Below are 54,568 nucleotides of genomic sequence, written 5' to 3'. Positions count from 1 at the left end.
CGACGTGCGCGGCTTCTCGCTGAAATTCTACACCGAGGAAGGCAACTGGGATCTGGTGGGCAACAATACGCCGGTCTTCTTCGTGCGCGATCCGCTGAAGTTCCCTGACTTCATCCATACGCAGAAGCGCCACCCCCGGACCAATCTGCGCAGCCCCACAGCCATGTGGGACTTCTGGTCCCAGTCGCCGGAGAGCCTGCATCAGGTGACGACCCTGTTCTCGGATCGGGGTCTGCCGGTCACGCCGATGCATATGAACGGCTATGGCTCGCACACCTACAGCCTGATCAATGCGGCGGGCGAGCGCCACTGGGTCAAGTTCCACTTCAAGACCCGCCAGGGCCACAAACACTACACCAACGCCGAGGGCGAACAGGTGATCGGCCAGTCGCGAGAGGGCTATCAGGAGGCGCTGTTCGGCGCCATCGAGAGCGGCGCCTTCCCGCAATGGACGGTGCAGGTCCAGATCATGAGCGAGGCCGAGGCGGAGCGGACATCCTACAACCCGTTCGACCTGACCAAGGTCTGGCCGCATGGCGAGTTCCCGCCCATCGAGATCGGGGTGCTGGAGCTGAACCGCAACGCCGACAACTATTTCGCCGAGATCGAACAGGCCGCTTTCAGCCCGTCCAACATCGTGCCCGGCATCGGTCATTCGCCGGACAAGATGCTGCAGGCGCGGGTGTTCTCCTATGCCGACGCCCACCGCTATCGGCTGGGCACCCACTATGAGGCCCTGCCCGTGAATGCGCCCAGATGCCCGGTGCATCACTATCACAAGGACGGGGCGATGCGGTTCTTCGCCAACAACCCGAACCCGGACGCCTATTACGAGCCGAACAGCTTCGGCGGGCCGGTCCAGGCGCCGGAGTACCGCGAGCCGCCGCTGAAGATCACCGGGGATGCTGACCGCTGGGACCATCGCGACGGCAATGACGACTACAGCCAGCCGCGCGCCCTGTTTGAGCTGTTCGATGCGGGTGAACGCCAGCGGCTGTTCTCCAACATGGCGGCGGCCATGCAGGGGGTGCCGGACTTCATTCTGGAGCGCCAGTTCGCCCATCTGGAGAAGGTGCATCCCGACTATGCCGCAGGCGTCCGCGCGGCGGTCGAGGCGGACAAGGCCAAGCCCGCGGAAGATCCGACCACCCTGCCGATGCATCTGCGCGCCGCACGCGGGTTGGAGATCGCCGAATAGTCTGCGGCGAAAAAGGTTGGGAGACCTGAAGCTGACTTGGGCCGGGCGTCGAAAGGCGCCCGGCCTTTCTGCTAGAAAGGCCGCAGGAGACGCCGCCCATGACCCAGATCGCCCTGCCCCCTCTGGCCGCCCTGATCGACGCCATCCCGGACTATGGACGGGAGGTCGCGCGCAATCTTCAGGTTCTGGCCGAGGATGCGACCCTGACGGACCAGCAGAAGTGGGGCTGTTTCCTGGCCTGCGCGCACGGAATCGGCGTCGCCTCGGTGGTGCGGACCTTTGAAGCCGAGGCGCAGGTGCGGTTGTCGCCAGAGGTTGCCGATGCTGCGCGGTCTGCGGCGGCGCGGATGGGCATGACCAACATCTATTATCGGGCGCTGCACCTGATGCAGAACCACGTATATGAGGCCCTGCCGACGCGGCTGCGGATGAACCTGGCGGCGCCGGTCGGTGTGGACCGGCTGGACTTCGAGCTGTGGGCGCTGGCGGTGTCGGCGATCAACGGCTGCAGCGCCTGCCTGGACGCGCATGAGGGCGAGTTGAAAAAGCACGGCGTAGAGCCTGCCGTCGTCCAGACCGCGCTTCGCATCTCCGCCGTGGTTCATGCCGCCAGCCGGGTGACGGCTTCTGCTGAGGCGGCCGCTTCGTTTTAGGATAAGCGGTCAGTCAGTGTCGTCATTCCGGGGCGACCGAAGGTCGAGCCCGGAACCCAGGAGACGTACATCCGGGGCTGAATACGTCCAATACCACAGTCGCACCCCTGGGTTCCGGGTTCTTCGCTACGCTCAGCCCCGGAATGACGAGAGGAGGGGCTGCGAAAGGCGGCTGAACCTAGCCCAGCGGATTCAGTCTGATCTCGAACAGTTGCGGCCAGCGTTTGCCGGTGACGAACAGCCGCTTGCCCGCCGCATCCCAGGCGATGCCGTTTAGCACATCGTCGTTGGGGTCAATGTCCGGGCCACTGGGAACAAGGCTGCTGAGGTCGATAAAGGCCTTCACATGGCCCGTCGCCGGATCGATGCGGGCGATCCGGCTGTCCTGCCAGATGTTGGCCAGCAGTTCGCCGTCGACCCATTCCAGTTCGTTGATCTGATCCAGCGGCTGGCCGTCGGCGGTGACGCGGATGCGCCCGGTCTCGGCCAGGGTCGCGGGGTCGAGGAAGCGGATCTGGTCGGTGCCGTCGCTCATGATCAGGCGGGCGCCGTCATTGGTCATGCCCCAGCCTTCGCCCGTATAGGAAAAGCCGCCAAGAGGCGCGAAGTCGTCCAGCTTCCAGATGAAGCCGATCTGGTTGCGCCAGGTCAGGCTGTAGAGCCTGCCGTTCAGCGCCGTGGACCCTTCGCCGAAATAGATGGTCGGCAGGTTGCGCTGGCGCAGCACCTCGCCCGTCTCCAGCCGAATCTGCCGGATGAAGGACGGATACAGGCCGGTGCTCTCGTACAGGTCGCCGTCATGGAAGAAGAGGCCCTCGGTGAAGGCCTCGTCATCATGGGGATAGGCCTTGACCACCTCGAAGCCCTGAACCGGGACTTCAGCTTGCGTCCTCAGGCCCGCGCCCGTCGCCAGCATGAGGCCGAGGCAAAGCGCGGCCAGAAGCGACGATGGACGGGGCATGGGCGTCAGACCTTTTCTGCAGCTTCCGCCTCGGCCTTGAGGGCGCGGGCTTCGGCCTGATCAGCCTCGGCGCGGGCACGCTCGGCCAGCTCCTTCTTGGAGGAGGAGCGGCGGCTCAGCATGTTCAGCGCCTCGACACCGGCCGAGAAGGCCATGGCGGCGTAGATGTAGCCCTTCGGCACGTGGAAACCAAAGCCGTCCGCGATCAGAACCATGCCGATCATCAGAAGGAAGCCCAGGGCCAGCATGACCACGGTCGGGTTCTTGTTGATGAAGTTGGCCAGAGGATCGGCGGCCAGCAGCATCACGGTCACGGCGACCAGGACCGCCACCACCATGATCGGCAGGTGCTCGGTCATGCCCACGGCCGTCAGGATCGAGTCGATCGAGAAGACGATGTCCAGAATGATGATCTGGAAGATGGCCGCGCCGGCGTTGGTGATCATCACGTCCTTCTTGTCCAGGACAGCGGGCGAGGGCGTCGGATCGACGGTGTGGTGGATCTCCTTGGTGGCCTTCCAGACCAGGAACAGGCCGCCCGCGATCAGGATCAGGTCCTTCCACGAGAAGGAATTGCCCATGACGGTGAAGACCGGCTGAACCAGACCCACCAGCCAGGCGATGATGGACAGCAGCGCCAGACGCATGATCAGCGCCAGGCCGATGCCGATGCGCCGCACCTTGGAGCGTTGATGTTCGGGCAGTTTGTTCGAAAGGATCGAGATGAAGATGAGGTTGTCGATCCCCAGCACCACCTCCATCACAATGAGGGTCACCAACGCGGCCCAGGCGGCCGGGTCGGAGAACAGGGGGATGATGCTGTCGAGCATTGAGGTTGGGGGTCCTAGGGAAAAACGTGAACCGAAATCGCTAGGGCCGCGCATGGTTCCGATCAAGCGGGCGGGTGCGGCGTTATGGTCGCACCCAGGCGGCCGATGCAGGCGCACAGCCATGACGCGCGGCGTTATCGCGCAGGCCTCGACCTTGGTGGGCCATCACACAATGTTGCGAGCAGCAAAACCCCGTGCTATCAGGCGCCCGGCTTGAAGGGGGCGTATTCACGGATACGGCCTCTGTCGTGCTTTTCCTAAGCATTTCAAGCTTCTGACCGGTGTGATCCTCACAATCGGTCGCGACCCTGACACAACGACCTCGGACCCTAATCAGTGGCTGATGATTTCAGAACGACGGAAGTCGGCGATCGATACGCACAGGCGCTGTTTGATCTGGCGTTGGAAACTGGCCGTCTGGACGCCGTCCGCGCCGACCTGCAGTCGCTGAAGGCGGCCTGGATCGACAGCGCAGACCTGCGCCGCCTGGCCACCTCGCCGGTGGTCTCGGCCGAGGATCAGGCCAAGGGGTTGGTCGCCATCGCCGCCAAGGCCAAGTTCGAAAAGACCACGTCCAACTTCCTGGGCCTGCTGGCGCAGAACCATCGCGCCAAGGACCTGCCGGGCGTGATCGCCGGTTTCGAGACCCGCTACGCCAAACACGCCGGCATCGTCGCCGCTGAGGTCGTGTCCGCCCAGGCGCTGGACGCCAAGCAGGTCGCCGCCATCACCGCCGCCCTGTCCAAGGCCCTAGGCAAGGCGCCGGAACTGACCGCCCGCGTCGATCCGTCGATCCTGGGCGGCCTGAAGGTCAAGGTCGGTTCGAAGCTGTTCGACGCCTCGCTGAAGACCAAGCTCGACCAGATGAAGTTCGCCCTCAAGCGGGCTTAAGGCCTGCCCCGATCCACAAGAATGTAGCGCGCCTGAACGGCGCAACCGCAAAGACTGAAGAACAGAGAGCCCGTCATGGACATCCGCGCCGCTGAAATCTCGGCCATCCTCAAGTCGCAGATCGCCAACTTCGGCGTCGAAGCCGACGTTTCCGACGTCGGCAGCGTGCTGTCGGTCGGTGACGGCATCGCCCGCATCCACGGTCTGGACAATGTCCAGGCTGGTGAAATGGTCGAGTTCCCCAAGGCCGGCGTGAAGGGCATGGCCCTGAACCTGGAGCGCGACAACGTCGGCGCCGTGATCTTCGGCGCCGACGCCGCGATCGCTGAAGGCGACGACGTGCGCCGCCTGGGCGAAATCGTGGACGTGCCGGTCGGCAAGGGTCTGCTGGGCCGCGTGGTCAACCCGCTGGGCGAGCCGATCGACGGCAAGGGCCCGATCGAGTTCACCGAGCGCCGCCGCGTGGACGTCAAGGCGCCCGGCATCATCCCGCGCAAGTCGGTTCACGAGCCGATGCAGACGGGCATGAAGGCCATCGACACCCTGATCCCGGTCGGCCGCGGCCAGCGCGAACTGATCATCGGCGACCGTCAGGTCGGCAAGACGGCTGTCGCCGTCGACACCATCTTGAACCAGAAGGCCGTCAACAAGACCGACGACGAGCAGGCCAAGCTGTACTGCATCTACGTCGCCATCGGTCAGAAGCGTTCGACCGTCGCCCAGATCGTCAAGACCCTCGAAGAGTCCGGCGCCCTGGAATATACGATCGTCGTCGCCGCCACGGCTTCGGAACCGGCCCCGCTGCAGTTCCTGGCGCCGTTCGCCGGCACCGCCATGGGCGAGTATTTCCGCGACAACGGCATGCACGGCCTGATCATCTATGATGACCTTTCCAAGCAGGCTGTGGCCTATCGCCAGATGTCCCTGCTGCTGCGCCGTCCGCCCGGCCGTGAAGCCTACCCGGGCGACGTCTTCTACCTGCACAGCCGCCTGCTGGAGCGTTCGGCCAAGCTGAACGAAGACTACGGCTCGGGCTCGCTGACCGCCCTGCCGATCATCGAAACCCAGGCGAACGACGTTTCGGCCTACATCCCGACCAACGTGATCTCGATCACCGACGGCCAGATTTTCCTGGAATCGGACCTGTTCTATCAGGGCATCCGCCCGGCCGTGAACGTCGGCATCTCGGTGTCGCGCGTGGGTTCGTCGGCTCAGACCAAGGCGATGAAGAAGGTCGCCGGCACCATCAAGGGCGAGCTGGCCCAGTATCGTGAAATGGCCGCCTTCGCCAAGTTCGGCTCGGACCTGGACGCTTCGACCCAGAAGCTGCTGGCGCGCGGCGCCCGTCTGACCGAGCTGCTGAAGCAGCCGCAATACTCGCCGCTGGCGATGGAAGAGCAGGTTGTGTCGGTTTACGCCGGTACGCGCGGTTACATCGACGGCATCGCTGTCGGCGACGTGGGTCGCTTCGAGAAGGAGCTGCTGGCGCGCATCCATGCGAACCACGCCTCGCTGCTCGAAGGCATCCGCACCAAGAAGGACCTGACCTCGGACCTCGAAGCCGAGCTGAAGGACATCCTGGCCGCCTTCGTCAAGACCTTCGCCTGAGCCCCTCCGGAAAGCTGAGAGAGTAAAGCCGGATGGCCAGCCTCAAGGAAATGCGCAATCGGATCGGAAGCGTGAAAGCCACGCAGAAGATCACGAAAGCCATGCAGATGGTCGCCGCGGCCAAGCTGAAGCGCGCCCAGGATCAGGCCGAAAGCGCCCGTCCCTATGCGCAGAAGATGGCCTCGGTCATCGCCAACCTGGCCGCCGGCGTCTCGGGCGCCGATGCGCCCAGGCTGCTGGCCGGCACGGGCGACGACCAGCGCCACCTGATCGTGGTGGCTACGGCGGACAAGGGTCTGGCGGGCGGTTTCTCGACCAACGTCATCCGCGCCGCGCGTGAACGGATCAACAGCCTGATCGCGTCCGGCAAGGACGTGAAGATCATCGCTGTGGGCCGCAAGTCGCGCGACCAGCTGTCGCGTCTGTACGGCGACAAGGTGATCCACACCTTCGAACTGTCGGCGAACAAGACCATCGGTCTGCCTTCGGCCCAGCCGGTCGCGGAAATGATCGCCACGGCGTTCGAGGACGGTCAGGCCGACGTGGTCACCCTGTTCTACAGCCAGTTCAAGTCGGTGATCCAACAGGTCCCGACCGGCAAGCAACTGATCCCGGCCGTGGTCGAGGGCGATGCGCAGCCGATCGATCTGAACGGCGCGGTCTATGAGTATGAGCCGTCGGAAGAGGAAATCCTCGAAACCCTGCTTCCGCGCAACCTGACGACCCAGATCCTGGCCGCTCTGTACGAGAACCAGGCGGGCTTCTTCGGTTCGCAGATGGCGGCGATGGATAACGCCACGCGTAACGCGGGCGACCTCATCAATGCCTTGACGCTGCAATACAACCGCAAGCGCCAAGCCCAGATCACCACCGAACTGATCGAGATCATCGCCGGCGCCGAAGCCCTCTGATCCCGACCGCACAGACATTCCGATACGGACCCCAGCCATGACCGACACCGTCGCCCCTCCCGCCGCCAAGAAACCCGCAGCCAAGAAACCCGCCGCCAAGAAGGCGCCCGCCGCCTCGGCTGCGACCGGCGCCGCCGCAACCGGCCGCATCGCCCAGGTCATCGGCGCTGTCGTCGACGTTGAGTTCACCGGCGCCCTGCCGGCGATCCTGAACGCCCTGCACACCCAGAACGTCGACCAGAAGACGGGCGAGCCCTTCACCCTGGTGCTGGAAGTCGCCCAGCACCTCGGCGAGAACATGGTCCGCACCATCTCGATGGACACGACCGAAGGTCTGACGCGCGGCCAGGCCGTGACGGACACCGGCACCTCGATCCAGACCCCGGTCGGTCCGGGCGTGCTGGGCCGCATCATGAACGTCGTCGGCCAGCCGATCGACGAAGCCGGTCCGATCCAGACCACGGAATACCGCCCGATCCACCGCGAGGCGCCGACCTTCGAGGAACAGACGACCTCGTCTGAAATCCTGGTCACGGGCATCAAGGTGATCGACCTGATCTGCCCCTACACCAAGGGCGGCAAGATCGGCCTGTTCGGCGGCGCCGGCGTCGGCAAGACCGTCACCATGCAGGAACTGATCAACAACATCGCCAAGGCTTACGGGGGTTACTCGGTTCTGGCTGGCGTGGGTGAGCGCACCCGCGAAGGCAACGACCTGTATCACGAGATGATCGAGTCCAACGTGAACGTGGACCCGACCAAGAACAACGGCTCGACCGAAGGCTCCAAGTGCGCCCTGGTTTACGGCCAGATGAACGAGCCTCCCGGCGCCCGCGCCCGCGTCGCCCTGACCGGCCTGGCCCAGGCCGAGTATTTCCGCGACGAAGAAGGCAAGGACGTTCTGCTGTTCGTCGACAACATCTTCCGCTTCACCCAAGCCGGTTCGGAAGTGTCGGCTCTGCTGGGCCGCATCCCGTCCGCCGTGGGCTATCAGCCGACGCTGGCCACCGAGATGGGCAACCTGCAAGAGCGCATCACCTCGACCAAGAAGGGCTCGATCACCTCGGTCCAGGCCATCTACGTCCCGGCCGATGACCCCACCGACCCCGCGCCTGCCGCCTCGTTCGCCCACCTGGACGCAACGACCATGCTGTCGCGTGACATCGCCGCCCAGGCCATCTTCCCGGCCGTTGACCCGCTGGACTCGACCTCGCGGATCATGGACCCGCTGGTCATCGGCGAGGAGCACTACCAGGTCGCCCGTTCGGTCCAGGAAGTGCTGCAGCAGTACAAGGGCCTGAAGGACATCATCGCCATCCTGGGCATGGATGAGCTGTCGGAAGAGGACAAGCTGGTCGTTTCGCGCGCCCGCAAGATCCAGCGCTTCCTGTCGCAGCCCTTCTTCGTGGCTGAACAGTTCACCAACTCGCCCGGCAAGTTCGTCGAGCTGGCCGACACGATCCGCTCGTTCAAGGGCATCGTGGCTGGCGAGTACGACCACCTGCCGGAAGCCGCCTTCTACATGGTCGGCGCCATCGAAGAGGCCGTCGCCAAGGCCGAGAAGATGGCTTCGGAAGCCTGATCATGGCCGGCAAGCTGAACTTCTCTCTCGTCTCGCCGGAACGCGAGGTCTTCTCGGGCCTCGTGGACCAGGTCGATGCACCGGGCGTCGAGGGCGACTTCGGCGTTCTGCCGGACCACGCCCCCTTCATGACCGCGCTGCGCGAAGGTCTGGTCACTGTCTATAACGGCGGCGCCAAGACCCAGTACGACGTCAAGGGCGGCTTCGCCGACGTCAACGGCGAAGGCCTGACCATCCTGGCCGAACAGGCGACCGAGGTCGTCGCGGCCTGATCCTGATTTAAGGATCGAAACGATTTGAGGCCCTGTGCTCCGGCGCAGGGCCTTTTTCGTGCGCGCTTGCCGGGTTAGGACCGGGGCATGACCGACGCCATCGAAATCCACGGCCAGAACGATCCGCGCTTTGATGCGGTGCGCGAGGCCTTCGCCGCCAACTTCACCGATGCGCCTGAGGGGCTGAACGAGCAGGCGGCGCGCTTCAGCGTGCTGATCGAGGGGGAGGCGGTCGTGGACCTGTGGGCCGGCCATGCGGATACGGCGAAGACGACGCCGTTCACGGACACGACCCTGACCTCGGTCTTCTCGACCGGCAAGGCGGTGATGGCCCTGTTGATGGCGACGGCGGTCGAGGCGGGTCAGGTCGACTATGATCAGACGGTCGCCTCGTTGTGGCCCGAGTTCGGGGCGGCGGGAAAACAGGAGGTGACGGTAGCCCAGCTTCTGAGCCACCAGTCGGGCCTGCCGGGCTTTTCCGAGGCGGTTGATCCGGCCATCTGGTTCGATATCCCCGCCGTGCTGGAGCGGCTGGCGGCGCAGGCGCCGATGTGGGCGCCGGGAACGGCGTCCGGCTATCACCCGATCACGGTCGGCTATCTGGCCAATGAGGTGTTCCGCCGTGCGACGGGCCGAACCATGGGCCAGACCCTGCGTGAGGATTTCCCCGATCTGGATCTGTGGATCGGCCTGCCCGACAGCGAACACGGGCGCGTGGCGCAGATGAGAAAGCCTACGGCGGCGCCCAGTCTGGGGACCATCGACCCGATCAAACAGGCGGCCTTCCTGGATCGCGGCTCGGCGCCGGGCGGGCGTGGTTCGGCGGAATGGCGCAAGATGGAAATCCCGTCGGCCAATCTGCACGGCACGGCCCTGGGTCTGGCCACGCTGCTGGGCGTGGTCGCCAATGAAGGGCGTCTGGGCGCGCGCACGGTGCTGTCGGGCCAGACGCTGGAGCAACTGACCCGCGAGCGCATCCACGGTCAGGACAAGGTGTTGCCCTATGTCATCAGCTGGGCGGCGGGATTGATGCGCAACGACGGCCTGAACGTCTTCGGCCCGAATGAAGCCTGGGGCCATTACGGCTGGGGCGGGTCGATGGCCATGGCGGACCCGTCACAGCGCTTGTCAGCGGCCTATGTGATGACGCGCCAGTCGCCGCACCTGATCGGCGATCCCCGCCCCCGGCGCCTGCTGGAGGCGGTTTACGCGGCCCCCTAGACCGTCTCGACGGCGCGGATGGCCTCGCGGGCGGCGCGGCTGCGGCGGAAGGCGGCCGCGGCGAAGACGCCCGCCCCGGCCCAGATGAAGGCGAAGGAGATGATCCGCAGCAGGGTCAGCTTCTCGCCCGCCCAGACGCCGCAGGCGAACTGAAGCGTCGGCGCCAGAAACTGGATGAAGCCCACCGTCGACAGCGGCAGGCGACGCGCCGACCAGGCGAACAGGGCCAGAGGAACAACGGTCGCAGGACCGCTGAACAAGGCCCAGGCCAGACCTGTCGGCGACGAGAAGCCGACCGCCTGACCGTGGGTGACCAGCCAGCCCAGGAAGGTCGCGCCGATGGGCAGAAGCACGAGACATTCGACGAACAGGCCCGTCTGGGCCGAGGCCTGAACCCGCTTCCTGATCACCGCATAGGCGCAGAAGGTCAGGGCCAGGGTCAGGCCGATGATCGGCACATGGCCCAGGGCGATGGTCTGGATCACCACGCCCACAGCCGCCAGGCCAATGGCCAGGCCGCTGAGCCGGTCGATCTTCTCGCGGAACAGCACCGCCCCCGCCGCCATGTTGAGCAGGGGATTGATGTAATAGCCCAGGCTGGCTTCCAGCGTCGCGTGATGGGTGGTGGCGACGACGTAAAGGCTCCAGTTGGTGCCGATCAGCAGGGCCGACACGATCAGCCAGCCGAAGATGCGCGGGTTGGACAGGGCCTGGCGCGCCTCCGCCGACTGGCCCGCCAGCAACAGAACGATGGCGGCGATGAACACGGACCAGACGGCGCGGTGCGCCAGGATCTCAGGCGCCGTGAACCCATGCGCCGCCATGGCCATGAACAGCAGCGGCAGCAGGCCCCACAGGGTGTAGCAGGCGATGGCGGTGCCGACGGCGCGACCGTCTGTAGGCGTGGCTGTGGCGGTTGCGCTCATGGCGGCGGGCTTTCGGTTCGTCCGGGGCGGGACGGAGAGCGGGCAACAGGCTCGTCATCCTCCGCGCCGCGCTGGCGCTGCGGGAGGATGACGAAGGCCGGGATCAGATGGTGATGGAGCGATAGCCGGACGAGGACTTGATGACGCCCGTCTCGTCCAGAAGCTGGGCGATCTGGATGGCGTTCAGGGCGGCGCCCTTGCGCAGGTTGTCGGACACCACCCACAGGTTCAGGCCGTTCTCGACCGTCGGGTCCTTGCGGATGCGCGACACATAGACGGCGTGCTCGCCCGCGGCGTCGACCGGGGTGATATAGCCGTCGTGCTCCTGCTTATCGATCACCAGCACCCCCGGCGCCTCGCGCAGGATGGCGCGGGCTTCGTCAGGCGCGATCGGACGGTCGAACTCGACGTTCACGGCCTCTGAGTGACCCACGAAGACCGGCACGCGCACGCAGGTGACGGTGACCTGGATGTTTGGGTCCAGCATCTTGTGCGTCTCGTCCGACATCTTCTGCTCTTCGTCGGTCGCGCCGTCTTCGAGGAACGAGCCGATGTAGGGGATGACGTTGAAGGCGATCTGTTTGGGGAACTTCTTGGGACGCGCGTCACCCAGGCCGTAGATGGCCTTGGTCTGGTTCCACAGCTCGTCCATGCCTTCCTTGCCGGCGCCGGACACCGACTGATAGGTCGAGACCACCACCCGCTTGATCTTGGCCGCGTCATGCAGGGGCTTCAGCGCCGTGACCAGCTGGATGGTCGAGCAGTTGGGGTTGGCGATGATGTTCTTCTTGGTCGCGTCCTTGATGGCGTCCGGGTTCACCTCGGGCACGATCAGCGGCACGTCGGCGTCCTTGCGGAAGGCCGAGGAGTTGTCGATCACGATGGGACCGGCCTTGCCGATCTTCTCCGACCATTCCTTGGACACCGCGCCGCCGGCGGACATCAGGACGATGTCGACCGACGAAAAGTCGAACTGTTCGATGTCCTGGCATTTGATGGTCTTGTCGCCGAAGGAGACCTCCACGCCCTTGGACTTGCGCGAGGCGATGGCGTGAATCTCATCCACGGGGAATTCGACTTCCTCCAGGATGTTCAGCATTTCGCGGCCCACATTGCCCGTGGCTCCGACGATGGCGACGCGATAACCCATGATGCTTGGTCCTTCGGACGCGCTAACGCTCGGCTCAGCGGAGCCTCGCTGCTTGAGCGCGATTTATGGTGTGATGTGCATTTAGGCGTTCGCAGCCGCGAAGCAATCGCTTTTCGGGGCAGACGGCTCTAAGCAGGGCCGCCATGACCTCCCGTATCCGCAACGCCTACGATATCCGCGTGGAAGAGGGCGTTCTGACGCCCGACCCGGCCCAGGCCGATGTGATCACCGCCCTGGAGCGGCTGGAGACCGATCTGGGCAAGCGGGGCCTGTTCGGAAAGGCACCCGAGGTGCGCGGCGTCTATCTTTACGGCCCGCCCGGACGGGGCAAGTCGATGCTGATGGACCTGTTCTATTCGGCGACGCCCGAGCCGCGAAAGACGCGCGCCCACTTCCACGCCTTCATGGCCCGCATCCACGATCTGGTGAAACAGTGGCGCGAGGGCGACGCCCGGACGCGCAAGGCCGTGTTCGGGACCCACAAGGGCGACGATCCGATCCCGCCGATCGCCAAGCTGATCGCCTCGGAAGCCCGGCTGCTGTGCTTCGATGAGTTGCAGGTCACCGACATCGCCGACGCCATGATCCTGGGGCGGCTGTTCGAGGCCCTGTTCGAGGACCGGGTGGTGCTGGCCATCACCTCGAACCGCGCGCCGGAAGACCTCTACAAGAACGGAATCAACCGCCAGCTCTTCCTGCCCTTCATCGACATCATCCGTCAGCGTTGCGAGGTTGTGCAGACGGCGGGCGCGCGCGACTGGCGACTGGACCGGATGAGCTCGGCCCAGGTCTGGCACACGCCGGACGACCGCGCCGGGTTCGAGGATTTGTGGCGCGAGCTGAAGGGCGGCGAGCCGGAGGAGCCCACGCAACTGAAGGTGCTGGGCCGCGACGTGGTGATCAAACGCACCGTGGGCTCGATGGCGCGGGCGACGTTCAACGACCTTTGCGCCAGGCCGCTGGGGCCGCAGGACTATCTGGCCATCGCCGAACGGTTCCACACCCTGTTCCTTGAGGACGTGCCGATCCTGAGCTCGGCCAACCACCATGAGGCGCGGCGCCTGGTGACGTTGGTGGACGCCCTGTACGAGGCCAAGACCAAGCTGATCGTGCTGGCGGCGGCCAGGCCCGAGGCCCTCTATACCGAAGGGGTCGGCGCCTTCGAGTTCGAACGCACCGTGTCACGCTTCAATGAAATGCAGAGCAAGGACTGGCTGGCGCACGTGCGCGAGTGACGGCTAGTGTGGCGCCACAACCGGAGAGTTCCCGATGCGCCGCCTCGCCCTGACCGCCGCCCTTTTGATGATAGCCGCCCCGCTGGCGACAGGGCCTGCGATGGCCCAGACTCCAGCCGCCGCGCCTGCATCCAGCGGTCTGCGCGCCGCAGACGTCAGCGCCTGGCTGACGGGATTGGGCGGCCAGGTCGGGCCGCTGCAGACGGCGGACGGCCAGACCTATTTTGCGGTCAATAATGCGGGCCTGACCTGGGCCGTCTTCTTCCAGAGCTGCCAGGGCGACCTGTGTCAGGACGTGCAGTTCAGCGCTGTCGTGGCCAGCGCAGGCGCGACGCCGGACCTGATCAACACCTGGAACCGGGACAACCGCTTCCTGAAGGCCTTCTACACGCCGGGCGCGGATGGAAAGACGCCGACCGGGACGGTGCAATATGATGTCCTGACCGTGCCGGGGCAGGGCGTGGAGCAACTGACGGATCCGCTGGCGGTGTGGCTGCAACTGCTGCCGCTGTTCGCCACCCATGTCGGCCTGACGCCGCAGTAGGCGTCATCTCCTCGGGCTCGGTACGAAAAAAGGGCCACAGATCACTCTGTGGCCCTTTCTCATAGGCATCAGGCGCTCAAGCAGCGCGGCTCCGCGAGCCGCGCGTTAGCGCCCGCTGGCGAGTTAAGCCAGCGAAGCGTCGATGTCCTTGCAGGCCTGGAGCAGGCCCTGGACCGAGGCGACGGACTTCTCGAACATCGCCTTTTCTTCGTCGTTGGTGGTGAACTCGACCACCTTCTCGACGCCGTTCGCGCCGATCAGGGCCGGGACGCCGACGTAGAGGTCCGACAGGCCGTATTCGCCCGACAGCCAGACGGCGCAAGGCAGGACGCGCTTCTGGTCCAGCAGATAGGACTTGGCCATGGCGATGGCGGATTCAGCCGGGGCGTAGAAGGCCGAGCCGGTCTTCAGCAGGGCCACGATCTCGCCGCCGCCCTTGCGGGTGCGGTCGACGATGGCGTCTAGATCGGCTTGCGACAGCAGGCCAGCAGCGACGGCGTCCGGCAGCGGCAGGCCGCCAACCGTCGAGTGACGCACCATCGGCACCATGTCGTCGCCGTGGCCGCCCAGGGTCCAGGCGTGGATGTCCTGCACCGACACGCCGGTCTTTTCAGCCAGGAAGTAGGCGAAGCGGGCCGAGTCCAGCACGCCGGCCATGCCGACGACCTTCTCCTTGGGCAGACCCGAGAACTTCTGCAGGGCCCAGACCATGGCGTCCAGCGGGTTGGTGATGCAGATGACGAAGGCGTTGGGGGCGTGGGCCTTGATGCCTTCGCCGACGGCCTTCATGACCTTCAGGTTGATGCCGATCAGGTCGTCGCGGCTCATGCCCGGCTTGCGCGGCACGCCTGCGGTGACGATGCAGACGTCGGCGCCCGCGATGTCGGCGTAGTCGTTGGCGCCCTTCAGGGCCACGTCCTGGCCGAAGACGGCCGAGGCTTCGGCGATGTCCAGGGCCTTGCCCTGCGGCGTGCCTTCAGCGATGTCGAACAGGATCACGTCGCCAAGGGCTTCGCGGGCGGCCACGTGGGCCAGGGTGCCGCCGATCATGCCGGCGCCGATAAGGGCGATCTTCGCGCGAGCCATGGATGTCTCCGTTTTTTGCGTGTGCGAAAGGATAAATCGTGCGGGCGGTCTAGACCCCTCGGGCGGCTGTCGCAAGAACCTCGCTTTACGCGTTCGATCGGGCCTGCGAAGGTCGGCGTCTCACAGGAGGATTTCGATGCGCGCTTCCCTGACGCGGAGTTTGACCCTTGGTCTGTTGGCGGCCGCCGTCGCCGCGCCCGCCCTGGCCCAGACCCCGCCCGCGACCATCGGCGACCGCTATATCCCCGCGCCCTGGTGGATGCGCGATCCGGTCATCGCCTCGGTCGGCAATGTGCAGGTCGAGTTGCAGGCCAACCGCGCTTTCGTCTCCGCCAGCTTCCAGTCGGTGGAGCGCAGCGTGAACGACGCCTCGCGCGCCGCCGCCGATCAGGTGCGGGCGCTGAGCCAGGCGCTGACTGGCTATGGCGCCGACAAGGTGCGGGTCGAGACCAGCGTCACCACCCGCCCCATCTATGATCAGTATCGTGACGGCGACGGCGTCATGCGCGACAACACCCGCGCCGATCGGATCGCCCGCTATCAGGCCGACGCCGCCGTCCGCGTCTCCGTGCGCGACGTGGCCCTGATCGAGCGGGTGTACGCCACCATCGTCGCCTCGCGTCCTACCTCCATCGGCCAGGTCAGCTTCAGCCTGGACCCTGAAAACAGCTGGAAGGCCAATCTGGCGGCCGAAGCGATGAAGGATGCGCGCCGTCGCGCAGAGGCCGCCGCCGCCAATGCGGGCGCGACCCTGGGCCGGGTGCGGGTCATCGATCCGTCCGGGCGGGTGTGTCAGACGGACGTGCTGGCGGGCTGGCCCTCCTATGCCGCTTCGGGTCCGGCGACCTCGGTGGATGAGGTCGTGGTCACGGGGGCGAAAGCGATGGAGAGGGCGAACTTCGCACCGCCGCCGCCCCCTGCTGCGCCCGCGGGAGGCGGCGCCCCCAGCGAAGATCAGATCGAGGCGGCGCGACTGGCCCTGCAGCCGCCGCTCCAGACCCTGACCGACAGCGCCTGCATCATCTACAGCCTGAACTGACCGGAATGACCTTCTTCGTCGATCCCGCCTTTGAAGCAGGCTCTGTCGCTGCGGGCGAATGGGGTCTGTGCCATGTCCGGCTGCAGGATGATGCGCGCTTTCCCTGGCTGATCCTGATCCCTCGCATCGTGGGGGCGGTGGAGTTGTCCGACCTGACGGCGGATCAGCGGGCGGTTCTGATGGAGGAGACGGTGCGGGCTGGCGAACTGGTCCGGGCGCTGGGCGTCGAAAACGGACGCCCCGTCGACAAGCTGAATGTCGGCGCCATCGGCAATGTCACCGCCCAGCTGCATGTGCATGTGGTCGGGCGCCGCCGCGACGACGGCCTGTGGCCCGATCCGGTCTGGGGCCGGGGACCGGCAGAGCCTTATGGGGGCGACCGGCGGGCGGCGGTTCTGGCGCGGATCACGGGCGCAGCCTAGCCGGGGCGGGTCACCGTCACCGGATGACGGCGGCCGTTCTGGATCAGGGCGCCGGTCCAGCCTGCGCCCGCCTGTTGCAGGTGCAGTTCGCCGCCGGTGATCGGCACGATGACGGTTTGACCGTCCGTCGTCGCGGGACCTGCCGGGCCGCTGTGTTCAACGCCGGGGCGGTCGTCCAGTCTGGTCCAGGCGCCTTCGATCATCCGTCCGCCGCCCCGGTCGGTCAGAGCCAGCGACAGGAACGGCCTGCCGTCGCCCCCCGTCACGCGCCAGCGGCCGTCCAGCGGACCCATCCGGCGGTCGGTGTCCAGTTCGGCCTGGGCCACGCCCTGATCATAGGCGATCTCCATGTCCGACGGACTGACCTCATAACTGGCGGCATAGGCGTCGACGGTCACGGGCCGGGTCAGGGGCGCGCGATGTCGGATCGTCTCGCCGTCACCCTGCGCCGGGGTCCGACCAAAGTCGGAGGGCGGTTCAAAAGGTCGGATGGCCGGCGGCTGATAGGTTTCCGGCGTCGCGTCCAGCGGTCCATAGGTCGCCTGGACGGTCAAGGCTGAGGCGAAGGCGAGCCAGATCATGGGCTTACCCTGCCAAACCCCGGCCCGAGGCGCAAAGTCTCGGATTGCAAAGCGCGCAATCGTGATCGGGTGTGACGGACGGTTCGCGCAGGACACATTGCAACACTTGTTGACGCCGTTTGTTGACACCGCCGCCTTGGGGTCACAAAAGCCTTCGCAACCGCACACGGCGTTTGAATTCATTCGCTTTTGAGAACGATTCGCATGACTCAGCCTAGCCCGACCAAGGGGGGGGCGACAGGCGACCGGACCGGTCGTTTCGTCACCCAGCCGAACGGTCACGTCACCCCGCTGTCCCCGCACATGGAAGTCTGGCGCTGGCACGTCACCATGACGGCCTCGATCCTGTTCCGCGCCACGATCATCGCCGCCAGCGTCGGTCTGGTGATCCTGGTGGGCTGGCTGGGCGTCCTGGCCTTCGGGCCTGAGCACTACGCCTGCTTCCTTGATCTGGCGGGATCGCCGCTGGGTCTGTTCGTCGGCTTCGGTCTCACGGTGGTGCTGTTCTCCTTCATTCTGAACGGCGCGCGCCACCTGACCAATGACACAGGGGCGGGCCTGACGCTGAAGTCGGCCAATCTGTTGTCCAATATCGCGGTCTGGGCGCCTGTGCCCCTGGCCGTGCTGTTCTGGGTCGTTCTGTTCGCTGCCGGGAGGGTCTCGCTGTGAGCGACGCCGCCAAGTTCAAGAACAACGTCAAGGTTTCTGAGCGCCACGGCGCCGGCGAGTGGGCGACCGAACGCGTCGCCCTGCTGGCCCTGATCCCGCTGGGCCTGTGGCTGGCCTCGACGGCCTTCACCCTTGCGGGCGCCTCCTATGAGGTCGTGCTGGCCTGGTTCGCCAACGGCCTGAACGCCGTGCTGCTGGGTCTGACGGCGGTGGTCTTCTTCGGCTTCGCCAGCCTGGCCTGGAAGGTCATCATCGAAGACTACATCCATAAGCCGGGCACCAAGGCGGCGCTGATCGCCGTGCTGAACCTGGTTTGCCTGGTGCTGGCGGCGGCCAGCATCTTCTTCATCACGCGGCTGGCGCTGGGTTCCGCGCCGCTGCCTGCCGGCTTCGGAGCCTGATCTGGTAATGGCTGCTTACGAACTTATCGACCACGAGTACGACGTCGTCGTCGTCGGCGCCGGCGGCTCGGGCCTGCGCGCCGCGCTGGGCGCCGCGCAGCAGGGGCTGAAGGTCGCCTGCGTGACCAAGGTCTTCCCCACACGGAGCCACACCGTCGCGGCGCAAGGCGGCATCTCCGCCTCGCTCGGCAACATGGGCGAGGACAGCTGGCAATGGCACATGTACGACACCGTCAAGGGGTCGGACTGGCTGGGCGACCAGGACTCCATCGAATATCTGGTCCGCAACGCGCCCAAGGCCGTTTACGAGCTGGAGCACTGGGGCGTGCCTTTCAGCCGCACCGATGAAGGCAAGATCTATCAGCGCGCCTTTGGCGGCATGACCCGCAACTTCGGCGAAGGCCCGGTGCAGCGCACCTGCGCCGCCGCCGACCGCACCGGCCATGCCATCCTGCACACCCTGTACGGCCAGTCGGTCCGTCGCGAGGTGAAGTTCTTCGTCGAATATTTCGCGCTGGACCTGATCATGCAGGACGGCGCCTGCACCGGCGTCACCGCGCTTCAGCTCGACACGGGCCAACTGCACCAGTTCCGCGCCAAGATGGTGGTTCTGGCCACGGGCGGTTACGGCCGCGCCTACTTCAGCGCCACCTCGGCCCACACCTGCACCGGCGACGGCAACGCCATGGTGCTGCGCGCCGGTCTGCCGCTGCAGGACATGGAGTTCGTCCAGTTCCACCCGACCGGCATCTACGGCGCCGGCTGCCTGATCACCGAGGGCGCACGCGGTGAAGGCGGATATCTGACCAACTCGGAAGGCGAACGCTTCATGGAGCGCTATGCGCCGACCGTGAAGGACCTGGCCCCGCGCGACATGGTCAGCCGCTCCATGACCATCGAAATCCGCGAAGGCCGCGGCGTGGGCCCGAACAAGGACCACATCTTCCTGCACCTGGATCACCTGGATCCCAAGATCCTGCACGCCCGCCTGCCGGGCATTTCGGAAAGCGCCAAGATCTTCGCCGGGGTCGATGTGACCAAGGAGCCGATCCCGGTCCTGCCGACCGTCCACTACAATATGGGCGGCATCCCGACGAACTATCACGGCGAGGTTCTGACCCTGCGCGACGGCAACCCCGACAGCGTGGTTCCGGGCCTGATGGCCGTGGGCGAAGCGGCCTGCGTCTCGGTTCACGGCGCCAACCGCCTGGGCTCCAACTCCCTGACCGACCTGGTGGTGTTCGGCCGCGCCGTCGGCCTGCGCTGCGGCGAGGTGGTGGACAAGAACTCGGCCGTGCCGTCGGCCTCCAAGGCCCAGACCGACGCCCACCTGGCGCGCCTGGACCGCTTCCGCAACGCCAACGGCTCGACCCCGACCGCTGAACTGCGTCTGTCGATGCAGCAGGCGATGCAGGCCGACGCCGCCGTCTTCCGCACCGGCAAGACGCTGGAGGAAGGCGTCCAGAAGCTGCGCGCCATCGACGCGGCGGGTTCGGACATCAAGACCACGGATCGCGGCCTGATCTGGAACACGGACCTGATGGAGACGCTGGAGTACGACAACCTGATCGCTCAGGCCGTGGTCACCATCGAGGGCGGCCTGAACCGCACGGAATCGCGCGGCGCCCACGCCCGCGAGGACTATCCGGACCGCGACGATGTCAACTGGATGAAGCACACTCTGGCGTGGAAGCGTCCGGGCGAGAACGTCCAGATCGACTATCGCCCCGTGCACAACTACACCATGACCGACGAAGTCTCGTACATCGAGCCCAAGGCGCGGGTTTACTAAGATGGTTCAGCTCACACTCCCCAAGGGCTCCAAGCCCGCCAAGGGCAAGGTCCACAAGGCCGCGCCGGGCTCCAAGGACGTCAAGACCTACAAGGTCTATCGTTACGACCCCGAGGTCGACGCCGATCCGCGCTGGGACACCTATGAGGTGCCGACCAGCGACCACGGCCCGATGTTGCTGGACGCCCTGATCCACATCAAGAACACGATCGACCCGACCCTGTCGTTCCGTCGCTCGTGCCGCGAAGGCATCTGCGGCTCCTGCTCGATGAACATCGACGGGCGCAACACCCTGGCCTGCACCAAGGGCTGGGACGAATGCTCGTCGCACAACATCACCATCGCCCCCCTGCCGCACCAGCCGGTGGTCAAGGACCTGGTGACGGACCTGAGCCTGTTCTACGCCCAGTACGACTCGATCCAGCCCTATCTGCAATCGGATGAGCCGGACCCTGAGAAGGAACGCCTGCAGACCCCGGCCGAGCGCGAGAAGCTGGACGGCCTGTACGAGTGCATCCTGTGCGCCTGCTGCTCGACCTCCTGCCCCAGCTACTGGTGGAACCAGGAAGAATACCTCGGTCCGGCGGCGCTGCTGCAATCCTACCGCTGGATTTCCGACAGCCGCGACGACGCGACCCAGAAGCGCCTCGACGACCTTGAAGACCCCTTCAAGCTCTATCGCTGCCACACGATCATGAACTGCGCCCAGGTCTGCCCCAAGGGTCTGAACCCGGCCAAGGCCATCGCCGAGACCAAGAAGCTGATGGTCGCGCCCAGCCGCAAGAAGCAGGCGGCCTGATCGTTTCACCCGTTTCCTCCGTGCCTGCGGTTCTGTTGTTCTCCTATGGGACGTTGCAGGATCCGGCGGTGCAGACGGCCAATTTTGGTCGCCTGCTGGAGGGAACGGTCGATCAACTTGTCGGGTATGTTAGGTCGCTGGTCGAGATCACAGACCCTGAAGTGGTCGCTGAAAGCGGGCTGACGCACCATCCCATCGTGAGGGCCAGCAACGATCCAGCGGACAGGATCGACGGCACGGTCTTTCGGATAACCGAAGACGAACTGGTCGCCGCTGATGCCTATGAGGTCGACGACTATCGTCGTGTCAGCGTGAAGCTGGCGTCCGGGCTTGAAGCCTGGGTTTATATTGCGGCCTGATCTACGCCGCGCATTCAACCTGTGTTAGCAGCCCGACATGGCCAAGATCACCTACATCGAAAATGACGGGACCCAGCACGCGGTCGAGGTCAAGAACGGCCTTTCCGTCATGGAAGGCGCGATCCGCAACAATGTGCCGGGCATCGACGCCGACTGCGGGGGCGCCTGCGCCTGCGCCACCTGCCATGTCTATGTGGACGAGGCCTGGCGCGAGGCGACGGGCAAGCCCAGCGCCATGGAGGAATCGATGCTGGACTTCGCCGAAGAGGTCGAACCGAACAGCCGCCTGTCGTGCCAGATCCGCGTCTCCGACGCTCTGGACGGCCTGATCGTGCGTCTTCCCGAAAACCAGCACTGACATGACCCGGGTCGATCCCGGGTTAGTCCAGACCATCGGTCGCTGGATCGAACAGGCGGACGCGGATGCGCCGCCGCCCATTCTGGGCATCGCCGGGTCGCAGGGCTCGGGCAAGTCGACCTTGGCTCATGCCATCGCCGAACAGTTCGGCTGCGCGGCCCTGTCGCTGGACGACGTCTATCTGACCAAGGCCGAACGTCAGGCGCTGGCGAGGGATGTCCATCCGCTGTTCGCTACCCGCGGCCCGCCGGGCACCCATGATCTGGGCCTGTTGAACCGGGTGCTGGATCGGTTGCGAAGCGCCGGGCCAGGCGACGCCACGCCCCTGCCGCGCTTTGACAAGCTGGCGGACGACCGGAAACCCGAAGCCGACTGGCCGGTGTGTCAGGGACGTCCCGCTGCGATCATTCTGGAAGGCTGGTGCCTGGGCGCTCAAGCCCAGACGCAGGCGATGTTGGCGTCGCCCGTCAATGAACTGGAGCGGACACGCGACGCCGACGGCCGCTGGCGGCGTGAAATCAATGATGGACTGGCCGGGGCCTATGCGGACCTGACCACGCGTCTGGATAGGTTGATCTTCCTGCGCGCCCCCGACTTCGCCCGCGTGCTGGACTGGCGCAGCGAGCAGGAGGCCGGGCTTTTGGGCGTGCCGACGCTGTCGCCTGAATACCGCGCCGCCATCTCTGATTTCATCCGCTTCTATGAGCGGTTGACCCGGCACATGATGGACGGCGGAATAGCGGCTGATTTCACGGCCACGCTTGACCCTGAACGACATCCGGTCGCCATTACCGGCCGTCTGTAGCGTTTCAGAGTATGTGGTTTGTTCGGGTTGAAATTCGGGCGCGGGAAAACGGCTCGCGCTGATCGGCGTCTAAACCCGCGCAAACTGGTCAATGTCCCAGGCGTGGTGTCTGCGCCAAGCGTGGAGATGGCCTGCATCATCGTTGACCTGTCGGACGGGGGCATGAAGCTGCGTCTGGACCGGGGGACAACCCTGCCGCCCGAGGTCGCCGTCATCGATGTGGCGGACGGCGTGGCCTATTCCGCCGTGGTGGTCTGGCAGAGGCGGCAGGAGGCGGGCCTGCGCCAGACCGGGGCCGTCTCCCTGCGCGGACTGGTTCCGGCGCGCATGGCTGGCGCCCGCGACGCCTGGCTGCGGGCCGGCGGGGTCTAGAAGCCGGCGGGCATGGTCCCGGCATTGATGGCGATGCGGCCGACCAATCCCTTGACGATCAGGTCCAGGGCCGAACCCTCGCGGTAGTCTGCGGCGGCGACGAAGTTCACCCGGTCTTCCGAGATCAGGGAATAGACCTTCTTCTGGTCCTTTTCGTTCGAGCGCGGGTCATAGACGGCGATGGAGAAGCCGCCCTTGGTGTGCATCATCTTCATGGTCGGAACGTCGGTGTCGCCGTCGCCGATGAAGATCATCCGCTCGAACGGCACCGGGCGCTCGTCGTCGGGAATGAAGTGGTTGATCCGCTCATGCTCCCAATGGTTGTTCACGCCCTTGTTGATGCGGAACAGGTACTGGGTCTTGGTGGTGTAGTTGACGCCCACGGCAGGCCAGGCGGCCTCGCCCTGCTCATTATAGACGTAGTGAGAGGCGAAGACGTGCTTCAGGGCGGGGCGGATCGGCGTGCCCTCGATCATCTCCTCCAGCCCGGCGGAGATGATGTAGTGCTCGATCTCCAGGCCGTAGCGGGCGCCGAAGGCGTTGATCCGGTCGAACCAACTGAGGTCTTTCAGGCCCTCGAACAGAGCCACCGCCTCACCGTGCTGGCGCAGCGTCTCGCGCGTCACCGGGGCGCCGTTCTGACGGGCGTGATGCAGCATCAGCTGCATGTACATCAGGATGCCGTCGCCGTCGGCCTGTTTGGTCAGGCGCTCGGCCTCTTCCCAGAAGGCGCCGATGTCCACGCCCACCGAGGGGATGAAGCTGACCTCCTGCATATTGCCGCGCGCCAGCGTTCCGTCGAAATCATAGATCAGGGCGGTCTTCAGCAGCGGGGTCTTGTCGGTGTCGGCCATGCGGGCGGGATCCTTCGTCGAACCCGCCCTGTATATCAGTCGGCGGCGCCCGTCGATTGCGGCCTCTGGCCGAAGGTCGGGGCCGCCGCCTTCTGTTCGGCCCAATAGTCGGCGCCCGTCGTGGGCTTGAACATGGTGCGCGGGGCGCCGTTGCGCGCCACCACGGCGAAGGTGTTGGTCGAGGCCTGATAGATCAGGGTGTCGCCATTGGGCCGTTTGACGGTCTCGGCGTCTCGCGGCGGCCGGGTGGTGAAGGTGGTGACCTTGTCCAGATAGTCTTCGGCGGACTTGGCGTTGAAGTCGGCGCCGTTGCGGGCATAGAGGCGGGCGATCTTGTCGTCCGTCGTCTCGCGCCGATTGGCGGTCAGGACGGGCTTGGCGGCTGGGACGGCGTCCGCCTCGACCGGCGCCGCAGAAGTCAGGGCCTGTGGCTGGGCGTCAGCAGTGCGGTCGCGTGTCTCCACCGCCGAGGGGCGGTCACATCCGGCCAGGCCCATCAGGCCCAGTGCGGCGAGGGCGGCGAGCCCCTTGGTCAGCGTGGTCATCATTCCCCCTGCGAATGCGCGTATGGCGCGAGGTAAACACAACCTTGTGGCCGGGACAATCTCTCGGTCTCACGTCTCGACCGCGTCATGCGACGGGGCTAAACCGAACCCATGGACATACGCCCCCTGAGCAATCGTAAGGTGCTGTTGATCGTCGGCGGCGGCATCGCGGCCTACAAGTCGCTGGAGCTTGTCAGGCTGATCGCCAAGGCGGGCGGTCAGACGCGGGTGATCCTGACGGAATCGGGGGCCGAGTTCGTCACGCCCTTGTCGCTGGCGGCGCTGAGCGGCCATCCGGTGCGGTCGGGCCTGTTCCACCCGGAAGAAGAAACCACCATGGGCCATATCGAGCTGTCGCGCTGGGCCGATCTGGTGGTCGTGGCCCCGGCGACGGCGGGCCTGATCGCCAAGGCGGCGAACGGTCTGGCCGATGATCTGGCCTCCACCACCCTGATCGCCACGGACAAGCGGGTGCTGCTGGCCCCGGCCATGAATGTGCGGATGTGGCTGCATCCGGCCGTGCAGGCCAATGTCGAGCGGCTGAAGGCCTTCGACGGCTTCCACGGCGTCGCGGTCGTGGGGCCGGACGACGGCGAGATGGCCTGTGGCGAATACGGGCCCGGACGCATGGCGGAACCTGCAGCCATTCTGAACGCCATCATCGGCCTGATGGCGGGCGCCGCCGGGCGGCCCCTGGCGGGCAGAAAGGCCGTGGTCACGGCTGGGCCGACCTTCGAGCCCATTGACCCGGTGCGGGGCCTGACCAACCGCTCCAGCGGCAAACAGGGCTACGCCATCGCCGCCGCCCTGGCTGAGTTGGGCGCAGATGTGACCCTGGTGTCCGGCCCGACGGCCCTGGGCGCCCCTCCCGGCGTGACGCGGGTGGATGTGGAAAGCGCGCTGGAGATGCAGGCGGCGACGCAGCAAGCGCTGCCCGCCGACATCGCCGTCCTGTCCGCCGCCGTCGCTGACTGGCGCGTGGACATCATCGCGGGCGGCAAGATCAAGAAGGGGCCGGGCGGCCCGCCGACCCTGGCTCTGATCGAGAACCCCGACATCCTTAAAGGCGTCGCCGCCCCCGGTCCGAACCGCCCCGCCCTGGTGATCGGCTTCGCCGCCGAGACGACCGATCTGGAGGCCAATGCGCGGGCCAAGCTGTCGAGGAAGGGCTGCGACTGGATCCTGGGCAATGACGTGTCCGATGATGTGTTCGGCTCAGACGGCAACGCTGTCCTGCTGGTCACCGCCGACAGGACCGAGACCTGGCCGCGTCAGTCCAAATCCGCCATCGCCCGCGCCGTCGCCGCCCGCATCGCCGATCACTTCAAGAGCCCCGAATGACCGAACCCACCGCCGTCCAGATCCAGCGCCTGCCCCACTCCGAAGGCCTGCCTCTGCCGGCCTATGAGACGGCAGGATCGGCGGGCATGGACCTGCGCGCCGCCGTGCCCGAGGATCAGCCCCTGATCCTGGCGCCCGGCCAGCGGGTTCTGGTGCCCACGGGTCTGAAGATCGCTCTGCCGTTGGGCTATGAGGCTCAGGTCCGCGCCCGTTCGGGTCTGGCGTTGAAGCACGGCATCATCTGCCCCAACGCCCCCGGCACCATCGACAGCGACTATCGCGGCGAGTGCGGCGTGATCCTGGCCAACATCGGCGCCGAACCCTTCGTCATCCGCCGCGGTGAACGCATCGCCCAGCTGGTGATCGCCAAACACGAACGCGCCGACTGGGTCGAGGTCGAGGAACTGGACGAAACCGCGCGCGGCGCGGGCGGGTTCGGCTCGACGGGGCGATAAGCAGAGGCTGAACACTTGCCATTGGCCTGGCGGAGATCGCCTCGCGGAACTAGGGATCCGGCATGCACGATGCGCTGCAGAGCTTGAGCGAGCGGGAAAAGGAGACTTTGAGGCTGCTTGCCAGCGGGCATGACGCCAAATCGGCCGCGAGCCATCTGGCCTTGTCTGTGCATACGGTGAACGAACGACTGCGTTCTGCCCGGCAGAAGCTTGGCGTATCCAGCAGCCGCGCCGCCGCACGGCGACTGATGGACATAGAAGATGAGCGGCCCAAATTTCTTGGAGACATGAAATTGGGGGAAGGCCTGCCCCCTGACGATGTGAGACGAGATACGCATCATCACCAGTCCCAGTCGTTGGTCTGGTGGATAGGAGGGCTTGTCATCATGCTATCGTTTGCCATCGCCGCGTTGATTTTCACGAACGCCGCGAACCCCCACACACCGGCGCCGCAACCGGCTGTTCCGGCACAAGCCGCGCAAGCTGGCTCTGTTTCTCCGGAGGGTCCAGCGTCCGCTCTGGCCTGGGTGACGCTGCTGGATCACGCGCAGTGGAATGAAAGCTGGAGTACGGCGGGACAGTTGTTTCGATCGCAGCTGACGCAGGCCGGATGGGCCACCAGCGTTCAGTCCGTCCGTGCTTCAGTTGGGCCGGTTGTCACCCGTGTTCAGGAAAACGCCACCCGCACCTCGACCTTGCCGGGACTTCCTTCTGGCGACTATCTCATCGTTCAGTATCGGACCACTTTCCGCGACAAGGCTTCAGCATCGGAAACTGTCGTGCTGACGCATGAACGGACGGGCTGGAAGGTTGACGGCTATTTCATCCGTTAGTCGTGGTGAAGCGCCGCCAGGCTAAACCGGCGGCGCGGTGGTCTGCATCAGGGCCTGGCGGCGGCGGATGTGTTCGCGCCAGGCGGTGTAGAGTCCGCTGGCGGCGATGAGGGCGGCGCCGGCCAGGGTGTTGGCGGTGGGCGTGGTCTGCATCAGCCACCAGCCGAAGACGATGGCGCCGACGATCTGCAGATAGTCGAAGGGCGCGACCACGGCGACGGGGGCGGCGCGCAGGGAGGCTGTCATGAACAGTTGCGCCAGACCGCCCGCGACCCCGCCAGCAGCCAGCAGGGCGAAGGTGGTCAGGCTGTGCATCTGCCCCACGAAGGGCAGCAGGATGGCGCCCACGATCGACGAGCCGATGAAGAACCAGAAGACGATGGCGGCGACGTGTTCGGTGTCACGCAACTGGCGCAGGGTGATGGTGACGGCGGCGGTCAGCAGCGCCGCCATCAGACCAAAGGCGATCCCCTCCATCGGCAGGACGTGCTCGCCGCCCGAACCGGGCCGCATGACGATGACAACCCCGACGAAGCCGACGGCGACGGCCGCCCAGCGGCGGGGGCCGACCGCCTCCTTCAGAATCAGGAAGGACAGCAGGGTCGAAAAGATCGGGGCGGTGAAACTGATGGTCGTGGCGTCGGCCAGCGGCAGCAGTGTCAGGGTTTGGAACAGGCACAGGATGGAGACGATGCCCAGGGCGCTGCGGCCCAGGTGCGCCCAGGGTCGCCGCGTGGAAAGGGCGCTGAGGCCGCCCTGGCTGGTCATGACCCAGATCAGCACCACCGGCACGCCGAACAGGGCGCGATAGAACAGCATCTCCGGCGCCACCACCCCGTCCAGCGACGCCAGTTTCAGCACCGCCGACATGACCGAGAAACACCCCGCCGCCGCGATCCGCAGGGCGATGCCGCCCGCGATGTCTTCGGCGCTTGCCTTGGCCGTCATGTCGTCCCTTTGCGATTGCCGCGAACCCATAGGACCGATAGGCAGGCAAGCCCAGCCCTGAGCGCAGGGAGGTCAAGGAGCGGGACGTCAGAAGAACCGCTCTGGCCCTCACCCTTGGGCTCGAGCCGAGGGTCGGGTTTCAGGCGCGATTGTGCAGCCGGGAGAAGGCCCGCCGTTATGTGTAACGGCGCATCTGGTTAGGCGCGCATCGGCGCGCAGGCGTCAGGCCTGACGGAAGCCCAGCACGTCCTGCATGTCGTAGAGGCCCGGACGGCGGGTGCGGACCCAGGCGGCGGCGGCGACGGCGCCCTTGGCGAACAGGCTTCGGTCGATGGCCGAATGGCTGAGGGTCAGGACTTCGGCCTCGGAGGCGAACAGCACGGTGTGCTCGCCGATGATGCCGCCGCCCCGGATCGAGGAGAAGCCGATCTTGCCGGTCTCGCGCGGGCCCTGAACCCCGTCATAGGGCTTGGACTGGACGTCGGCCAAGTCGGTGAAACGGCCTTCGGCCGCGGCCTCGCCCAGCATCAGGGCGGTGCCGGAGGGCGAATCCACCTTGCGGCGATGATGGGCCTCGGTGACCTCGATGTCCCATTCCTGAGCGTCCAGACGCTGGGCCGCGTGCTGGACCAGGCCGACCAGGATGTTCACGCCCAGCGAGAAATTGCCGCTCTTGACGATGGCGATCTTCTCGGCGGCCTTTTCAAGCTCGGCCTCCTGCTCGGGCGTGAAGCCGGTCGAGCCGATGACCAGGGCCGGGCCGCCGATTTCCGCCGACTGCTGGGCCAGGGCGACCGAAGCGTCGGGCGTGGAGAAGTCGATGATGACGTCGCACAGGGTCAGGTCCGCGCTCTCGCCCCAGTCCAGACGGGCGGCGACGACGACGTCCTCGCGCGCATCCAGCACCTGGGCGACCGCACGGCCCATCCGGCCGCGATAGCCGGAAATGCCGGCGTGGAAGATTGCGCTCAAGCCGCGTTCTCTTTCGACCCGTCCGCATCCTGATTGCCCAGGATGTCGGCCCAGAAACGCTTCGCCTTGCCGGCAAAGCTGGAATTCCTCGGGTTTTGCCCTTCGCCGAACGACAGGGCAAGCTCTTCGAGGAGTTCCTTCTGACGGGGCGTCAGGTCCGTGGGGGTTTCAACGAACAGTTCGACCACCAGATCGCCGCGCTGGCGGCCGTTCAGGTGGGGCATGCCCTTGCCCTTGATGCGGACGGTCTTGCCGGTCTGGGCGCCTGCCGGGACGGAGACGCCCGCCTTGCATTTGCCGTCGCAGGCGTCCGAGACCAGGCAGGGGGCGTCGATCTCGCCGCCCAGGGCCGCCACGGTCATGGGCACGGGCACGGTGACCAGAAGGTCCAGGTTGTCCCGTTCGAACAGGTCGTGCGGGGCCACCGACAGGAAGACATAAAGGTCGCCGCGCGGGCCGCCGCGCTGGCCTGCATCGCCTTCGCCCGACAGGCGGATGCGCGAGCCGTCGTCGACGCCGGCCGGAACCTTCAGGTTCAGGTTGCGGGTCTTACGGACCTGGCCATGGCCGTGGCAGGTGGTGCAGGGATCGGCGATCATCTGACCAGCGCCGCCGCAGCGGGGGCAGGTGCGCTCGACCTGGAAGAAGCCGTTGGCCTGGCGCACGCGTCCGGCGCCCTGGCAGGTGGTGCAGGTGACGGGCTTGGTGCCTGGCTTGGCGCCCGAACCCTCGCAGGTCTCGCACGTCAGGGTCGAGGGAATGGCGATCTCGACCTCGGCGCCCTTGTAGGCCTGCTCCAGGGTGATCTCGAGATCATAGCGCAGGTCCGAGCCGCGGCGCGGTCCGCCCTGCTGGCCCCGGCCCTGCTGGCGCCCGCCGAAGGCGTCGCCGAACGCATCGCCGAAGACCTGGGAGAAGATGTCGTTGATGTCCGAAAAGCCCTGGCCGCCGCCTTGGCCGAACGGGTTGCCGCCGCCGCCGCCGCCGCCGTTCAGGCCCGCATGGCCGTAGCGGTCATAGACGGCGCGCTTGTCCGCATCCGACAGGACCGTATAGGCCTCGGAGATCTCCTTGAACTGCGCCATCGACTCTTCCGAGCCGCCATTGCGGTCCGGGTGATGGATCATGGCCAGCTTGCGGTAGGCCGATTTCAGACCGGGCGCGTCGATCGTGCGCTCAACGCCCAGAACCTCGTAGTAATCACGCGCCATCGGGCGTTGGTCCTCATACTTCCCCTGCCGTCTTCGCTGCGCCTCTGCGAGCACTGATCGAAGACGATGTCCCGACTGACATGGGGGCCGGGACAGACGATGCAAGTTTCATGAAAAGACCCCGCCTATCGCAAGACAAGCGGGGTCCTGTCAGTTCACCGATCTGTTACGGATCAGGCGCTCTTCTTTTCGTCGCCGTCGGCGTCCGAGACTTCCTCGAACTCGGCGTCGACAACACCATCGTCGGCCGGTTGGCCTTCTGCGGCGTCGCCCGAACCCTGCTGGGCGGCGTACATGGCCTCACCCAGCTTCATCGAGGCCTGGACCAGGGTGTTGGTCTTGGCGCGGATGTCTTCCGGGTCCGTGCCCTCGCGGGCGGTCTTCAGCTCGGCCAGGCCGGTTTCGATGGCCGTCTTGACGTCGGCCTCGACCTTGTCGCCGTGGTCGGCCAGGGCCTTCTCGGTCGAGTGGATCAGGCTGTCGGCGGCGTTCTGGGCCTCGACCAGATCCTTGCGGGTCTTGTCGGCTGCGGCGTTGGCTTCGGCTTCCTTGACCATGTTCTCGATGTCGGCGTCCGACAGGCCGCCGTTCGCCTGGATGCGGATCGAGTGTTCCTTGTTGGTCGCCTTGTCCTTGGCCGAGACGTTGACGATGCCGTTGGCGTCGATGTCGAAGGCGACCTCGATCTGGGGCATGCCGCGCGGTGCGGGGGGAATGCCCATCAGGTCGAACTGACCCAGGATCTTGTTGTCGGCCGCCATCGGGCGCTCGCCCTGGAAGACGCGGATCGTCACGGCCGACTGGTTGTCGTCAGCGGTCGAGAAGGTCTGGCTCTTCTTGGTCGGGATCGTCGTGTTGCGTTCGATCAGGGGCGTGAAGACGCCGCCCAGGGTTTCGATGCCCAGGGTCAGAGGCGTCACGTCCAGCAGCAGCACGTCCTTGACGTCGCCTTGCAGAACACCGGCCTGAACGGCGGCGCCCAGGGCCACGACCTCGTCAGGGTTCACACCCTTGTGCGGCTCCTTGCCGAAGAATTTCTTCACGGCTTCCTGCACGGCGGGCATGCGAGTCATGCCGCCGACCAGAACGACTTCGTCGATGTCGCCAGCCTTCAGGCCGGCGTCGGCCAGAGCCTTCTTGCAGGGCTCGATCGTGCGGGCGACCAGGTCTTCGACCAGGGCTTCCAGCTTGGCGCGCGACAGTTTGATGTTCAGGTGCAGCGGGCCGGACGCGTTCATGGTGATGAACGGCAGGTTGACCTCGTACTGGGTGGTCGAGGACAGCTCCTTCTTGGCCTTTTCAGCCTCTTCGCGCAGGCGCTGAAGGGCCAGCTTGTCCTGACGCAGGTCGACGCCCTGCTCCTTCTTGAACTCGTCGGCCAGGTAGTCGGCCAGACGGATGTCGAAGTCCTCACCACCCAGGAAGGTGTCGCCGTTGGTCGACTTCACCTCGAAGACGCCGTCGCCGATCTCCAGGATCGAGACGTCGAAGGTGCCGCCGCCCAGGTCATAGACGGCGATCTTCTGGCCGTCGTTCTTCTCCAGGCCATAGGCCAAAGCAGCCGCGGTCGGCTCGTTGATGATGCGCAGGACTTCCAGGCCGGCGATCTTGCCGGCGTCCTTGGTGGCCTGACGCTGGCTGTCGTTGAAGTAGGCCGGGACGGTGATGACGGCCTGCGTCACCTTCTCGCCCAGATAGGCTTCAGCGGCTTCCTTCATCTTGATCAGCGTGAAGGCCGAGACCTGCTGGGGGGAATAGTCCTTGCCGTGGGCGCGGACCCAGGCGTCGCCGTTCGGACCCTTGACGATCTCATAGGGCACCATGCCCTTGTCCTTGGCCACGACGGGGTCGTCGAAGTTGCGGCCGATCAGGCGCTTGATGGCGAAGAAGGTGTTGGCGGGGTTGGTCACAGCCTGGCGCTTGGCGGGCTGGCCCACCAGGGTTTCGCCGCCGTCCTGAAGGGCGACCACGGACGGGGTGGTGCGAGCGCCTTCGGCGTTTTCAATAACCTTGGGGGACTTGCCGTCCATGACGGCGACGCACGAGTTGGTGGTGCCGAGGTCGATACCAATGATCTTGGCCATGAGCGTTCTATTTCTCTCTCGTATCGGCGGGCGATGCGGCGGCCTTCGTCGAAGCACCGCGCGTGACCGCCCCCAGTTGGGTTGGCGTTTGATTTGACTGGATAGCCCCAAGTCTTTCAGGGTTTCTCCGAAGCTGGCCCCGATATGGGAAAGACCCCTGTCCCTGCAAGGGCGAACTGCGATTCAACCAAACCATAGATCGGTGAAATATCGGCTGCGGACCGCGTTCGGGCGCCCCATAGTGAGGCCTGCCGCCCGCAGAGGCGGTGTTTTGGAAAGAGCCGGATGTTGCAAGCCGCCCTGAAAGCCGCCGTCTACGCCGCCGTGATGTTGAGCGCCGCCAGCGCCGCCGCCGCTCCCGCCAAGCCGACCGCGCCTGTCGCACAGTCTCAGGACGGGGCCTCTGCAGACGGTCGGGATCGCCATGTCACCATCAGGAACCGCACCGGCTGGACCATGCTGAGCTTCTATGCGTCGGACGCCAGCACGGACGATTGGGAAGAGGACATCCTGGGCGAAGACGTGCTGGAGAACCGCCAGAACGTCCGCATCAACATCGACGACGGCTCCGGCGCCTGCGAATATGATTTCAAGGCCGAGTTCACCAATGGCGAGGAGCTGACCCGCTTTGGCGTCAACGTCTGTGAAGTCAGCGAATACACCTTCTCCCGCTGAGACGGCGACAGGGATAGAGGGATTCCGGCTATGGCCGGGCGCGCTGGACGCCCAGGCCCAGTCACGGCTGGTCCAGGCGGTGTTTGGGGCGCTGGGGACCGCGCCCCTCTATCGCCCCCAGACGCCGGGCGGTCGGCCCTTCTCGGTGCAGATGAGCAACCTGGGCCCTCTGGGCTGGGTGTCGGACCGAGGCGGTTATCGGTATCAGCCGACCCATCCGGTCACGGGTCAGGCCTGGCCCGCGATCCCGCAGATGCTGCTGGATCTGTGGGCGGCGACGGTCGGCGGGAAACGGGCACCTGACGCCTGTCTGGTCAATCTGTATCGCGAGGGGGCGAAGATGGGACTGCATCAGGATCGGGACGAGGCGGACCTGAGCGCTCCGGTTCTTTCGGTGTCTCTGGGCGATGCGGCCCAGTTCCGCATTGCGGACGGGGAGGGGCGTACGCGGACCCTGCGCCTGACCAGCGGCGACGTCTGCGCCCTGACGGGGCCGGCCCGTCTGGCGCGCCATGGGATCGACCGGGTTCTTGAGGGATCGTCGCGCCTGATCCCCGGCGGAGGACGGCTGAATCTGACGTTGAGAATTGCTCGCTGAACACCGCGATTTCGTGACTGGACGGATCAAGAGACGCGGGGTCACTGTCCGGCCTTATCTTTCCCGACCGGAGCGCCGCCGATGACCGTCCTCACCCGTCCTGAAGGTTCCGCCCCCGAAGACCTGCACCTCAGCCGCCGAACCCTCGGCGCTTTGGGCGGCCTCTTGTTTGCGGGTTATGCGACGGCGGCCCTGGCCAAGGAGGCCAAGCCGATCACGACGGACGCCAACGGCCTGACGACTGAGACGGTGACCTACCGGGCGCCCGACGGCTTCAGCCTGCCGGCCTATGTCGCGCGTCCGGCGGGGGATGGCCCCTTCCCGGTGGTGATCGTGGTGTCGGAGGTGTTCGGCGTGCACGAATATATCCGCGACATCTGCCGCCGTCTGGCCAAGCAGGGCTATGCCGCCATCGCCCCCGCCTTCTTCGTGCGGGTGGCGGACCCGGCGCCCCTGACCGAGTTCCCCAAGATCATGGAGATCGTCTCGGCGGCTTCCTACGAACAGGTGATGGGCGACATCTCGGCGACGCTGGACTGGTCCAGCCAGCAGTTGTGGGCCAAGGACGGCAAGGTCGGGATCACCGGTTATTGCTGGGGCGGAAAGGTGGTCTGGCAGGCCGCCGCCCGTTTCGCCGCCATCGGCGCGGGCGTGGCCTGGTACGGTCGACTGGCTCCCGCGTCCGATGCGACCCCCGCCCAGATTTCGGCAGGTCAGCCCTGGCCAGTCGATCTGGCCGACGATCTGAAAGCCCCCGTCCTGGGACTGTACGGGGGCAAGGATCAGGGCATCCCGCTGGAAAGCGTCCAGCGGATGCGTGACGCCCTGCAGAGCGCGGGCGAAACCACCAGCCAGATCGTGGTCTATGATGACGCGCCGCACGGCTTCCACGCCGATTACCGCGACAGCTATGTCGAGGCGGACGCCAGGGACGGGTGGAGCAAGCTGCTGGCGGTCTTCGATAAAGCGTTAAAACATTGAGCGCCTAATCGCTCATATGGACTGTGGGGACGTCCGAAGACCTTGGGAGGGGTCGAGATGGTCGGCACGCGTTTACAAAAGGCGGCGCTTCTGAGTTTGGGGCTGCTGTTCCTGCCTCTGGCCGCATGTGGCGGCGGTGGGGGTGGCGGCGGCAGCGGCGGGGGTGGCGTCGTGACCCCGCCTCCTCCGCCACCACCTCCGCCACCTCCTCCCCCGCCCCCGCCCCCGCCTCCACCACCGCCGGTGACGACGTCGCGCGAGTATCTGCGAAACTATGGTCTGGCGAACATCAAGGCGGAGGTCGCCTGGAATGCGGGCGCGACGGGGCGGGGCGTCACCGTCGCCGTGGTGGATTCCGGCATCGCCTCGGATCAGGCGGACATGGTGGGCCGTATCTCATCCGCTTCGACCGACGTGGTTGTAGGACGCAACACCCCCTATGTCGCCGCCAACAGTCACGGCACCCTGGTGTCGGGGGTCATCGCCTCGAACTTCAACGGTTTCGGCACGATCGGCGTGGCCTATGAATCGACCATTCTGTCGATCCGGGCCGACATCTCGGACTGCAAGGAGGTGGACAAGGACGTCTGTTTCGCCAGTTCCGATCTGGTGCGGGCGCTGGACTATGCCGTCAGCCACGGCGTGAAAATCATCAATATGTCGCTGGGCGGCGATGGGCGCATGGGCAGCGCGTTCGAGGCGGCGCTGAAGCGGGCGGTGGATTCCGGCGCAGTGATCGTGGCCTCGTCCGGCAATGAGGGCGAGGCCAATCCGGGTTGGCCCGCGCGCTACGCCATCGACCCGGCCTTCCTCGGGGCGGTGGTCGCGGTCGGCTCGCACAATGCGGCGGACCAGATGTCGAGCTTCTCGAACCGGGCCGGGGTGACCCAGACGGCCTATCTGTCTGCGCCCGGCGATCAGATCTACACCGGGTGCGATGCGACCCAGTGCTACATCGCCAGCGGCACCTCCTTCTCTGCGCCTCATGTGGCGGGGGCGCTGGCCCTGCTGATGCAGGCCTTCCCCAATCTGACGGCGCGGCAGGCTCTGGCCATCCTGATGGACACCGCGCGGGAAGCCGGTGATCCCGGGCCGGACATCGTCTATGGCCGCGGCCTGCTGGACCTGGGGCAGGCGTTCAGGCCCGTCGGCGCCAGTTCCGTGATGCTGGCGAACGGCGCCGCCATCACCACGAGGACAGAGCCCGGCAGCTTCATCGGCGGGGCGTTCGGCGACGCCTTCGGACGGCAGGCGGCTCTGAACACCGTATTGTTCGACAGCTATCAACGCATGTTCGCCGTCAATCTGGGCTCGGCCTATCCGACGGCGCCCCGGCGCTCCTATCAGGCTGAACCGTTCGAGCCGTCACGCACGGCCTATCAGACCTTCGCCCTGCCCAACGGCGGGCGGCTGAACCTGATCGCGGCCCAGCCCCAGGCGACGCCTGAGCCGATCGCCCCCCGCTATGATCTGACCCGCCAGCCGTGGATGGGCGACGAGCCGCGTCAGGAAGCGATGATCGGGTTTGAGATGGGGCGTCTGGGCTTTTCCGCCTGGCAGGGACGCGGCGGGGCGTCATCGCCCTTCAGCGGCGGGGCGGGAGACAGTTTCGCCGCCTTGGCTCAAGCCGACCACGCCGTTCGCGGTGTGGTGAAACTGGGCGGCTTCGCCCTGTCGGCGGAGACGGGCGGCGGGGACCGTCGGATGCCGCTGCGCCGTGTCGAGGAGGACGCCTCAACCTACAGCCGCGCCAGTCTGGCCTGGCGTCAGCAGAACGGCGGCCTGAGCCTCAGTCTGGGGTCGTTAGATGAGCGGTTGGGGCCGTTGGGCGCCTTCATGCCGTCCGGGTCTGACTTCGCCCTGCCGTCGCGGACGACCTTCTATGCCGTGGGCGGCGATTTGCGGCTGAACACCTGGGCCAGTCTGGTCGGAGAGGTCGGCATGGCTCGGTCCGAGATCGCAGGCAGTTTTCTGAGCATGGACCGCGCGGCGATCAGTTCGAACTGGAGGGTCGGCCTGTTGGGCGACTGCCGCCTGGTCTGCGACCGGATCAGCTTCACCCTGTCCCAGCCGTTGCGGATCGAGAGCGGCAGCTTCTCCGCCCTGCTGGCCGACGTGCCGCTGGACTATTTCGACGCTCTGACTTGGTCGCGCCGCAGCTTTTCGGCGGCCCCCAGCGGTCGCCAGATCGACTTCACCGTGGGCGCTCAGCGGGCGCTCTCGGACGGGTCGATGCTGACGATCACGGGCGTGGCCAGCCGCGAGCCGGAGCATGTGAAGTCTGCGCCGCCGGCCTTTGCGCTGATCGGCGGCTGGCGGCGCAGTTTCTGATCAGGCCTTGCTGTCGAAGGCGTGCCCATCGGCGGCGGGCGCGGCGTCATAGGGGTTTGCGGCCTTGGGGCCGGAACCCTTGGCGGCGACGACCACCATGGCCGGGCGGATCGTGCGGCCGAACAGTTCAAAGCCGGATTGCATGGTCTGCAGCACTGCGCCGCCGGGGACGGTGTCGGACGGCTGTTCGATCATGGCTTCGTGCAGGTGCGGGTTGAAGGCGTCGCCCGGCTCGGGCTTCACCAGCTTCAGGCCGTTGGTGTCGAACGCCTGCAGCAGGGATTTCTGCGTCAGCTCCAGACCCGTCACCAGACCGGCGGCGGCGCCTTCGGAATCCTTGGGCGCAGCCATCAGGGCGCGCTCCAGATTGTCGGCCACGCCCAGCAGATCCTTGGCGAAGCGCTGGATGGCGAAGGCGCGGGCGTCGTTCTGCTGCGTCTCGGCGCGGCGCTTCAGGTTCTCCATCTCGGCGGCGACGCGCAGGGCGCGGTCCTTCCACTCGTCGCGCTCGGCGATCACAGCGTCCAGCGGGGCCAGATCGTCGCCCCCATCCACGGACGGATGGGCGTCCAGGCCCTGTTCGGCATTGGCCTCGGCCGTTTCGGCGTCCAGTTCGTTGAAGTCGTCGTTAAGGGGCTTGTCGCTCACTTGTCGTTCCCGTCCAGCATTCGGCCCAGCACCCGGGCGGTATAGTCCACCAACGGAATGACACGGGCGTAGTTCAATCGTGCAGGCCCTATCACGCCGATGGCGCCCAGGACCCGTTGTCGGCCGCTCATATAGGGCGCCGCGATCACAGCGGAACCCGAAAGTGAAAACAGTCGTGTTTCGGCGCCGATGAAGATGCGCACACCCTGGGCGGCGTCGACCCCGTCCAGCAGGCCGATCAGCTGTTCCTTCTGCTCCAGATCGTCGAACAGGACGCGCACCCGCTCCAGATCGGCCAGCCCTTCTGTGTCCTGCAGCAGATTGGCGCGGCCACGCACGATCAGGGCGCGCTCTCGATCCTGACCGCCGGACCAGGCGGCAAATCCATCCTCGACCAGACGGGCGGCGGTCTGGTCCAGTTCGCGGCGCGCGATCTCCAGCTCCTGCGTCATTTCGCGCTTGGCGTCGGCGAAGGGACGACCGCGCAGCCGGGCGTTCAGGAAGTTTGAGGCCTCCACCAGGGTGGAGGGGGTGACCCCCGCCGACAGGGTCATGATCCGGTTCTCGACCGTGCCGTCATCGGCGACGATGACGGCCAGGGCCTGATCCCCGCCTAAGGCCACGAACTCGACGTGCTTGACCCCTGAATCGCGAACAGGGCTGGAGACAACGCCCGCCCCGCCCGCCAGACCCGACAACAGGTTGGACGCCTCATCCAGAGCAGATTCAAAGTTCCGACCCCGTCCGGCCAGCCGCCCGTCGATCTCGCGACGTTCCTCCTTGGTCAGGTCGCCGACCTCCAAAAGGCCGTCCACGAACAGGCGCAGGCCTGCGTGGGTCGGTATCCGGCCCGCCGAGGTGTGGGGCGCCGCCAGCAGGCCCGCCAGCGTCAGATCTTGCATGGTGTTGCGGATCGAGGCGGGCGACAGAGCGATCCCGCCCAGCGACAGAGTGCGCGACCCGACCGGCTCGCCCGTCTCCAGATAGCTCTCGACGATGCGGCGGAAGATGTCGCGGGCGCGCGCGTCCAGTCCCGCCAGTCCCGCAAGACCCAGATTCGGGGATGGGCCGCCATCGAACGGCGGGGTTTTGGGGGCATACAGGCTCACGGTTTCAGGATAAGCACCGCCGCCACAGCTTCCAAGGGATCATATCATGCGCCATTCGCAACGCACCGATGACCAACTGCGCACCGTGACCATCGAAACCGGCGTCAACCGCTATGCCGAGGGCTCGTGCCTGATCAGCTTTGGCCACACCAAGGTGCTGGTGACCGCCTCCATCGAGGAGAAGGTGCCGGGCTGGATGCGCAATACGGGCCAGGGTTGGGTGACCGCCGAATACGGCATGCTGCCGCGCGCCACCCATACGCGGGGCCGCCGCGAAGCCGCTGCGGGCAAACAGTCGGGCCGCACCCAGGAAATCCAGCGCCTGATCGGCCGTTCGCTTCGCGCCGTGGTCGACCTGAAGGCGTTGGGCGAGCGTCAGGTGCTGATCGACTGCGACGTCATTCAGGCCGACGGCGGCACGCGCACCGCCTCCATCACCGGCGCCTGGGTCGCCATGAGTTCGGCTCTGAACTATCTGCGCGACGAGGGCGTGCTGAAGGTTGGTCCGATCCTGGACCAGGTGGCGGCGGTGTCTTGCGGCGTCTGCGACGGGGTTCCGGTGCTGGATCTGGACTACGAAGAGGATTCGGAAGCCGAGGCGGATTCCAACTTCGTCCTGACCGGTTCGGGCCAGATCGTCGAGGTTCAGGCCACCGGCGAGAAGCGCGGCTTCTCGCGCGCCGAGTTCGACCGTCTGTTCTCCCTGGCCGAGATCGGCTGCACCGAACTGTTCGCCCTGCAGAAGGCGGCGCTGGAGGCTGTGCGTCGATAAGGGGTTTCGCGCGTTAGTCGGACGGGTCATCGTTCCGATGATCCGTCCCGACGACCCGGAGAGCCCGATGCGCCGATCCCTGTTCGCCTGCTCCGTCCTTGCGCTGGCCCTGGCGGTGTCCGCCTGTCAACGAAGTGGGGAGCATCCCGATGCCGCCCCCGCACCGACCGAAGCGCCTGCTGGACCGGCGATGACGCCGATTCAGACCTCGCCGCCCGTCGCGTCTGAAGATCCTCAGACCAGCATTCCCGAAGGCCCGGACATGACGCCGCGCCCCGTACCGGTCACGGACGAACCGTGTCGTGACGCCATCGGCGAGACGGTCTCCGCGCGTCTGGTGCAACGCTGCATCCAGGTCAGCCCCGCCACCCATCCGCCCTGCAACGCCGCCAATCCCTGCGCCCTGATCCAGGGCGAGATCGACCGCTCCTGCGCCATGTATGGGCCGGGCGAGACCAAGCCGAAGGAATGCGCGGGCTGAGGCCTGCGCTCAAGCAGCCCGCGCCCGCGTCGCGGGCTGCAGCGCCCAAGAAAAAGGCCCCGCTGTCGCCAGCGGGGCCTTCTCGTTTCAGGCGTTATGCCGTGGCTTAGTCGCGACGACGACGTCCGCGATCGCCACCGCGATCACCGCCGCCTTCACGCTTGGGACGACCGCCGGTGTCTTCCGACAGCGGGGCCTCGCCGCGCTCGGCGCGCTCAGCATTGATCTTGTCGGTGATGTCTTCACCGGTTTCCTGATCAACGACCTTCATCGACAGCTTGGTCTTGCCGCGGTCGTCGAAGCCCAGGAACTTGACCTTGACCTCTTGACCTTCCGACAGGACGTCAGCCGGGTTGGCGACGCGTTCCAGGGCGATCTGGGACACGTGGACCAGGCCGTCCTTGGCGCCGAAGAAGTTCACGAAGGCGCCGAAATCAACGACCTTCACGACCTTGCCGGAGTAGATGGTGCCGACTTCCGGCTCCGAGGCGATGGACTGAATCCAGGCCTTGGCGGCGTCGATCTTCTCCTGGTCGTTGGCGGCGACCTTGATGGTGCCGTCATCGCCGATGTCGATCTTGGCGCCGGTCTTCTCGACGATCTCGCGGATCACCTTGCCGCCCGAACCGATCACTTCACGGATCTTGTCGACCGCGATCTTGATGGTTTCGATCTTGGGTGCGTGCTCGCCCAGTTCGGTGCGCGGCGCGTCCATGGCCTTGGACATTTCATCCAGGATGTGGAGGCGACCGGCCGAAGCCTGCGTCAGAGCCTGTTCCATGATCTGCTTGGTGATGCCGGCGACCTTGATGTCCATCTGCAGGCTGGTGATGCCTTGCGACGTGCCGGCGACCTTGAAGTCCATGTCGCCCAGGTGGTCTTCGTCACCCAGGATGTCCGACAGGATGGCGAACTCGCCCGACGGCTCCAGGATCAGACCCATGGCGATGCCCGAGACCGGACGGATCAGCGGAACGCCCGCGTCCATCAGGGCCAGCGACGAACCGCAGACCGTGGCCATCGAGGACGAGCCGTTCGACTCGGTGATCTCGGAGACCAGACGGATGGTGTAGGGGAAGTCTTCCTTCGACGGCAGCATCGGACGGATCGCGCGCCAGGCCAGCTTGCCGTGACCGATTTCGCGACGGCCGGGCGAACCCATGCGGCCTGCTTCCCCCACCGAATAGGGAGGGAAGTTGTAGTGCAGCAGGAAGGATTCCTTGTAGGTGCCCTGCAGGCTGTCGATGTACTGCTCGTCTTCGCCGGTGCCCAGGGTGGCGACGACCAGAGCCTGGGTTTCGCCGCGCGTGAACAGGGCCGAACCGTGGGTGCGCGGCAGGACGCCGACTTCCGACACGATGGCGCGAACCTTGTCCAGGGCGCGGCCGTCGACGCGGTGTGCGTTCTCGATGATGTCGCGACGCAGGACGTCGGCTTCACATTCCTTGAAGGCGGCCGAGAATTTGGACGAATCGACGCCCTCGGGGTTCTCGTCGGTTTTCACCAGGGCGGCGGCGGCGGTCTTCTTGGCCGCATCGACGCCCGAGCGGCGGTCGTACTTGCCGGGATGGGCGTAGGCGGCCTTGATGTCTTCGCCGACCAGCGACTTGATCGAGGCGACGACGTCGGAGTGGTCTTCGGCCTGGAAGTCGAAGGGCTCCTTGGCGGCGTGTTCGGCCAGGTCGATGATGGCGTCGATGACCGGCTGCATGCCCGCGTGCGCGAACATCAGGGCCTCGAGCATCTTCTCTTCCGAAAGCTCCTTGGCTTCGGATTCGACCATCATCAGGGCGTCCTGCGTGCCGGCGACCACCAGGTCCAGGTCCGAGGTCGGGATCTGGTCGATGGTCGGGTTCAGGACCAGCTCACCGTCGATCAGGCCGACGCGCGCAGCGCCGATCGGGCCCATGAAGGGCACGCCCGAGATGGTCAGAGCGGCCGAGGCGGCGACCATGCCCAGAACGTCCGGGTCGTTCTCCATGTCGTGCTGCAGCACGGTCACGACGACCTGCGTCTCGTTCTTGAAGCCCTTGACGAACAGCGGGCGGATCGGACGGTCGATCAGGCGGGAAACCAGGGTTTCCTTCTCCGAAGGACGGCCTTCACGCTTGAAGTAGCCGCCGGGGATCTTGCCGGCTGCGAAGGTCTTTTCCTGGTAGTTGACGGTCAGGGGGAAGAAATCCAGGCCCGGCTTGGGGGCGCGGCCATAGACGACGGTGGCCAGAACCACGGTCTCGCCGTAGGTCGCCAGCACGGCACCGTCAGCCTGGCGGGCGATGCGGCCCGTTTCCAGGGTCAGCGGGCGTCCGGCCCACTCGATCGTCTTGCGTTTGATATCGAACATATTTCGTCTTTCGTATCCCGGCGGGCGTATTCCCGGCGGGGTCCCATCATTGGGTGGAGCGCGGGGCGTTCAGTCCCGAGGTCCGTGGATCGCCGCGCCATCGCGGAAGACCCGGTGAGGGCCGACCTGGCCCTCGCGTCTGCGCCGTTTCAGTCCCGCGGCGCACGGGTCGACAAAGCAACAGCTAGGAACACAACGAGGCGCGGACGTGACCGCCCGCGCCTCGAAATGATCTCTATCGCGGTCCCGCGCCTTAGCGGCGCAGGCCCAGCTTGGCGATGAGCGCCTGGTAGCGGCCGGCGTCGACCTTGTTCAGGTGGTCGAGCAGGCGGCGACGTTGCGACACCATCTTCAGAAGGCCACGACGCGAGTGGTTGTCCTTCTTGTGGGTCTTGAAGTGTTCGGTCAGGTTGGCGATGCGTTCCGACAGGATCGCGACCTGAACCTCGGCCGAGCCGGTGTCGCCAGCAGTGCGGGCGTTATCGGCGATGATCTCGTGCTTGCGTTCAGCAGTAACCGACATCGAAAGAGTCCTTTCTTGGCCTATCGCGCTTCGCGCTACTTGAGGCCGTGGGGTCTCGGCCCTTGCCGGATGGCGTGGGCCTAGAGGTTGAAAACGCGGTCGGGTTCTAACCGGCCGGCCCGCAACTGACAGAGTGCGATGAGGGTCTGGCCCTGAAAGGCTGAAACCGTGCGCGAACCGTCGCGAAGACGATCCTTGAGGGTTTCCACCTGACGGGGGAGCAGAACGATCGGGCGTCCCTGCCGAAGCGAGAAGGCGTCCTGATCCGTCACGGCCAGCTCCGGGATGTCGTCCAGGGCGGTCGCAACGGGAAGCAAGCCTTCCGAGGCGGCGCTCCTATGCACCATTTCCTCCAGAGAATCCAGAGTGACGGCGTTTTCCGTGCTGAACGGCCCGACCTGTTCGCGGCGCAATGCGCTGACGTGGCCTTCGGCGCCCAGAACCGCCGCCAGATCGCGGGCCAGAGAACGCACATAGACGCCCTTGCCGGTGCGGATGGTGATTTCGACGTGATCGGCGTCCGGGGCGTCGGTGACCTCGGCGGAATGGATGGTCACGCGCCGGGCCTGGAGTTCGAACTCCACGCCGTCGCGAGCCAGGTCATAGGCGCGCGCGCCGTCCACCTTGATGGCCGAAAACCGGGGCGGCGTCTGGTCGATTTCGCCCACGAAGCCGGGCAGGGCGGCCTTCACCTGATCCACGGTCGGGCGCACGTCGGAGCGGCCGATGATCTCGCCTTCGCGATCCACGCTGTCGGTCGAGACGCCCCAGTTGATGGTGAAGCGATAGACCTTCTGCGCCTCCATCATCATCGGCACGGTCTTGGTCGCCTCACCCAGCGCAATGGGCAGGATGCCGCTGGCCAGCGGGTCCAGGGTCCCCGCGTGACCGGCCTTCTGGGCGTTGAACAGGCGGCGGATGCGGCTGACGGCCTCCGTCGATCCCATCTCGAACGGCTTGTCCAGGCAGACCCAGCCGTCGACGATGTCGCCCTTCTTCTTACGCCCCATTATGCTTGGCCTATCGCGCGTCGCACTGCTTGAGGCCGGGTCGTCATTGCTCGTTCTCGTCGTCGGAAGCCGCTAGGTCTGCCTGGATGCGCGGGTCGGCGAACAGACGGTCCATGTGACTGGCCGCGTCGAAGCTGTCGTCGTGACGGAAGCGCAGGTCGGGCGTGAACTTCATGTCCAGGCGACGTCCCAGCTGGCCGCGCAGGAATTTGGCGTGGACGTTCAGCGCCTTGATGATCTCGCTCTCGTGGCCGTTTGTCGGCGCCGTCTCCACGCCCGCGCCCAAGGGCTCGACGAAACAGGTGGCGTGCTTCAGGTCCGGCGACAGCCGCACCTCGGTCACGGTGACGGAGACCCCGGCCAGGGCCTCGTCGTGAATCTCTTCTTCACGCAGGATGTCGACCAGGGCGTGACGGATCAGTTCGCCTGCGCGCAGCTGGCGCTGGCTGGGTCCGGCGGGGCCGGAGGCGTTACGGGTATGTTGCTTGTGGGCCATCGGCCGCTCCTTTTCATCGCCCGCCGGGGCTCGGACCCGACCGGATAAGCGAAAGGCGGGCGGTCTAGGCGCGTGGAGCCGCCGTGTCCAGTTTCGCCGCTCTGACGGCGCGCATGACTTCGCTGGAGGCGATGGAGCGGACGGGCCGCACCGACACTCCTCCAGCGTTCAGCACGCCCGCCGTCCAGTGGTTGCACAGGTGCAGGATCGAGAAGGTTTCGCGGCTGGCGAAGAAGCGCGCGTCGTCGCCGGGGCGGGCGGCGGCGACCCGTGGAGCGCCGCTGGACAGGTCCAGAGAGGCCTCGATGCGCGACGCCATCCGGTCGAAGTCGGCCGGGGCCAAGGTCAGGGCCGCCCGCTCATGCTCGGCGTAGCGGCTGCGGGGATCGGCGCCTTGCGGGTTCAGCATGACGACGGACGGATTGCCGGGTCGGAAGAAGGCGCGGGCGCCGTCAGGCAGGCGGGCCGAAATCGGGCTCTGATCCACATAGAATCTGGCGTCGCCCCAGCCGATCAGGACCCAATCGCCGGGCGCCAGGCTTGCAACGGCCTGGGCCAGCGGCCCGCCGTGCCGCATCAAAGCCTGACGCGGCACGGACAGATCGGTGTGAAAACCGTTGTCGAGCACCATGACCGTCACGGCGTTCGTCTGATCCGCGGGGTGAAGGCGCCCCGGCGTCGTCCAGGTCAGCAGGGCTGTGATCAGGCCGAGCAGAACGGCCAGAACCAGGCCGATCCTCAATGTTTGAAGTCCTGCAGGTCGCACAGACGTTCTTCGGCCAGCAGGGCGCCGGGCGGCGGTCCCTGCAGCACCGGCAGCATGACGAAACCGTCCTTGCGGATCGCGAACGCCAGCCAGCCGACGGGCTGACCATCGCACAGGTGCGATCCTTCATCCGACACGACGCGCCGCACCTCGATCTGGGCCTGGGCCGGGACAGCCATCACGCCGGCAAAGGTGGATTGAGTGGTGGCCAGTTCATCGGCGGCGACCAGCCGGTGCGGGGCGGAGACGATGCGTTTGCCGTTGTCCATGACCAGGGCGCCGCCCTCAGCCTCCAGACTGCGACCGCCCTCGGCCGCATCATAATGACCGGACAGCAGGGTTTCGCCGACCACCACCTGACCGCCCATGCCGTGGGGGGCGCCGGTCGGACCGGCGGTCATCAGAGAGTGCAGCGCCGGTTCGACGCCGAAGGCGCCGATCAGCACGGCGGCGAACGCGCCCAGGCCGATGCCGAACGCAGCCCACCGGGGCGGCTGGCCGTGGGTCGAGGGAGCCGTAGTCGTCATGCTCCCATCCTGGAACAGAGTTATGAACGTCCCGAGAATCAGTCGGGAACCGGGGCGGTTGAGCCAGGCGCTGTCGCCCATTCGCCCCGCCATTCATAGCTCAGCGTCGTACAATGTCGGAAGGTTCCATCCGCCCATTGGCCCACGGCCTGCATGGTCAGGGGGCGGGCGGGGCGGATCCGGCTCAGGATCAGCCAGGCGGCGTCGGCGCCTGGGCACAGGGCGCGCGACAGGCCGCGCCCGTCGCCGACGGTCTGGTTGATGGCGTAGATGTCGTTCTCGTTGGCGCCCGCAGGCAGGACGCGCCGCGCCCCGTCGGGACCGCCCCGCGTGAACTCCGCCGATCCGCGCGCCGTGGTCGAGAACAGCCGCTCGACACTGACTGCGCCGAACAGGCCGCGCCGCACCTCCAGCGTGATCCCCTTGGTCATGGCCTGGGTGATCCGGTCATTGGCGTTATAGGCCAGAAACCGGGTGTCGGCGTGCGCAGGCGCAGCCGCCGACACGGCGAGGCCAAAGGCGACGAGGGATGAGGCGACGGGGGCGATGAACGGGCGCATGGCTTCCTGTGTCGGCAGGCTTTGCGGCGAGAACGCGGCTTTATGAGCGGCTTCTAGAGTTCGCCAAGACAGCGCAGGGCGACTTCCAGGTTGCGCAGGCCGTCTTCGCCGGTCACCGCCGCCGTCTCGCCGGTGGTGATGGCGTGGGCGAAGGCCTCGAGTTCCTTCTTCAGCGGCTCCGCCGGCCAGGAGTTCAGCATCCGCGTCGAATATGAGCCATCCGGCTGCTGGCCGAAATACTCGGTGACCTGACGGGTAATCAGATCAGCGACGATGAACTTGGTCTTGGTGGCGACTTGAAGCGTGCGGGTCTTGTAGGGCGTGACCCAGTTGGTGGTGATGTGGGCGATCACCCCATTGTCCAGGCGGAACTGCAGCAGGGCCGTGTCCTCGCGGTCGGCGCGGGTGCGGGCCAGTTGCGGCTGGACCTCAGTGATCTCGGCGCCCGTCAGGTGGCGGATGATGTCGATGTCATGCACGGCCAGATCAATGACCACCCCGACCTCGCCCATGCGCGGCGGGAAGGGGCCGACGCGGGTGATCTGGATGGAGATGATCTCGTCGTCCGCGACGGCGCGCTTGACCGTCTCGACCGCCGGATTGAACCGCTCGACCTGACCGACCATCAGGACGCGGTTATTGGCCTTACCGGCGTCGATCATGCGCTGGGCGTCGGCGACGGTGGCGGCGATGGGCTTTTCGACTAGGACGTGGACGCCCTTTTCCAGCAGGGCCACCCCGACTTCGGCATGGAAGCGGTTGGGCGTGGCGACCACGGCGGCGTCCAGACCGGCATCGACAAAGGCCTGGGCCGTCGTGACCGGCGATGCCCCATAGGCGGCGGCGACCCCCTCGGCCGTCACGGCGTCCGGGTCGAAGATGGTCGTCAGGTCGAACTCACGCATCTCGGCGGCGACCCGTGCATGGTTGCGGCCCATGACGCCTGCGCCAGCGACGCCGATCTTGAGAGGAGCGGTGTTCGGCATTGGCTTAACCCTTGAAGCTGGCGACGGCGGCGATGATCTTGTCCTGCGTGGCGGCGTCCAGATCGGCGTGCATCGGCAGGCTGATGACCACGTCTTTCAGCCGCTCGGTCACCGGCAAACCCTGCGGCCCGCGCGGATAGTGCTCATAGGCGGGCTGAAGGTGCAGCGGGATCGGATAATAGACCGCTGTCGGCACGCCCTGTTCCTTCAGGTGCGCGGCCAGGCCGTCGCGGTTCGGGTGTTCGATCGTATATTGCGCCCAGTTCGAGACATTGCCCGCAGGCGCGTCCGGAACCTTGGCGACATGGGCGCGCAGGCCTTCATTGTAACGGGCGGCGGCGGCGTTGCGCCATTCGATCTCCTGGCCGAAGACCTTCAGCTTCTCGATCAGGACAGCGGCCTGGATGGTGTCCAGGCGGCTGTTCAGGCCGATCCGCATGTTCAGATATTTGGGGTCGTGGTCGAAGGTGCGGTCCTTCAGGTCCACGGCGACGGCCTTGCCGTGGACGCGGATGGAATCCATCAACTGGGCCAGTTCGTCGTCATTGGTCAGCACCGCCCCGCCATCGCCGTAGCAGCCCAGCGGCTTGGCCGGGAAGAAGCTGGTGGTGGTGACGTCGGCCCATTTCAGCGGGTGCTCGCCATTGATGGTGCAGCCGAACCCTTGCGCTGAATCCGAGATCAGCTTCAGCCCGTGCTTGTCGCAGACAGCCTTGATGGCCGCATAGTCGGCAGGCTGGCCGAACAGGTCCACGGCGATGACCACGCGCGGGGTCAGGCGGCCTTCCTTCAGCGTCGCCTCGATGGCGGCTTCCAGATGACCGGGGTCCATATTGTAGGTGTCGGCGTCCACGTCGATGAAGACCGGTTCGGCGTCGAACCAGGGCACGACTTCGGCGGTGGCGGCGAAGGTGAAGCTGGGCACGAACACGGCGTCGCCGCGTCCCACGCCCCAGGCCATCAGCGGCAGGGCCAGGGCGTCGGTGCCGTTGGCGCAGCCCAGGGCGTGCTTGGCCTGCCCGAAGGCGGCCAGATCAGCCTCGAACTGACGGACCTGCGGTCCCATGACCCAGGCGCCGCCGACGACGGCGTCCTGAACGGCGGCTTCGATCTTGCCGCCGAGGCGAAGGCGTTGGGCCTGAAGGTCGATGAAGGGGATCATTGAGGGTCGCTCTCCACGAGGGTCGGGGGCGGCGGTCCGAAGGCTCGGGCCGCGAATGTGGCCGCCCTCCTAGCAAGATCGGCCGCTGTCGCCAAACGGCTGAACCTCACTTCGCGTTGCCCTTTGCAACGTCCGCCCCCCTTGGCGCCCGACAGGTTGCGCCCTAAGCCAGCGGCATGACCAGCCTTTCCGTCGCCAAATCCAGGGTCTCCAACTGGCTGTTTGAGCACGCATTGCCCCTGTGGGCGGATCGCGGGGTTAGCGCCGACGGGCGGTTTTTCGAGCAGTTGGATTTCGAAGGCCGCCCCGTGACGGGCCGTCGCCGCCGCACGCGCGTTCAGGCGCGCCAGGTCTATGTCTTTTGCGAAGCCGCCGCCCTGGGCTGGCAGGCCGGGCGCGCCGTGGCCCAGACGGGGCTGGACCGAATGATCGACCTGTGTCGGCGTGACGACGGCCTGTGGATCAGCGCGACGGATGACGACGGCGCCGTGATTGACGATGCGCCGGACCTCTATGACCTGGCCTTCGTCCTGTTCGCCCTGGCGGCGGGGCATCGGGTGCTGGGCGATCCGCGCGCCCGGCCTCTGGCGCTGGAGACACTGGCGGCGATCCAGAAACTGATGAGTGCGCCGCACGGTGGCTGGCATGACGCCCTGCCGCCGCGCCTACCGCGACGCCAGAACCCGCACATGCATATGCTTGAGGCCATGCTGGCCTGGCAGGCGATTGCACCCGATCCCGCGTTCGAGGCGGCGGCGCGCGTCTCGCTGGATCTGTGCCGCGACCAATTCATCATCGACGGCGCGATCCGCGAATATTTCACTGAGGACTGGGCGGCTGACCCGCAGACGGGCCATGTCATAGAACCGGGCCACCTCGAGGAATGGTCCTGGCTGCTGCGTCAGGCGCACGGGGCGGGACTGGATGCGGGAGCCGCCGCCGAAGGTCTTCATCGCCGGGCGATCGCGCAGGGCCAGACGCCGCTGGGCATGATCCGCGAGATCGATCCGTCAGGCGCGCCTCTGGACGGCGGGCGTCGCCTGTGGGCCCAGACCGAGGCGGTCCGCACGGCCCTGGCGTTTGGCGACGCCAATGTCGGCGATCTGGTCGACGGATTGTTTGCGACCCATCTGGCTACTGATTTGCCGGGCCTGTGGGTCGACAGCTATGACGCAGAGGGACAGTCGCATGAGGCGGCGGCGCCTGCCTCAAGCCTCTATCACCTGATGACCGCCTTTTCCGAATTGCTGAGACATAAGCCATGAGCGGCGTGCCTGCGGCCTTCCTCGACCGTGACGGGGTGCTGATCGAAGACTGCGGCTATCCGCACAGGCCCGAGCATCTGGTCCTGATCCCCGGCGCGGCCGAGGCGGTGCGTCGGTTGAAATCGCTGGGGTATCTGACTGTCATCGTCACCAACCAGTCAGGCGTGGCGCGTGGTCTGTTCACCGAAGAGCAGATGCACGATTTCAACGCCCTGTTGATCGAGCGACTGGCCCAGGACGGCGGAGTGATCGACGCCGTCTATGCTGCGCCCTATCACGCCGATGCCGTGATCGAACGCTATCGTCACCCGGATCATCCCGACCGCAAGCCCAATCCGGGCATGCTGCTGCGCGCGATTGAAGAACATGGGATCGACCCGTCCAAGTCCCTGATGATCGGAGACCAGCCGACGGACGTAGAGGCGGCGCGGCGGGCCGGCGTCGCGGGCCATCTGTTCAAGGGCGACAATCTCGACGCCTTCGTGATGAGCCTGACCGCAGGCTGAACCTCGCCGCCTTTCGCAATTCCTGACACCGTGAATATATGGGCGGGTGCGTATTGCTGAAGGAGTTCCCCGTGGCTTTTGTTGAACGTCGCTGGACGTCGCCGGACGGCCTGAGCCTGTTCGCGCGCGACTATGCGCCCGGTCCCGGCGTGGCGCGGCCCCCGGTCATCGCCATCCACGGCCTGACTCGCAACAGCGCCGATTTCGAAGCCATCGCCCCCCTGTTGGCCCAGAGCGGCCGGCGTGTGTTGGCGGTCGATGTGCGCGGGCGCGGCCTGTCGGACCGGGCGCCGGACCCCATGACCTATACGCCCGAAGTCTATGCCCGGGATGTTCTGACCCTGATGGATCAGGCGGCGATTGATCGGGCGGTCTTCCTCGGCACATCCATGGGCGGACTGATCACCATGGCCCTGACGGCGATCCGGCCGAAGGCTGTGGTCGCCGCCATTCTGAACGACATCGGCCCGGAAGTGGCGACGGAGGGTTTGGCGCGGATCGCCAGCTATAGCGGTCAGCCGGTCGAGATCGAAACCTGGGCGGACGCCGCCGCCTACGCCAAGCGGATCAACGGCGTGGCCTTCCCGCATTATTCCGACGCTGACTGGGACGGGTTCGCGCGCCGCATTTTCCGTCAGCAGCCGGATGGCGAGATCGGCCTGGACTATGATCCTGACATCGCCGTGCCGATCCGGGCGGCGGGCGCCAAGGCGCTGGTTCCGAACCTGTGGCCCGACTTCCGCCGTCTGGCCCGGAAGAAACCGACCCTGCTGGTGCGAGGCGGGAACTCTGACCTGCTCAGCGCCGAGATCGCCGACAAGATGAAGAAGGCCGCGCCGTCGATGGCCTATGTGGAGGTTCCCGGCGTTGGCCATGCGCCGATGCTGGACGAGCCGGAGGCGCGGGCGGCGATCTTCGAGTTTCTGTCAGAGGTGCAGTGACAGGGACTTGCGCCTTGCCCGTCATCCTCGGGCTTGCCACGAGGATCGAGCCGTCCGCCGCTGTGCCTCAACGGAGACGCACAGCTCGATCCGCGCCCGGCCCTCGGGTCAAGCCCGAGGGTGACGGTGGATAAGGAGCGAGGATCGCGTTTGGCCGCTCAGTCCTTCGTTGGATCGACGCGGGACTTGTCGCCATAGGTCAGGGCCAGGAAGACGTCTTCCAGGTCCGGGTCTTCGGTGGTGATGTCGGCGATGGTCACGCCTGCCGCACGCACGGCGTTGATGACCTGTTCGACCGACGATTGGCCTTTTTTGTAGGTCACCGCGAAGGCCCCGCCGGGACGGGCCGTGACGACAAAGCCGTTCAGGACGGGCGGCACATCCTGCGGGGTCTCTGGCGTCACGACCACATTGCGGCTGTCCAGGCGGCGCAGCAGTTGCGGCGTCGGCTCGCAGGCCACCACCTCGCCCCGGTTGACGATGGCGATGGTGTCGCACAGCTCCTGCGCCTCTTCGAGGTAGTGGGTGGTCAGGACGATGGTGACCCCTTCCTCGTTGATGCGGCGGACATAGGCCCACAGCTGACGGCGCAGTTCGACGTCCACGCCCGCCGTCGGCTCGTCCAGGATCAGGATGGGCGGATTATGCACCAGGGCCTTGGCCACCATCAGGCGGCGCTTCATGCCGCCGGACAGGGCGCGGACATAGGCGTTGGCCTTGTCCGACAGACCAAGCGCGGCAAGCAGTTCGTCGGAGCGGCGTTCATTCTTGGGCACGCCGTAAAAGCCTGCCTGGACCTCAAGCGACTCGCGCGGGGTGAAGAAGACGTCGGCGACGATTTCCTGCGGCACCACACCCAGGGCTGCGGCGGCGTCGCGCGGCTCCTTGTCGATGTCGCGGCCCCAGATGGCGACTGTGCCTTCGGACTTCTTCACCACCCCGGCCAGAATGTTGATCAGGGTCGACTTGCCCGCCCCGTTCGGGCCCAGAAGGCCGAACACCGATCCGCGCGGGATCACCAGATCGACGCCGCGTAGCGCCGTCTTGGGCGCCGCCTTCTTGGATCCGGCATAGGTCTTCTTGAGGCCCCGCACCTCGATGGCGTTGTCGGGCAGGGCGTAGGTCTCGGGCATGGTCAGGGCAAACTCGGCGCAGAAAGGCGAGCGCATAGGTAGGGGGCCGGCGACGGTTCGCCAAGTCCGCTGATCGGGCGTGCTCGGCGCGACCGCTGGCGACATCCAAATGAACAGGTATGCGTCAAACGACGGCAGCCCAGGTTTGACCTGACCGTCTGCTCCGCCTAGGAACGGCGCGAGCCTTCCAGACCCGGACCGGACCATGCCTCCCCGCCATCCCGACGCCATCATCCCCCCGCCCGAAGAAGTCGTGGTTTCGACCAAACGCGTCGCGTGCGACGGCGGCGGCGGCGCACTGGGCCATCCGCTGGTCTATATGGACATGGGCGAGGACGACTTCATCGAGTGCGGCTATTGCGACCGCCGCTTTGTCCTGTCGGCCCATCCGCACGACGAGAGCGAATATCTGAGCCCGGCCGCCCGCGCGCCCGAGGCCCACTGAGCCCCTTATCGGGCTTCGTCACCTCAGTTGAATCGCGATCACGCCCGGTCCTGTCTATAGAGGGCGCTGAATTGCGCCCTCCCCGGCACGGAGACTGAACCCTTGCGTTATCTGCACACCATGGTCCGCGTGAAGGACCTCGACGCCTCGCTGCATTTCTATTGCGACCTGCTGGGCCTGCAGGAGGTGCGCCGCACCGAGCATGAGGCGGGACGTTTCAGCCTGATCTTCCTGGCCGCGCCCAAGAATCTGGAGCAGTCGGCGGCGGAACGCTGCCCTGAGCTGGAGCTGACCTTCAACTGGGATGCGGAAGACTATCCGGGCGGCCGCAACTTCGGCCACCTGGCCTATAAGGTCGACGACATCTATGCCGCCTGCCAGCGTCTGGCCGACGGCGGGGTGACCATCAACCGCCCGCCGCGCGACGGCCATATGGCCTTCGTCCGTTCGCCGGACGGCATCTCCATCGAACTGCTGCAGGAAGGCGAGCCGCTGACCCCCGCCGAGCCCTGGGCCTCCATGCCGAACACAGGCGTCTGGTGAGAATGCGGACGGCGCTGACGCTGACTGCGGCGGCCGTGACCCTGGCCGCCTGCGCCTCTACGACCGAGAGCAACATCGGCCGCACGGCCACCGAGCAGCTGCTGCTGGCCCGCGCCTCCGACCATGCCGTCGAGGGGCTGTCGCTTCCTTTGCCCGCAGCCTCCGCCGTCTTTGTCGATGACGCCTATTTCCAGGGCGAAGGCAGCCGCTACGCCGTCAGCGCCATTCGCGCCGCCCTGTCCGACGCCGGTTTCCGCATGGCGCGCACCAAGGATGAAGCGGATGCGGTGTTCGAAATCCGGGCGGGCGCCCTGTCGCTGGAGCAGATGCGCCGCGTCTTCGGCCTGCCCGACATGCGCATCCCGATCAATGAGAGCCTGAATGTCGTCTCCCTGCCGGAGCTGTCGGCTTACAGCTATCGCGACCGGGTCGGCGTCGCCGAGTTTTCCGGCTTCCTCTACGAGGCCAAGACGGGGGCCCCGTTGGGCGCAGTCCTGCCCATGATCGGCGCCTATCGCATCCGCAGCCACAAGGCCTTCATGGTGGTGTCGTGGGGGCAGCAGCAGGCCGTGCCGGGGCAACGTGATCCGGGATCCAGCTGGAAGGAATTCTAGCGGCTGACGCGGAGGCTCCAGCCGCCTATGTTCCGGCCATGACTGACGCCGCCGCTCCCGAGACTGACATCCCCCAAGCACGGGCCATGACCCAGGACGGGCCCCCGCTGCGGCTGTGGATGATCGACGCCTCGGCCTATATCTTCCGCGCCTATCACGCCCTGCCGCCGCTGACGCGCAAGTCCGACGGCCTGCCGGTGGGCGCGGTCCAGGGCTACTGCAACATGTTGTGGAAGCTGCTGAAAGACATGAAGGGCGCGGACGGCCCGACCCATCTGGTCGCCATCTTCGACCACTCGGAAAAGACGTTCCGCAACACTCTGTATGATCAATACAAAGCCCATCGCCCGCCGCCGCCCGAAGACCTGATCCCGCAGTTCCCGCTGGTGCGTGAGGCGACGGCGGCGTTCGGCGTTCACTGTGTCGAACTGCCCGGCTATGAGGCCGACGACCTGATCGCCACCTATGCCTGCAAGGCGCGCGATGCAGGCGGCGAAGCGGTGATCGTGTCGTCCGACAAGGACCTGATGCAGCTGATCGGCGGCGGCGTGGTCATGTGGGACCCGATGAAGGACCGGCGTCTGGCCGAGCCCGAGGTGTTCGAGAAGTTCGGCGTCGGTCCTGAGAAGATGGTCGATCTTCAGGCGCTGATCGGCGACAGCGTCGACAATGTGCCCGGCGCTCCGGGCATCGGTCCCAAGACGGCTGCCCAGTTGCTGGATGAATACGGCGATCTGGACACCCTTCTGGCGCGGGCGGGCGAGATCAGACAGCCGAAACGTCGCGAGACCCTGATCAATTTCGCCGACCAGATCCGCCTATCGCGCGAACTGGTCCGCCTGACCTGCGATGCGCCTGCGCCTGAGGCGATCGACGATTTCGCCGTGCGCGATCCCGATCCCGCGACCCTGTCGGCCTTCCTGGAGATGATGGAGTTCCGCTCGCTGCAGCGCCGGGTCGGCGACGGCAAGGCGGGCCCCAGCGAGGTCTCGGCCTTCGCCCCCAAGCGCGCGCCGAACCTGAGCGCGCCGGTCGCCACCCCCCGCTACGGCCAGGAGGCCGCCGCGCCGACCGAAGTCCAGAGCTTCGACCACGACGCCTATGAATGCGTCCAGACCGAGGAGGCGTTGGACCGCTGGATTGCGCGGGCGGTCGAGGTAGGGGTGGTCGGGTTCGACACCGAGACGGACGCCCTGTCGGCGACCCATGCGGGCCTGTGCGGCGTGTCTCTGGCGGTGGGTCCG

60 protein-coding genes (2 of these 60 only partly in view) are annotated in these 54,568 nt (G+C 66.3%); 36 read left to right on the top strand and 24 right to left on the bottom strand.

Annotation, left to right across the window (positions count from 1 at the left end; translation table 11 throughout):
• Positions 1 to 1,198 carry the 3' portion of a catalase gene (locus JKF87_RS09690; protein WP_201099680.1) on the top strand. It extends 326 nt beyond the left edge of the window, so the window shows 1,198 of its 1,524 coding nt (coding positions 327–1,524); its start codon lies beyond the left edge, outside the window; the stop codon is at positions 1,196 to 1,198.
• A 98-nt stretch (positions 1,199 to 1,296) separates the two neighbouring features.
• On the top strand, positions 1,297 to 1,851 hold the full coding sequence (locus JKF87_RS09685) for a carboxymuconolactone decarboxylase family protein (RefSeq protein WP_201099679.1): 555 nt from the start codon (positions 1,297 to 1,299) through the stop codon (positions 1,849 to 1,851).
• A 178-nt stretch (positions 1,852 to 2,029) separates the two neighbouring features.
• Here the strand turns inward: JKF87_RS09685 and JKF87_RS09680 are convergent, their stop codons facing one another.
• Together JKF87_RS09680 and JKF87_RS09675 are read right to left on the bottom strand one after the other, a co-directional pair.
• Positions 2,030 to 2,812, bottom strand: coding sequence for a glutaminyl-peptide cyclotransferase (locus JKF87_RS09680; protein WP_201099678.1), 783 nt, complete (start codon positions 2,810 to 2,812; stop codon positions 2,030 to 2,032).
• 5 nt (positions 2,813 to 2,817) lie between these two features.
• On the bottom strand, positions 2,818 to 3,642 hold the full coding sequence (locus JKF87_RS09675) for a TerC family protein (protein ID WP_201099677.1): 825 nt from the start codon (positions 3,640 to 3,642) through the stop codon (positions 2,818 to 2,820).
• A gap of 336 nt (positions 3,643 to 3,978) precedes the next feature.
• Here JKF87_RS09675 and JKF87_RS09670 point away from each other — a divergent pair, with 336 nt between their 5' ends.
• The 6 genes from JKF87_RS09670 to JKF87_RS09645 all read left to right on the top strand — a co-directional run bounded on the left by JKF87_RS09670 (position 3,979) and on the right by JKF87_RS09645 (position 10,127).
• Positions 3,979 to 4,533: a F0F1 ATP synthase subunit delta gene (locus JKF87_RS09670; protein WP_201099676.1), complete on the top strand. Its 555-nt coding sequence runs from the start codon at positions 3,979 to 3,981 to the stop codon at positions 4,531 to 4,533.
• Between the two features lie 75 nt (positions 4,534 to 4,608).
• The gene (gene atpA / locus JKF87_RS09665) at positions 4,609 to 6,141 is read left to right on the top strand and encodes a F0F1 ATP synthase subunit alpha (protein ID WP_201099675.1); all 1,533 of its coding nucleotides are present in this window, start codon (positions 4,609 to 4,611) and stop codon (positions 6,139 to 6,141) included.
• Positions 6,142 to 6,173: 32 nt separating this feature from the next.
• The gene (locus tag JKF87_RS09660; protein WP_201099674.1) at positions 6,174 to 7,052 is read left to right on the top strand and encodes a F0F1 ATP synthase subunit gamma; all 879 of its coding nucleotides are present in this window, start codon (positions 6,174 to 6,176) and stop codon (positions 7,050 to 7,052) included.
• A gap of 37 nt (positions 7,053 to 7,089) precedes the next feature.
• Positions 7,090 to 8,634 carry a F0F1 ATP synthase subunit beta gene (atpD, locus tag JKF87_RS09655; RefSeq protein WP_201099673.1) on the top strand — a complete coding sequence of 515 codons (1,545 nt, stop codon included), beginning with the start codon at positions 7,090 to 7,092 and terminating at the stop codon, positions 8,632 to 8,634.
• A 2-nt stretch (positions 8,635 to 8,636) separates the two neighbouring features.
• The gene (locus JKF87_RS09650) at positions 8,637 to 8,906 is read left to right on the top strand and encodes an ATP synthase F1 subunit epsilon (RefSeq protein WP_201099672.1); all 270 of its coding nucleotides are present in this window, start codon (positions 8,637 to 8,639) and stop codon (positions 8,904 to 8,906) included.
• 87 nt (positions 8,907 to 8,993) lie between these two features.
• The gene (locus JKF87_RS09645; RefSeq protein ID WP_201099671.1) at positions 8,994 to 10,127 is read left to right on the top strand and encodes a serine hydrolase domain-containing protein; all 1,134 of its coding nucleotides are present in this window, start codon (positions 8,994 to 8,996) and stop codon (positions 10,125 to 10,127) included.
• Here the strand turns inward: JKF87_RS09645 and rarD are convergent.
• Both rarD and JKF87_RS09635 read right to left on the bottom strand, forming a co-directional pair.
• Entirely contained in the window at positions 10,124 to 11,053 is a 930-nt protein-coding gene (rarD, locus tag JKF87_RS09640; RefSeq protein WP_201099670.1) for an EamA family transporter RarD, read from the bottom strand. The two genes, JKF87_RS09645 and rarD, sit on opposite strands and share 4 nt — an antisense overlap.
• Positions 11,054 to 11,156: 103 nt before the next feature.
• A complete protein-coding gene (locus JKF87_RS09635) occupies positions 11,157 to 12,203 on the bottom strand; it encodes an aspartate-semialdehyde dehydrogenase (RefSeq protein WP_201099669.1) in 1,047 nt (348 codons plus the stop codon).
• Positions 12,204 to 12,346: 143 nt separating this feature from the next.
• Here JKF87_RS09635 and zapE point away from each other — a divergent pair, with 143 nt between their 5' ends.
• The gene (zapE, locus tag JKF87_RS09630) at positions 12,347 to 13,438 is read left to right on the top strand and encodes a cell division protein ZapE (protein WP_201099668.1); all 1,092 of its coding nucleotides are present in this window, start codon (positions 12,347 to 12,349) and stop codon (positions 13,436 to 13,438) included.
• 34 nt (positions 13,439 to 13,472) lie between these two features.
• Positions 13,473 to 13,982, top strand: a complete 510-nt coding sequence (locus tag JKF87_RS09625) for a YbjN domain-containing protein (RefSeq protein WP_201099667.1) — start codon at positions 13,473 to 13,475, stop codon at positions 13,980 to 13,982.
• Positions 13,983 to 14,105: 123 nt separating this feature from the next.
• Here JKF87_RS09625 and mdh read toward each other — a convergent pair whose 3' ends face one another.
• Positions 14,106 to 15,068: a malate dehydrogenase gene (gene mdh / locus JKF87_RS09620; RefSeq protein WP_201099666.1), complete on the bottom strand. Its 963-nt coding sequence runs from the start codon at positions 15,066 to 15,068 to the stop codon at positions 14,106 to 14,108.
• 136 nt (positions 15,069 to 15,204) lie between these two features.
• On the opposite strand from mdh, the gene JKF87_RS09615 reads away from it, so the two are divergent.
• Together JKF87_RS09615 and JKF87_RS09610 are read left to right on the top strand one after the other, a co-directional pair.
• Complete coding sequence (locus JKF87_RS09615; protein ID WP_201099665.1) at positions 15,205 to 16,107, top strand: SIMPL domain-containing protein; 903 nt, start codon at positions 15,205 to 15,207, stop codon at positions 16,105 to 16,107.
• Between the two features lie 5 nt (positions 16,108 to 16,112).
• Entirely contained in the window at positions 16,113 to 16,529 is a 417-nt protein-coding gene (locus JKF87_RS09610) for an HIT domain-containing protein (protein ID WP_201099664.1), read from the top strand.
• Here the strand turns inward: JKF87_RS09610 and JKF87_RS09605 are convergent.
• On the bottom strand, positions 16,526 to 17,110 hold the full coding sequence (locus tag JKF87_RS09605; RefSeq protein WP_201099663.1) for a hypothetical protein: 585 nt from the start codon (positions 17,108 to 17,110) through the stop codon (positions 16,526 to 16,528). The genes JKF87_RS09610 and JKF87_RS09605 overlap by 4 nt on opposite strands.
• A 204-nt stretch (positions 17,111 to 17,314) precedes the next feature.
• Between JKF87_RS09605 and sdhC the strand changes: the two genes are divergently transcribed.
• The 8 genes from sdhC to JKF87_RS09565 are packed head-to-tail and all read left to right on the top strand — an operon-like array spanning position 17,315 to position 22,665.
• The gene (gene sdhC / locus JKF87_RS09600; RefSeq protein ID WP_201099662.1) at positions 17,315 to 17,779 is read left to right on the top strand and encodes a succinate dehydrogenase, cytochrome b556 subunit; all 465 of its coding nucleotides are present in this window, start codon (positions 17,315 to 17,317) and stop codon (positions 17,777 to 17,779) included.
• Positions 17,776 to 18,180: a succinate dehydrogenase, hydrophobic membrane anchor protein gene (sdhD, locus tag JKF87_RS09595; protein WP_201099661.1), complete on the top strand. Its 405-nt coding sequence runs from the start codon at positions 17,776 to 17,778 to the stop codon at positions 18,178 to 18,180. The genes sdhC and sdhD overlap by 4 nt, the downstream gene beginning before the upstream one ends.
• Positions 18,181 to 18,187: 7 nt before the next feature.
• Entirely contained in the window at positions 18,188 to 19,972 is a 1,785-nt protein-coding gene (sdhA, locus tag JKF87_RS09590) for a succinate dehydrogenase flavoprotein subunit (RefSeq protein ID WP_201099660.1), read from the top strand.
• A gap of 1 nt (position 19,973) precedes the next feature.
• Entirely contained in the window at positions 19,974 to 20,771 is a 798-nt protein-coding gene (locus JKF87_RS09585; protein ID WP_201099659.1) for a succinate dehydrogenase iron-sulfur subunit, read from the top strand.
• 20 nt (positions 20,772 to 20,791) lie between these two features.
• A complete protein-coding gene (locus JKF87_RS09580; protein ID WP_307417769.1) occupies positions 20,792 to 21,130 on the top strand; it encodes a gamma-glutamylcyclotransferase family protein in 339 nt (112 codons plus the stop codon).
• Positions 21,131 to 21,167: 37 nt separating this feature from the next.
• A complete protein-coding gene (locus JKF87_RS09575; RefSeq protein WP_201099657.1) occupies positions 21,168 to 21,488 on the top strand; it encodes a 2Fe-2S iron-sulfur cluster-binding protein in 321 nt (106 codons plus the stop codon).
• 1 nt (position 21,489) lies between these two features.
• Entirely contained in the window at positions 21,490 to 22,293 is an 804-nt protein-coding gene (locus JKF87_RS09570) for a kinase (RefSeq protein WP_201099656.1), read from the top strand.
• 18 nt (positions 22,294 to 22,311) lie between these two features.
• A complete protein-coding gene (locus tag JKF87_RS09565; protein WP_317134891.1) occupies positions 22,312 to 22,665 on the top strand; it encodes a PilZ domain-containing protein in 354 nt (117 codons plus the stop codon).
• On the opposite strand, the gene JKF87_RS09560 is transcribed toward JKF87_RS09565, so the two are convergent.
• Together JKF87_RS09560 and JKF87_RS09555 are read right to left on the bottom strand one after the other, a co-directional pair.
• Positions 22,662 to 23,519 carry an HAD family hydrolase gene (locus tag JKF87_RS09560; RefSeq protein WP_201099654.1) on the bottom strand — a complete coding sequence of 286 codons (858 nt, stop codon included), beginning with the start codon at positions 23,517 to 23,519 and terminating at the stop codon, positions 22,662 to 22,664. The two genes, JKF87_RS09565 and JKF87_RS09560, sit on opposite strands and share 4 nt — an antisense overlap.
• 35 nt (positions 23,520 to 23,554) lie before the next feature.
• Entirely contained in the window at positions 23,555 to 24,064 is a 510-nt protein-coding gene (locus tag JKF87_RS09555) for an S-type pyocin family protein (protein ID WP_236261257.1), read from the bottom strand.
• Between the two features lie 111 nt (positions 24,065 to 24,175).
• Here JKF87_RS09555 and coaBC point away from each other — a divergent pair, with 111 nt between their 5' ends.
• The 3 genes from coaBC (at position 24,176) to JKF87_RS09540 (ending at position 26,693) form a co-directional block, all read left to right on the top strand.
• On the top strand, positions 24,176 to 25,405 hold the full coding sequence (gene coaBC / locus JKF87_RS09550; protein WP_201099652.1) for a bifunctional phosphopantothenoylcysteine decarboxylase/phosphopantothenate--cysteine ligase CoaBC: 1,230 nt from the start codon (positions 24,176 to 24,178) through the stop codon (positions 25,403 to 25,405).
• On the top strand, positions 25,402 to 25,860 hold the full coding sequence (gene dut, locus JKF87_RS09545) for a dUTP diphosphatase (protein WP_201099651.1): 459 nt from the start codon (positions 25,402 to 25,404) through the stop codon (positions 25,858 to 25,860). The genes coaBC and dut overlap by 4 nt, the downstream gene beginning before the upstream one ends.
• A 62-nt stretch (positions 25,861 to 25,922) precedes the next feature.
• Entirely contained in the window at positions 25,923 to 26,693 is a 771-nt protein-coding gene (locus JKF87_RS09540; RefSeq protein WP_201099650.1) for a helix-turn-helix domain-containing protein, read from the top strand.
• A 21-nt stretch (positions 26,694 to 26,714) separates the two neighbouring features.
• Here the strand turns inward: JKF87_RS09540 and JKF87_RS09535 are convergent, their stop codons facing one another.
• From JKF87_RS09535 to dnaK, 4 genes are all read right to left on the bottom strand, one after another.
• Positions 26,715 to 27,641 carry a DMT family transporter gene (locus JKF87_RS09535; RefSeq protein ID WP_201099649.1) on the bottom strand — a complete coding sequence of 309 codons (927 nt, stop codon included), beginning with the start codon at positions 27,639 to 27,641 and terminating at the stop codon, positions 26,715 to 26,717.
• A 222-nt stretch (positions 27,642 to 27,863) separates the two neighbouring features.
• Positions 27,864 to 28,613 carry a 4-hydroxy-tetrahydrodipicolinate reductase gene (gene dapB / locus JKF87_RS09530; RefSeq protein ID WP_201099648.1) on the bottom strand — a complete coding sequence of 250 codons (750 nt, stop codon included), beginning with the start codon at positions 28,611 to 28,613 and terminating at the stop codon, positions 27,864 to 27,866.
• Positions 28,610 to 29,824: a molecular chaperone DnaJ gene (dnaJ, locus tag JKF87_RS09525; protein ID WP_201099647.1), complete on the bottom strand. Its 1,215-nt coding sequence runs from the start codon at positions 29,822 to 29,824 to the stop codon at positions 28,610 to 28,612. The genes dapB and dnaJ overlap by 4 nt, the downstream gene beginning before the upstream one ends.
• Before the next feature lie 173 nt (positions 29,825 to 29,997).
• A complete protein-coding gene (gene dnaK, locus JKF87_RS09520; protein WP_201099646.1) occupies positions 29,998 to 31,908 on the bottom strand; it encodes a molecular chaperone DnaK in 1,911 nt (636 codons plus the stop codon).
• Between the two features lie 285 nt (positions 31,909 to 32,193).
• On the opposite strand from dnaK, the gene JKF87_RS09515 reads away from it, so the two are divergent.
• From JKF87_RS09515 to JKF87_RS09500, 4 genes are all read left to right on the top strand, one after another.
• Positions 32,194 to 32,583, top strand: coding sequence for a hypothetical protein (locus JKF87_RS09515; protein WP_201099645.1), 390 nt, complete (start codon positions 32,194 to 32,196; stop codon positions 32,581 to 32,583).
• Entirely contained in the window at positions 32,552 to 33,181 is a 630-nt protein-coding gene (locus JKF87_RS09510; protein WP_307417773.1) for an alpha-ketoglutarate-dependent dioxygenase AlkB, read from the top strand. The genes JKF87_RS09515 and JKF87_RS09510 overlap by 32 nt, the downstream gene beginning before the upstream one ends.
• 81 nt (positions 33,182 to 33,262) lie before the next feature.
• The gene (locus JKF87_RS09505) at positions 33,263 to 34,162 is read left to right on the top strand and encodes a dienelactone hydrolase family protein (RefSeq protein WP_201099644.1); all 900 of its coding nucleotides are present in this window, start codon (positions 33,263 to 33,265) and stop codon (positions 34,160 to 34,162) included.
• 243 nt (positions 34,163 to 34,405) lie between these two features.
• A complete protein-coding gene (locus JKF87_RS09500) occupies positions 34,406 to 36,493 on the top strand; it encodes a S8 family peptidase (protein ID WP_307417775.1) in 2,088 nt (695 codons plus the stop codon).
• Here the strand turns inward: JKF87_RS09500 and grpE are convergent, their stop codons facing one another.
• Both grpE and hrcA read right to left on the bottom strand, forming a co-directional pair.
• Positions 36,494 to 37,066, bottom strand: a complete 573-nt coding sequence (gene grpE, locus JKF87_RS09495; protein WP_370874331.1) for a nucleotide exchange factor GrpE — start codon at positions 37,064 to 37,066, stop codon at positions 36,494 to 36,496.
• 71 nt (positions 37,067 to 37,137) lie between these two features.
• Positions 37,138 to 38,196, bottom strand: a complete 1,059-nt coding sequence (hrcA, locus tag JKF87_RS09490) for a heat-inducible transcriptional repressor HrcA (protein ID WP_201099769.1) — start codon at positions 38,194 to 38,196, stop codon at positions 37,138 to 37,140.
• A 100-nt stretch (positions 38,197 to 38,296) separates the two neighbouring features.
• Between hrcA and rph the strand changes: the two genes are divergently transcribed.
• Both rph and JKF87_RS09480 read left to right on the top strand, forming a co-directional pair.
• Positions 38,297 to 39,022: a ribonuclease PH gene (rph, locus tag JKF87_RS09485; RefSeq protein WP_201099642.1), complete on the top strand. Its 726-nt coding sequence runs from the start codon at positions 38,297 to 38,299 to the stop codon at positions 39,020 to 39,022.
• Positions 39,023 to 39,089: 67 nt separating this feature from the next.
• Complete coding sequence (locus tag JKF87_RS09480; protein ID WP_201099641.1) at positions 39,090 to 39,503, top strand: hypothetical protein; 414 nt, start codon at positions 39,090 to 39,092, stop codon at positions 39,501 to 39,503.
• A gap of 106 nt (positions 39,504 to 39,609) precedes the next feature.
• Here JKF87_RS09480 and pnp read toward each other — a convergent pair whose 3' ends face one another.
• The 9 genes from pnp to JKF87_RS09435 form a co-directional block, all read right to left on the bottom strand.
• Entirely contained in the window at positions 39,610 to 41,847 is a 2,238-nt protein-coding gene (gene pnp / locus JKF87_RS09475) for a polyribonucleotide nucleotidyltransferase (RefSeq protein ID WP_201099640.1), read from the bottom strand.
• A gap of 253 nt (positions 41,848 to 42,100) precedes the next feature.
• Positions 42,101 to 42,370 (bottom strand): 30S ribosomal protein S15, encoded by a 270-nt coding sequence (gene rpsO, locus JKF87_RS09470; RefSeq protein ID WP_201099639.1) that lies wholly within the window; start codon positions 42,368 to 42,370, stop codon positions 42,101 to 42,103.
• A gap of 80 nt (positions 42,371 to 42,450) precedes the next feature.
• Positions 42,451 to 43,380, bottom strand: a complete 930-nt coding sequence (gene truB / locus JKF87_RS09465) for a tRNA pseudouridine(55) synthase TruB (RefSeq protein WP_201099638.1) — start codon at positions 43,378 to 43,380, stop codon at positions 42,451 to 42,453.
• A 43-nt stretch (positions 43,381 to 43,423) separates the two neighbouring features.
• A complete protein-coding gene (gene rbfA / locus JKF87_RS09460; protein WP_201099637.1) occupies positions 43,424 to 43,876 on the bottom strand; it encodes a 30S ribosome-binding factor RbfA in 453 nt (150 codons plus the stop codon).
• Positions 43,877 to 43,940: 64 nt separating this feature from the next.
• Positions 43,941 to 44,618, bottom strand: coding sequence for a DUF2459 domain-containing protein (locus JKF87_RS09455; protein ID WP_201099636.1), 678 nt, complete (start codon positions 44,616 to 44,618; stop codon positions 43,941 to 43,943).
• Positions 44,615 to 45,169 (bottom strand): hypothetical protein, encoded by a 555-nt coding sequence (locus tag JKF87_RS09450; RefSeq protein ID WP_201099635.1) that lies wholly within the window; start codon positions 45,167 to 45,169, stop codon positions 44,615 to 44,617. The genes JKF87_RS09455 and JKF87_RS09450 overlap by 4 nt, the downstream gene beginning before the upstream one ends.
• A gap of 38 nt (positions 45,170 to 45,207) precedes the next feature.
• Complete coding sequence (locus JKF87_RS09445) at positions 45,208 to 45,729, bottom strand: hypothetical protein (RefSeq protein ID WP_201099634.1); 522 nt, start codon at positions 45,727 to 45,729, stop codon at positions 45,208 to 45,210.
• Positions 45,730 to 45,782: 53 nt separating this feature from the next.
• Entirely contained in the window at positions 45,783 to 46,715 is a 933-nt protein-coding gene (locus tag JKF87_RS09440) for a Gfo/Idh/MocA family protein (RefSeq protein ID WP_201099633.1), read from the bottom strand.
• A gap of 4 nt (positions 46,716 to 46,719) precedes the next feature.
• On the bottom strand, positions 46,720 to 47,877 hold the full coding sequence (locus JKF87_RS09435) for a DegT/DnrJ/EryC1/StrS family aminotransferase (protein ID WP_201099632.1): 1,158 nt from the start codon (positions 47,875 to 47,877) through the stop codon (positions 46,720 to 46,722).
• Between the two features lie 176 nt (positions 47,878 to 48,053).
• Between JKF87_RS09435 and JKF87_RS09430 the strand changes: the two genes are divergently transcribed.
• From JKF87_RS09430 to JKF87_RS09420, 3 genes are read left to right on the top strand one after another with little or no spacing between them, the layout of a single operon-like run.
• Complete coding sequence (locus JKF87_RS09430; RefSeq protein ID WP_201099631.1) at positions 48,054 to 49,142, top strand: AGE family epimerase/isomerase; 1,089 nt, start codon at positions 48,054 to 48,056, stop codon at positions 49,140 to 49,142.
• Positions 49,139 to 49,648 carry a D-glycero-alpha-D-manno-heptose-1,7-bisphosphate 7-phosphatase gene (locus JKF87_RS09425; protein ID WP_201099630.1) on the top strand — a complete coding sequence of 170 codons (510 nt, stop codon included), beginning with the start codon at positions 49,139 to 49,141 and terminating at the stop codon, positions 49,646 to 49,648. The genes JKF87_RS09430 and JKF87_RS09425 overlap by 4 nt, the downstream gene beginning before the upstream one ends.
• Before the next feature lie 38 nt (positions 49,649 to 49,686).
• Positions 49,687 to 50,589, top strand: coding sequence for an alpha/beta fold hydrolase (locus JKF87_RS09420; protein ID WP_201099629.1), 903 nt, complete (start codon positions 49,687 to 49,689; stop codon positions 50,587 to 50,589).
• Between the two features lie 158 nt (positions 50,590 to 50,747).
• Here the strand turns inward: JKF87_RS09420 and JKF87_RS09415 are convergent, their stop codons facing one another.
• Positions 50,748 to 51,722 carry an ABC transporter ATP-binding protein gene (locus JKF87_RS09415; RefSeq protein WP_201099768.1) on the bottom strand — a complete coding sequence of 325 codons (975 nt, stop codon included), beginning with the start codon at positions 51,720 to 51,722 and terminating at the stop codon, positions 50,748 to 50,750.
• Positions 51,723 to 51,927: 205 nt separating this feature from the next.
• On the opposite strand from JKF87_RS09415, the gene JKF87_RS09410 reads away from it, so the two are divergent.
• From JKF87_RS09410 to polA, 4 genes are all read left to right on the top strand, one after another.
• Positions 51,928 to 52,167, top strand: a complete 240-nt coding sequence (locus JKF87_RS09410; RefSeq protein ID WP_201099628.1) for a zinc-finger domain-containing protein — start codon at positions 51,928 to 51,930, stop codon at positions 52,165 to 52,167.
• A gap of 102 nt (positions 52,168 to 52,269) precedes the next feature.
• Entirely contained in the window at positions 52,270 to 52,710 is a 441-nt protein-coding gene (locus JKF87_RS09405; protein ID WP_201099627.1) for a VOC family protein, read from the top strand.
• 2 nt (positions 52,711 to 52,712) lie between these two features.
• Positions 52,713 to 53,324, top strand: a complete 612-nt coding sequence (locus tag JKF87_RS09400; protein WP_201099626.1) for a DUF6655 family protein — start codon at positions 52,713 to 52,715, stop codon at positions 53,322 to 53,324.
• Between the two features lie 38 nt (positions 53,325 to 53,362).
• On the top strand, positions 53,363 to 54,568 hold the start of the coding sequence (gene polA, locus JKF87_RS09395; protein WP_201099625.1) for a DNA polymerase I. Its footprint extends 1,710 nt past the window's final position; only the first 1,206 of its 2,916 coding nucleotides appear in the window; it begins with the start codon at positions 53,363 to 53,365; its stop codon lies beyond the right edge, outside the window.

The sequence above is a fragment of the Brevundimonas nasdae genome (genome assembly GCF_016654005.1).
GTDB lineage: Bacteria > Pseudomonadota > Alphaproteobacteria > Caulobacterales > Caulobacteraceae > Brevundimonas > Brevundimonas nasdae.
Note: the sequence above shows the minus strand (reverse complement) of the source record. Positions and strands in the feature narration are given on the sequence as shown.

Excerpts from the sequence above, each read along its gene's own strand:
- zapE (WP_201099668.1), top strand. The coding sequence starts at position 12,347 with ATGACCTCCCGTATCCGCAACGCCTACGATATCCGCGTGGAAGAGGGC.
- JKF87_RS09425 (WP_201099630.1), top strand. The coding sequence starts at position 49,139 with ATGAGCGGCGTGCCTGCGGCCTTCCTCGACCGTGACGGGGTGCTGATC.
- JKF87_RS09440 (WP_201099633.1), bottom strand. The coding sequence starts at position 46,715 with ATGCCGAACACCGCTCCTCTCAAGATCGGCGTCGCTGGCGCAGGCGTC.
- JKF87_RS09570 (WP_201099656.1), top strand. The coding sequence starts at position 21,490 with ATGACCCGGGTCGATCCCGGGTTAGTCCAGACCATCGGTCGCTGGATC.
- JKF87_RS09610 (WP_201099664.1), top strand. The coding sequence starts at position 16,113 with ATGACCTTCTTCGTCGATCCCGCCTTTGAAGCAGGCTCTGTCGCTGCG.
- JKF87_RS09625 (WP_201099667.1), top strand. The coding sequence starts at position 13,473 with ATGCGCCGCCTCGCCCTGACCGCCGCCCTTTTGATGATAGCCGCCCCG.
- JKF87_RS09410 (WP_201099628.1), top strand. The coding sequence starts at position 51,928 with ATGCCTCCCCGCCATCCCGACGCCATCATCCCCCCGCCCGAAGAAGTC.
- JKF87_RS09680 (WP_201099678.1), bottom strand. The coding sequence starts at position 2,812 with ATGCCCCGTCCATCGTCGCTTCTGGCCGCGCTTTGCCTCGGCCTCATG.
- JKF87_RS09435 (WP_201099632.1), bottom strand. The coding sequence starts at position 47,877 with ATGATCCCCTTCATCGACCTTCAGGCCCAACGCCTTCGCCTCGGCGGC.
- rph (WP_201099642.1), top strand. The coding sequence starts at position 38,297 with ATGCGCCATTCGCAACGCACCGATGACCAACTGCGCACCGTGACCATC.
- JKF87_RS09445 (WP_201099634.1), bottom strand. The coding sequence starts at position 45,729 with ATGCGCCCGTTCATCGCCCCCGTCGCCTCATCCCTCGTCGCCTTTGGC.
- JKF87_RS09450 (WP_201099635.1), bottom strand. The coding sequence starts at position 45,169 with ATGACGACTACGGCTCCCTCGACCCACGGCCAGCCGCCCCGGTGGGCT.
- JKF87_RS09685 (WP_201099679.1), top strand. The coding sequence starts at position 1,297 with ATGACCCAGATCGCCCTGCCCCCTCTGGCCGCCCTGATCGACGCCATC.
- coaBC (WP_201099652.1), top strand. The coding sequence starts at position 24,176 with ATGGACATACGCCCCCTGAGCAATCGTAAGGTGCTGTTGATCGTCGGC.
- JKF87_RS09480 (WP_201099641.1), top strand. The coding sequence starts at position 39,090 with ATGCGCCGATCCCTGTTCGCCTGCTCCGTCCTTGCGCTGGCCCTGGCG.
- JKF87_RS09615 (WP_201099665.1), top strand. The coding sequence starts at position 15,205 with ATGCGCGCTTCCCTGACGCGGAGTTTGACCCTTGGTCTGTTGGCGGCC.
- JKF87_RS09540 (WP_201099650.1), top strand. The coding sequence starts at position 25,923 with ATGCACGATGCGCTGCAGAGCTTGAGCGAGCGGGAAAAGGAGACTTTG.
- rpsO (WP_201099639.1), bottom strand. The coding sequence starts at position 42,370 with ATGTCGGTTACTGCTGAACGCAAGCACGAGATCATCGCCGATAACGCC.
- dnaK (WP_201099646.1), bottom strand. The coding sequence starts at position 31,908 with ATGGCCAAGATCATTGGTATCGACCTCGGCACCACCAACTCGTGCGTC.
- sdhC (WP_201099662.1), top strand. The coding sequence starts at position 17,315 with ATGACTCAGCCTAGCCCGACCAAGGGGGGGGCGACAGGCGACCGGACC.
- dnaJ (WP_201099647.1), bottom strand. The coding sequence starts at position 29,824 with ATGGCGCGTGATTACTACGAGGTTCTGGGCGTTGAGCGCACGATCGAC.
- JKF87_RS09660 (WP_201099674.1), top strand. The coding sequence starts at position 6,174 with ATGGCCAGCCTCAAGGAAATGCGCAATCGGATCGGAAGCGTGAAAGCC.
- JKF87_RS09400 (WP_201099626.1), top strand. The coding sequence starts at position 52,713 with ATGCGGACGGCGCTGACGCTGACTGCGGCGGCCGTGACCCTGGCCGCC.
- sdhA (WP_201099660.1), top strand. The coding sequence starts at position 18,188 with ATGGCTGCTTACGAACTTATCGACCACGAGTACGACGTCGTCGTCGTC.
- truB (WP_201099638.1), bottom strand. The coding sequence starts at position 43,380 with ATGGGGCGTAAGAAGAAGGGCGACATCGTCGACGGCTGGGTCTGCCTG.
- JKF87_RS09585 (WP_201099659.1), top strand. The coding sequence starts at position 19,974 with ATGGTTCAGCTCACACTCCCCAAGGGCTCCAAGCCCGCCAAGGGCAAG.
- JKF87_RS09575 (WP_201099657.1), top strand. The coding sequence starts at position 21,168 with ATGGCCAAGATCACCTACATCGAAAATGACGGGACCCAGCACGCGGTC.
- JKF87_RS09515 (WP_201099645.1), top strand. The coding sequence starts at position 32,194 with ATGTTGCAAGCCGCCCTGAAAGCCGCCGTCTACGCCGCCGTGATGTTG.
- JKF87_RS09420 (WP_201099629.1), top strand. The coding sequence starts at position 49,687 with ATGGGCGGGTGCGTATTGCTGAAGGAGTTCCCCGTGGCTTTTGTTGAA.
- JKF87_RS09605 (WP_201099663.1), bottom strand. The coding sequence starts at position 17,110 with ATGATCTGGCTCGCCTTCGCCTCAGCCTTGACCGTCCAGGCGACCTAT.
- JKF87_RS09645 (WP_201099671.1), top strand. The coding sequence starts at position 8,994 with ATGACCGACGCCATCGAAATCCACGGCCAGAACGATCCGCGCTTTGAT.
- dut (WP_201099651.1), top strand. The coding sequence starts at position 25,402 with ATGACCGAACCCACCGCCGTCCAGATCCAGCGCCTGCCCCACTCCGAA.
- mdh (WP_201099666.1), bottom strand. The coding sequence starts at position 15,068 with ATGGCTCGCGCGAAGATCGCCCTTATCGGCGCCGGCATGATCGGCGGC.
- rbfA (WP_201099637.1), bottom strand. The coding sequence starts at position 43,876 with ATGGCCCACAAGCAACATACCCGTAACGCCTCCGGCCCCGCCGGACCC.
- JKF87_RS09415 (WP_201099768.1), bottom strand. The coding sequence starts at position 51,722 with ATGCCCGAGACCTACGCCCTGCCCGACAACGCCATCGAGGTGCGGGGC.
- rarD (WP_201099670.1), bottom strand. The coding sequence starts at position 11,053 with ATGAGCGCAACCGCCACAGCCACGCCTACAGACGGTCGCGCCGTCGGC.
- atpD (WP_201099673.1), top strand. The coding sequence starts at position 7,090 with ATGACCGACACCGTCGCCCCTCCCGCCGCCAAGAAACCCGCAGCCAAG.
- JKF87_RS09505 (WP_201099644.1), top strand. The coding sequence starts at position 33,263 with ATGACCGTCCTCACCCGTCCTGAAGGTTCCGCCCCCGAAGACCTGCAC.
- JKF87_RS09560 (WP_201099654.1), bottom strand. The coding sequence starts at position 23,519 with ATGGCCGACACCGACAAGACCCCGCTGCTGAAGACCGCCCTGATCTAT.
- atpA (WP_201099675.1), top strand. The coding sequence starts at position 4,609 with ATGGACATCCGCGCCGCTGAAATCTCGGCCATCCTCAAGTCGCAGATC.
- JKF87_RS09675 (WP_201099677.1), bottom strand. The coding sequence starts at position 3,642 with ATGCTCGACAGCATCATCCCCCTGTTCTCCGACCCGGCCGCCTGGGCC.
- JKF87_RS09430 (WP_201099631.1), top strand. The coding sequence starts at position 48,054 with ATGACCAGCCTTTCCGTCGCCAAATCCAGGGTCTCCAACTGGCTGTTT.
- pnp (WP_201099640.1), bottom strand. The coding sequence starts at position 41,847 with ATGTTCGATATCAAACGCAAGACGATCGAGTGGGCCGGACGCCCGCTG.
- JKF87_RS09650 (WP_201099672.1), top strand. The coding sequence starts at position 8,637 with ATGGCCGGCAAGCTGAACTTCTCTCTCGTCTCGCCGGAACGCGAGGTC.
- JKF87_RS09535 (WP_201099649.1), bottom strand. The coding sequence starts at position 27,641 with ATGACGGCCAAGGCAAGCGCCGAAGACATCGCGGGCGGCATCGCCCTG.
- JKF87_RS09635 (WP_201099669.1), bottom strand. The coding sequence starts at position 12,203 with ATGGGTTATCGCGTCGCCATCGTCGGAGCCACGGGCAATGTGGGCCGC.
- JKF87_RS09555 (WP_236261257.1), bottom strand. The coding sequence starts at position 24,064 with ATGACCACGCTGACCAAGGGGCTCGCCGCCCTCGCCGCACTGGGCCTG.